52 protein-coding genes and 3 tRNA genes (1 of these 55 cut by a window edge) are annotated in these 56,368 nt (G+C 69.6%); 35 read left to right on the forward strand and 20 right to left on the reverse strand.

The window, feature by feature from the left end; all coding sequences use genetic code 11:
- The 4 genes from QMG73_RS14790 to QMG73_RS14805 all read left to right on the forward strand — a co-directional run.
- Window positions 1-564, forward strand: a 564-nt coding sequence (locus QMG73_RS14790) for a chaplin (RefSeq protein ID WP_281895783.1), incomplete at its 5' end; no start/stop codon positions are given.
- 138 nt (window positions 565-702) lie between these two features.
- Window positions 703-2,235, forward strand: a complete 1,533-nt coding sequence (locus QMG73_RS14795; RefSeq protein WP_281895785.1) for an acyl-CoA carboxylase subunit beta — start codon at window positions 703-705, stop codon at window positions 2,233-2,235.
- A 14-nt stretch (window positions 2,236-2,249) separates the two neighbouring features.
- On the forward strand, window positions 2,250-3,389 hold the full coding sequence (locus QMG73_RS14800; protein WP_281895786.1) for an acyl-CoA dehydrogenase family protein: 1,140 nt from the start codon (window positions 2,250-2,252) through the stop codon (window positions 3,387-3,389).
- An 85-nt stretch (window positions 3,390-3,474) separates the two neighbouring features.
- The gene (locus tag QMG73_RS14805; RefSeq protein WP_281895788.1) at window positions 3,475-5,946 is read left to right on the forward strand and encodes an ATP-binding protein; all 2,472 of its coding nucleotides are present in this window, start codon (window positions 3,475-3,477) and stop codon (window positions 5,944-5,946) included.
- Between the two features lie 235 nt (window positions 5,947-6,181).
- Here QMG73_RS14805 and QMG73_RS14810 read toward each other — a convergent pair whose 3' ends face one another.
- A complete protein-coding gene (locus QMG73_RS14810) occupies window positions 6,182-6,688 on the reverse strand; it encodes a MarR family winged helix-turn-helix transcriptional regulator (RefSeq protein WP_281895789.1) in 507 nt (168 codons plus the stop codon).
- A 99-nt stretch (window positions 6,689-6,787) separates the two neighbouring features.
- Between QMG73_RS14810 and QMG73_RS14815 the strand changes: the two genes are divergently transcribed.
- Window positions 6,788-7,363 (forward strand): YceI family protein, encoded by a 576-nt coding sequence (locus QMG73_RS14815; RefSeq protein ID WP_281895791.1) that lies wholly within the window; start codon window positions 6,788-6,790, stop codon window positions 7,361-7,363.
- Between the two features lie 226 nt (window positions 7,364-7,589).
- Entirely contained in the window at window positions 7,590-9,068 is a 1,479-nt protein-coding gene (locus tag QMG73_RS14820; RefSeq protein WP_281895793.1) for a glutamate-cysteine ligase family protein, read from the forward strand.
- Window position 9,069: 1 nt separating this feature from the next.
- Here QMG73_RS14820 and QMG73_RS14825 read toward each other — a convergent pair whose 3' ends face one another.
- On the reverse strand, window positions 9,070-10,659 hold the full coding sequence (locus QMG73_RS14825; protein WP_281895796.1) for an MFS transporter: 1,590 nt from the start codon (window positions 10,657-10,659) through the stop codon (window positions 9,070-9,072).
- Window positions 10,660-10,761: 102 nt separating this feature from the next.
- Between QMG73_RS14825 and QMG73_RS14830 the strand changes: the two genes are divergently transcribed.
- The gene (locus tag QMG73_RS14830) at window positions 10,762-11,391 is read left to right on the forward strand and encodes a TetR family transcriptional regulator (protein WP_281895798.1); all 630 of its coding nucleotides are present in this window, start codon (window positions 10,762-10,764) and stop codon (window positions 11,389-11,391) included.
- Here QMG73_RS14830 and QMG73_RS14835 read toward each other — a convergent pair whose 3' ends face one another.
- Complete coding sequence (locus QMG73_RS14835) at window positions 11,392-12,633, reverse strand: hypothetical protein (protein WP_281895801.1); 1,242 nt, start codon at window positions 12,631-12,633, stop codon at window positions 11,392-11,394.
- Between the two features lie 238 nt (window positions 12,634-12,871).
- Between QMG73_RS14835 and QMG73_RS14840 the strand changes: the two genes are divergently transcribed.
- Window positions 12,872-13,867: a PASTA domain-containing protein gene (locus QMG73_RS14840; RefSeq protein ID WP_281895803.1), complete on the forward strand. Its 996-nt coding sequence runs from the start codon at window positions 12,872-12,874 to the stop codon at window positions 13,865-13,867.
- 7 nt (window positions 13,868-13,874) lie between these two features.
- Here the strand turns inward: QMG73_RS14840 and QMG73_RS14845 are convergent, their stop codons facing one another.
- Both QMG73_RS14845 and QMG73_RS14850 read right to left on the reverse strand, forming a co-directional pair.
- On the reverse strand, window positions 13,875-14,585 hold the full coding sequence (locus QMG73_RS14845; protein ID WP_281895806.1) for a hypothetical protein: 711 nt from the start codon (window positions 14,583-14,585) through the stop codon (window positions 13,875-13,877).
- A gap of 109 nt (window positions 14,586-14,694) precedes the next feature.
- The gene (locus QMG73_RS14850; RefSeq protein ID WP_281895808.1) at window positions 14,695-14,985 is read right to left on the reverse strand and encodes a hypothetical protein; all 291 of its coding nucleotides are present in this window, start codon (window positions 14,983-14,985) and stop codon (window positions 14,695-14,697) included.
- A gap of 638 nt (window positions 14,986-15,623) precedes the next feature.
- On the opposite strand from QMG73_RS14850, the gene QMG73_RS14855 reads away from it, so the two are divergent.
- From QMG73_RS14855 to QMG73_RS14870, 4 genes are all read left to right on the forward strand, one after another.
- Window positions 15,624-16,505, forward strand: a complete 882-nt coding sequence (locus tag QMG73_RS14855) for a helix-turn-helix domain-containing protein (protein WP_281895811.1) — start codon at window positions 15,624-15,626, stop codon at window positions 16,503-16,505.
- Window positions 16,469-16,696, forward strand: coding sequence for a DUF397 domain-containing protein (locus QMG73_RS14860; protein WP_281895814.1), 228 nt, complete (start codon window positions 16,469-16,471; stop codon window positions 16,694-16,696). Before QMG73_RS14855 ends, QMG73_RS14860 begins: the two co-directional genes overlap by 37 nt.
- An 84-nt stretch (window positions 16,697-16,780) precedes the next feature.
- Window positions 16,781-17,158 (forward strand): hypothetical protein, encoded by a 378-nt coding sequence (locus QMG73_RS14865; RefSeq protein WP_281895817.1) that lies wholly within the window; start codon window positions 16,781-16,783, stop codon window positions 17,156-17,158.
- A 158-nt stretch (window positions 17,159-17,316) separates the two neighbouring features.
- Window positions 17,317-19,212: a S8 family peptidase gene (locus QMG73_RS14870; RefSeq protein WP_309299473.1), complete on the forward strand. Its 1,896-nt coding sequence runs from the start codon at window positions 17,317-17,319 to the stop codon at window positions 19,210-19,212.
- 103 nt (window positions 19,213-19,315) lie between these two features.
- Here the strand turns inward: QMG73_RS14870 and QMG73_RS14875 are convergent, their stop codons facing one another.
- The gene (locus QMG73_RS14875) at window positions 19,316-20,245 is read right to left on the reverse strand and encodes an NAD(P)H-quinone oxidoreductase (protein ID WP_281895819.1); all 930 of its coding nucleotides are present in this window, start codon (window positions 20,243-20,245) and stop codon (window positions 19,316-19,318) included.
- A gap of 210 nt (window positions 20,246-20,455) precedes the next feature.
- Here QMG73_RS14875 and QMG73_RS14880 point away from each other — a divergent pair.
- Both QMG73_RS14880 and QMG73_RS14885 read left to right on the forward strand, forming a co-directional pair.
- Window positions 20,456-20,544, forward strand: a tRNA-Ser gene (locus tag QMG73_RS14880).
- A gap of 212 nt (window positions 20,545-20,756) precedes the next feature.
- On the forward strand, window positions 20,757-21,284 hold the full coding sequence (locus QMG73_RS14885) for a YbhB/YbcL family Raf kinase inhibitor-like protein (protein WP_281895821.1): 528 nt from the start codon (window positions 20,757-20,759) through the stop codon (window positions 21,282-21,284).
- Between the two features lie 157 nt (window positions 21,285-21,441).
- Here QMG73_RS14885 and QMG73_RS14890 read toward each other — a convergent pair whose 3' ends face one another.
- Entirely contained in the window at window positions 21,442-22,164 is a 723-nt protein-coding gene (locus QMG73_RS14890) for a hypothetical protein (RefSeq protein ID WP_281895987.1), read from the reverse strand.
- Window positions 22,165-22,596: 432 nt separating this feature from the next.
- Here QMG73_RS14890 and QMG73_RS14895 point away from each other — a divergent pair, with 432 nt between their 5' ends.
- The gene (locus tag QMG73_RS14895; RefSeq protein WP_281895823.1) at window positions 22,597-24,117 is read left to right on the forward strand and encodes a peptide deformylase; all 1,521 of its coding nucleotides are present in this window, start codon (window positions 22,597-22,599) and stop codon (window positions 24,115-24,117) included.
- Here QMG73_RS14895 and QMG73_RS14900 read toward each other — a convergent pair whose 3' ends face one another.
- Window positions 24,118-25,233 carry a globin domain-containing protein gene (locus tag QMG73_RS14900; protein ID WP_281895824.1) on the reverse strand — a complete coding sequence of 372 codons (1,116 nt, stop codon included), beginning with the start codon at window positions 25,231-25,233 and terminating at the stop codon, window positions 24,118-24,120.
- A gap of 210 nt (window positions 25,234-25,443) precedes the next feature.
- Between QMG73_RS14900 and QMG73_RS14905 the strand changes: the two genes are divergently transcribed.
- Complete coding sequence (locus QMG73_RS14905) at window positions 25,444-25,980, forward strand: pyridoxamine 5'-phosphate oxidase family protein (RefSeq protein WP_281895825.1); 537 nt, start codon at window positions 25,444-25,446, stop codon at window positions 25,978-25,980.
- Window positions 25,977-26,744 carry a CPBP family intramembrane glutamic endopeptidase gene (locus QMG73_RS14910; RefSeq protein WP_281895827.1) on the forward strand — a complete coding sequence of 256 codons (768 nt, stop codon included), beginning with the start codon at window positions 25,977-25,979 and terminating at the stop codon, window positions 26,742-26,744. Before QMG73_RS14905 ends, QMG73_RS14910 begins: the two co-directional genes overlap by 4 nt.
- Window positions 26,745-26,984: 240 nt before the next feature.
- Here the strand turns inward: QMG73_RS14910 and QMG73_RS14915 are convergent, their stop codons facing one another.
- Window positions 26,985-28,424, reverse strand: a complete 1,440-nt coding sequence (locus QMG73_RS14915) for a hypothetical protein (protein WP_281895829.1) — start codon at window positions 28,422-28,424, stop codon at window positions 26,985-26,987.
- A 473-nt stretch (window positions 28,425-28,897) separates the two neighbouring features.
- On the opposite strand from QMG73_RS14915, the gene QMG73_RS14920 reads away from it, so the two are divergent.
- A tRNA-Ser gene (locus QMG73_RS14920) sits at window positions 28,898-28,988 on the forward strand.
- A 35-nt stretch (window positions 28,989-29,023) separates the two neighbouring features.
- Window positions 29,024-29,096: transfer RNA gene (locus QMG73_RS14925), tRNA-Arg, on the forward strand.
- Window positions 29,097-29,737: 641 nt separating this feature from the next.
- On the opposite strand, the gene QMG73_RS14930 is transcribed toward QMG73_RS14925, so the two are convergent.
- Window positions 29,738-31,330, reverse strand: coding sequence for an FG-GAP-like repeat-containing protein (locus QMG73_RS14930; protein ID WP_281895832.1), 1,593 nt, complete (start codon window positions 31,328-31,330; stop codon window positions 29,738-29,740).
- Window positions 31,331-31,434: 104 nt separating this feature from the next.
- On the reverse strand, window positions 31,435-31,950 hold the full coding sequence (locus QMG73_RS14935; RefSeq protein WP_281895834.1) for a hypothetical protein: 516 nt from the start codon (window positions 31,948-31,950) through the stop codon (window positions 31,435-31,437).
- 107 nt (window positions 31,951-32,057) lie between these two features.
- Between QMG73_RS14935 and QMG73_RS14940 the strand changes: the two genes are divergently transcribed.
- Genes QMG73_RS14940 through QMG73_RS14955 form a run of 4 tightly spaced genes read left to right on the forward strand, consistent with a single transcriptional unit; the run spans window position 32,058 to window position 36,125 of the window.
- The gene (locus tag QMG73_RS14940; protein WP_281895836.1) at window positions 32,058-33,395 is read left to right on the forward strand and encodes an ABC transporter substrate-binding protein; all 1,338 of its coding nucleotides are present in this window, start codon (window positions 32,058-32,060) and stop codon (window positions 33,393-33,395) included.
- The gene (locus tag QMG73_RS14945) at window positions 33,395-34,246 is read left to right on the forward strand and encodes a carbohydrate ABC transporter permease (protein ID WP_281895837.1); all 852 of its coding nucleotides are present in this window, start codon (window positions 33,395-33,397) and stop codon (window positions 34,244-34,246) included. The genes QMG73_RS14940 and QMG73_RS14945 overlap by 1 nt, the downstream gene beginning before the upstream one ends.
- Window positions 34,243-35,043, forward strand: a complete 801-nt coding sequence (locus QMG73_RS14950) for a carbohydrate ABC transporter permease (RefSeq protein ID WP_281895840.1) — start codon at window positions 34,243-34,245, stop codon at window positions 35,041-35,043. The genes QMG73_RS14945 and QMG73_RS14950 overlap by 4 nt, the downstream gene beginning before the upstream one ends.
- Window positions 35,040-36,125, forward strand: a complete 1,086-nt coding sequence (locus QMG73_RS14955; RefSeq protein ID WP_281895842.1) for an ABC transporter ATP-binding protein — start codon at window positions 35,040-35,042, stop codon at window positions 36,123-36,125. Before QMG73_RS14950 ends, QMG73_RS14955 begins: the two co-directional genes overlap by 4 nt.
- Here the strand turns inward: QMG73_RS14955 and QMG73_RS14960 are convergent.
- A complete protein-coding gene (locus QMG73_RS14960) occupies window positions 36,114-38,207 on the reverse strand; it encodes a hypothetical protein (protein ID WP_281895844.1) in 2,094 nt (697 codons plus the stop codon). The genes QMG73_RS14955 and QMG73_RS14960 overlap by 12 nt on opposite strands.
- A gap of 202 nt (window positions 38,208-38,409) precedes the next feature.
- Between QMG73_RS14960 and QMG73_RS14965 the strand changes: the two genes are divergently transcribed.
- From QMG73_RS14965 to QMG73_RS14980, 4 genes are all read left to right on the forward strand, one after another.
- The gene (locus tag QMG73_RS14965) at window positions 38,410-39,012 is read left to right on the forward strand and encodes a DedA family protein (RefSeq protein ID WP_281895845.1); all 603 of its coding nucleotides are present in this window, start codon (window positions 38,410-38,412) and stop codon (window positions 39,010-39,012) included.
- 80 nt (window positions 39,013-39,092) lie between these two features.
- A complete protein-coding gene (lon, locus tag QMG73_RS14970) occupies window positions 39,093-41,408 on the forward strand; it encodes an endopeptidase La (protein WP_281895846.1) in 2,316 nt (771 codons plus the stop codon).
- Window positions 41,409-41,712: 304 nt separating this feature from the next.
- Window positions 41,713-42,312 carry a DUF6230 family protein gene (locus QMG73_RS14975; RefSeq protein WP_281895848.1) on the forward strand — a complete coding sequence of 200 codons (600 nt, stop codon included), beginning with the start codon at window positions 41,713-41,715 and terminating at the stop codon, window positions 42,310-42,312.
- Entirely contained in the window at window positions 42,312-43,682 is a 1,371-nt protein-coding gene (locus QMG73_RS14980) for a DUF6114 domain-containing protein (RefSeq protein ID WP_281895850.1), read from the forward strand. Before QMG73_RS14975 ends, QMG73_RS14980 begins: the two co-directional genes overlap by 1 nt.
- A 75-nt stretch (window positions 43,683-43,757) precedes the next feature.
- On the opposite strand, the gene QMG73_RS14985 is transcribed toward QMG73_RS14980, so the two are convergent.
- A complete protein-coding gene (locus QMG73_RS14985) occupies window positions 43,758-45,428 on the reverse strand; it encodes a DUF885 domain-containing protein (RefSeq protein WP_281895852.1) in 1,671 nt (556 codons plus the stop codon).
- Between the two features lie 104 nt (window positions 45,429-45,532).
- Between QMG73_RS14985 and QMG73_RS14990 the strand changes: the two genes are divergently transcribed.
- The gene (locus tag QMG73_RS14990) at window positions 45,533-46,501 is read left to right on the forward strand and encodes a DMT family transporter (RefSeq protein ID WP_281895854.1); all 969 of its coding nucleotides are present in this window, start codon (window positions 45,533-45,535) and stop codon (window positions 46,499-46,501) included.
- On the opposite strand, the gene QMG73_RS14995 is transcribed toward QMG73_RS14990, so the two are convergent.
- Together QMG73_RS14995 and QMG73_RS15000 are read right to left on the reverse strand one after the other, a co-directional pair.
- The gene (locus QMG73_RS14995; RefSeq protein ID WP_281895857.1) at window positions 46,449-47,525 is read right to left on the reverse strand and encodes a PHP domain-containing protein; all 1,077 of its coding nucleotides are present in this window, start codon (window positions 47,523-47,525) and stop codon (window positions 46,449-46,451) included. The genes QMG73_RS14990 and QMG73_RS14995 overlap by 53 nt on opposite strands.
- A gap of 10 nt (window positions 47,526-47,535) precedes the next feature.
- Window positions 47,536-48,516 (reverse strand): prephenate dehydrogenase, encoded by a 981-nt coding sequence (locus QMG73_RS15000; RefSeq protein WP_281895859.1) that lies wholly within the window; start codon window positions 48,514-48,516, stop codon window positions 47,536-47,538.
- A 59-nt stretch (window positions 48,517-48,575) separates the two neighbouring features.
- On the opposite strand from QMG73_RS15000, the gene QMG73_RS15005 reads away from it, so the two are divergent.
- On the forward strand, window positions 48,576-49,715 hold the full coding sequence (locus QMG73_RS15005; protein WP_281895862.1) for an NHL repeat-containing protein: 1,140 nt from the start codon (window positions 48,576-48,578) through the stop codon (window positions 49,713-49,715).
- On the opposite strand, the gene QMG73_RS15010 is transcribed toward QMG73_RS15005, so the two are convergent.
- Window positions 49,712-50,455, reverse strand: coding sequence for a M23 family metallopeptidase (locus QMG73_RS15010; RefSeq protein WP_281895990.1), 744 nt, complete (start codon window positions 50,453-50,455; stop codon window positions 49,712-49,714). The two genes, QMG73_RS15005 and QMG73_RS15010, sit on opposite strands and share 4 nt — an antisense overlap.
- A gap of 60 nt (window positions 50,456-50,515) precedes the next feature.
- Here QMG73_RS15010 and QMG73_RS15015 point away from each other — a divergent pair, with 60 nt between their 5' ends.
- The 4 genes from QMG73_RS15015 (at window position 50,516) to tadA (ending at window position 52,232) form a co-directional block, all read left to right on the forward strand.
- Window positions 50,516-50,878: a hypothetical protein gene (locus QMG73_RS15015; RefSeq protein WP_281895865.1), complete on the forward strand. Its 363-nt coding sequence runs from the start codon at window positions 50,516-50,518 to the stop codon at window positions 50,876-50,878.
- Window positions 50,879-50,983: 105 nt separating this feature from the next.
- Window positions 50,984-51,151, forward strand: a complete 168-nt coding sequence (locus QMG73_RS15020) for a hypothetical protein (RefSeq protein WP_281895867.1) — start codon at window positions 50,984-50,986, stop codon at window positions 51,149-51,151.
- 80 nt (window positions 51,152-51,231) lie between these two features.
- A complete protein-coding gene (locus QMG73_RS15025; RefSeq protein ID WP_281895869.1) occupies window positions 51,232-51,756 on the forward strand; it encodes a tRNA adenosine deaminase-associated protein in 525 nt (174 codons plus the stop codon).
- Complete coding sequence (gene tadA / locus QMG73_RS15030) at window positions 51,753-52,232, forward strand: tRNA adenosine(34) deaminase TadA (protein ID WP_281895871.1); 480 nt, start codon at window positions 51,753-51,755, stop codon at window positions 52,230-52,232. The genes QMG73_RS15025 and tadA overlap by 4 nt, the downstream gene beginning before the upstream one ends.
- A 205-nt stretch (window positions 52,233-52,437) precedes the next feature.
- On the opposite strand, the gene QMG73_RS15035 is transcribed toward tadA, so the two are convergent.
- Genes QMG73_RS15035 through QMG73_RS15050 form a run of 4 tightly spaced genes read right to left on the reverse strand, consistent with a single transcriptional unit; the run spans window position 52,438 to window position 55,364 of the window.
- A complete protein-coding gene (locus tag QMG73_RS15035) occupies window positions 52,438-52,872 on the reverse strand; it encodes an acyl-CoA thioesterase (protein WP_281895873.1) in 435 nt (144 codons plus the stop codon).
- Entirely contained in the window at window positions 52,869-53,507 is a 639-nt protein-coding gene (locus QMG73_RS15040; RefSeq protein WP_281895874.1) for a TetR/AcrR family transcriptional regulator, read from the reverse strand. Before QMG73_RS15040 ends, QMG73_RS15035 begins: the two co-directional genes overlap by 4 nt.
- Window positions 53,508-53,547: 40 nt before the next feature.
- A complete protein-coding gene (locus QMG73_RS15045; RefSeq protein WP_281895875.1) occupies window positions 53,548-54,711 on the reverse strand; it encodes a sensor histidine kinase in 1,164 nt (387 codons plus the stop codon).
- Window positions 54,708-55,364: a response regulator transcription factor gene (locus tag QMG73_RS15050; RefSeq protein ID WP_281895877.1), complete on the reverse strand. Its 657-nt coding sequence runs from the start codon at window positions 55,362-55,364 to the stop codon at window positions 54,708-54,710. Before QMG73_RS15050 ends, QMG73_RS15045 begins: the two co-directional genes overlap by 4 nt.
- A gap of 116 nt (window positions 55,365-55,480) precedes the next feature.
- Between QMG73_RS15050 and QMG73_RS15055 the strand changes: the two genes are divergently transcribed.
- Window positions 55,481-56,017, forward strand: coding sequence for a hypothetical protein (locus tag QMG73_RS15055; protein ID WP_281895879.1), 537 nt, complete (start codon window positions 55,481-55,483; stop codon window positions 56,015-56,017).
- Window positions 56,014-56,368, forward strand: partial view of a peptidoglycan-binding domain-containing protein gene (locus QMG73_RS15060; protein ID WP_281895882.1) — the 5' end (the start) only. The gene runs 728 nt beyond the window's last position; the window shows 355 of its 1,083 coding nt (coding positions 1-355); the start codon lies at window positions 56,014-56,016; its stop codon lies beyond the right edge, outside the window. The genes QMG73_RS15055 and QMG73_RS15060 overlap by 4 nt, the downstream gene beginning before the upstream one ends.

Raw genomic sequence — 56,368 nt, forward strand, 5'->3', positions numbered from 1 at the left:
GGCGACAACGACGGTGTGCTGAACGGCAACCAGATCTACGTGCCGATCCAGGTGCCGATCAACATCTGCGGCAACGGCGTTGGCGTGCTCGGCGTTGGCGCGGGCATCAGCGGGGCCTGCTTCAACGGTGCCGCGCACGACGTCGAGGAGTCGAAGCGCACCGAGGGGCTGGCGCAGGTCTCCGGTGACAACGACGGTGTGCTGAACGGCAACCAGATCGCCGTGCCGATCCAGGTGCCGATCAACGTCTGCGGCAACGGCGTGGGCGTCCTGGGCGCCGGCATCGGCGTCAGCGGTGCCTGCGTGAACGGTGCCGCGTGGGACGTCAACGACGACGACAAGAACGGCAACCACCACCACTACAAGAAGAACAAGAAGGACGGGGCCTCCGAGGAGTCCCTGCCCCTGGTCGGCGACCTGACCGGTGGCCTGAGCAGCCTGCCCCTGAGCGGCGCCTCGAGCGTGCCGGTCGCGGGTGACCTGGGCAGCGGCGTCAAGACCAGCAAGGTGAACGTCGGCGGGGTCGACCCGATGGCGCTGCTGAGCCAGGTTCCCACCGCCTGAGCCCAGCGGCTCCTGACGGAGCTGTGATTTCCTTCCCGTACCTGTAACACCGAGGGCCCCCGCCACCAGCGGGGGCCCTCGCCTATGTACAAGAGTGGTACCCTAACGATCGTTCAGGTGCATCGGGAGGGGGTTGGGGTGGCGGTTGACGACGAGGCGCTCGAGCGGCTGCGCAAGCGGGCCCTCGCGGGTGGCGCGGAGAAGTACCACGCGGCCAACGCGGCCAAGGGCAAGCTCTTCGCCCGCGAGCGTATCGCGCTGCTGGTCGACGAGGGATCCTTCGTCGAAGACGGGCTCTACGCCAACGCCCTGGCCGACGGGCTTCCCGCCGACGGCGTGGTGACCGGCGTCGCGACGATCGGCGGCCGGCAGGTGTGCCTGATGGCCAACGACTCCACCGTCAAGGCCGGTTCCTGGGGCGCCCGCACGGTCGAAAAGATCATCCGGATCATCGAGCGGGCCTACACCACCAGCGTCCCGATGGTGTATCTCGTGGACTCGGCCGGTGCGCGCATCACCGACCAGGTCGACCTGTTTCCGGGGCGGCGCGGCGCCGGGAAGATCTTCTGGAACCAGGTGCGCGCGTCCGGCTCGATACCGCAGGTCTGCGCGCTCTTCGGCCCGTCGGCCGCTGGCGGGGCGTACATCCCGGCGTTCTGTGACGTGGTGGCGATGGTCGACGGCAACGCCAGCATGTATCTGGGCTCCGACCGCATGGTGCAGATGGTCACCGGCGAGAAGACCACGCTGGAGGAGATGGGCGGCGCGTCCGTCCACTGTAAAGAGTCGGGCGTCGGGCACTTCCTCTGCAAGACGGAGGCGGAAGCGCTCGACACCGTCAAGCGATACCTGTCGTACCTGCCGGACAACTGGACCCAGCCGCCACCGGCCGCCCCGGTGAAGGCCGCACCAGCCAACATCGACCTCGCCGCGCTCGTACCGGCCAGCGAGCGTCAGGCGTTCGACATGCGCCGGTACACCCGCGGGATCCTCGACGAGGGCAGCTTCTTCGAGATCCAGGCGCTGTGGGCGCGCGAGCTGACGATCGGATTCGGCCGCCTGAACGGCGAGGTCGTTGGCGTGGTGGCCAACAACTCGATGTTCAAGGGCGGCGTGCTCTTCGTCGACTCCGCCGACAAGGCGACCCGCTTCGTGCAGCTCTGCGACGCGTTCAACGTGCCGCTGCTGTTCCTCGCCGACGTGCCGGGGTTCATGGTCGGCACGGCCGTGGAGAAGGAGGGCATCATCCGCCACGGCGCGAAGATGATCACAGCGATCGCCGAGGCGACGGTACCCAAGATCTGTGTCGTCGTGCGCAAGGCGTATGGCGCTGGCCTGTACGCGATGGCTGGCCCGGGTTTCGAGCCCGACGCGACGATCGCCCTGCCCACCGCGAAGATCGCGGTCATGGGCGCGGAGGCGGCCGTCAACGCCGTCTACGCCAACAAGATCGCCGCGATCGAAGACGAGTTGGAGCGCGCCGCGTTCGTCGCGGCGAAGCGCGAGGAGTACGAGCGCGACATCGACATCGTGCGGCTCGCCAGCGAACTCGTCGTCGACACCATCGTCGAGCCCGGTGAGCTGCGCGACGAGCTGATCCGGCGCTTCGTCGCCGCCCGCGGCAAGGAGCGGCACTTCTCCCGGCGCCGGCACGGCGTCACACCTGTCTAGGGAAGGGGCGGACCATGCTCAACGAGGAGCACGAGGCGCTGCGACAGAGCGTGCGAGACTTCGCCCGCGAGGTGGTCGCGCCGGTCATCGCCGAGCACTACGAGCACCACACGTTCCCGTACGACGTGGTGCGGCAGATGGGCAAGATGGGCCTGTTCGGCCTGCCGTTCCCCGAGGAGCACGGCGGGATGGGCGGCGACTACTTCGCGCTCTGCCTGACGCTGGAGGAGCTGGCGAGGGTCGACTCGTCGGTCGCCATCACGCTGGAGGCGGCGATCTCGCTGGGCGCGATGCCGATCTACCGGTTCGGCACCGACGAGCAGAAGGCGCACTGGCTGCCGAAGCTCACCAGCGGCGAGGCGCTGGCCGCGTTCGGCCTGACCGAGCCCGGTTTCGGGTCCGACGCGGGCGGCACGCAGACAAGGGCGGTCCTCGACGGCGACGAGTGGGTCATCAACGGCTCCAAGGCGTTCATCACGAACTCGGGCACCGACATCACCGCGCTCGTCACGGTGACGGCCGTGACCGGTGTCGCCCCGGACGGCTCCAAGGAGCTGTCGACGATCATCGTGCCGTCGGGGACGCCGGGCTTCACGGTGCAGCCGGGGTACTCGAAGGTCGGTTGGTGCGCGTCCGACACCCATGAGCTGACGTTCGAAGACTGCCGGGTGCCGGCCGCGAACCTGCTGGGGGAGCGCGGTCGGGGGTTCGCACAGTTCCTGCGGATCCTGGACGAGGGGCGGATCGCGATCGCCGCCCTCGCGGTGGGGCTCGCTCAGGGCTGCGTCGACGAGTCCGTCAAGTACGCCAAGGAGCGGCACGCCTTCGGCAAGGCGATCGGTGATTTCCAGGCGATCCAGTTCAAGATCGCCGACATGGAAACGCGGGCACACACCGCACGGCTCGCGTACTACGACGCGGCCGAACGGATGCTCGCCGGCCAGGACTTCAAGCGGCAGGCCGCCATCGCCAAGCTGTACGCCAGCGAGAGCGCGGTGACGAACGCGCGCGAGGCGACCCAGGTGCACGGCGGATACGGGTTCATGAACGAGTTCCCAGTGGCCCGGTTCTGGCGGGACTCCAAGGTCCTGGAGATCGGCGAAGGCACCTCCGAGGTACAGCGCATGATCATCGCGCGTGACCTCGGGCTGTGAGATCTGTCGGGTATCCGAAGGCCCTCCCGTCGTTGAGGCGACGCACCGCTCCTCAAGGTCAGTACTGACCCGTAGTCTTCCGGCCATGACCCCGGATCATGCGCCTGACCAGGGCAGCACCGCGTTTTCCGCGGCGCTGCGGGCCAAGCGTCGAGCCGCTGGCCTCACCCAGGCCGAGCTCGCCGGGCGGGCCGGGGTCGGTGTGCGGACGGTACGTGACCTGGAGCGCGGCCGGTCCCGACCCCAGCGCACCACCCTCGACCTGATCGCGACCGCTCTCGGCCTCACCGGCAAGGAGCGGTCCGGCTTTCTGGACGCGGCGCGCGGGCAGGGCACCGAGACGCCCACCGTGCCAGCCATGCCGGCGGCGATCGGCTTGCCGCAGACGGGCGAACTCATCGGCCGCGACCTGGACGCGTCCGAGGTGGCGGCGCTGCTCACCGGTATCGAACGCCAGACGGTGAGCCTGGTGGGCCTCGCCGGCGTTGGCAAGACTGGCCTCGCGCTCACCGTCGCGCATCAGGTCACCGAGCAGCACCCCGGTGGCGTCGCCGGCATCCTGGTGTCCGAGGTGTCGACGCCCGGCGACGTGCTGACCGCGATCGCCTCGGTCTTCGGGGTGGGCAGAGCTGCCGACCTGGCCGCCCGGCTCGCCGCTGGCCCCGCGCTGCTGGTGGTCGACGCGATCGAACGGGCACCGGGTGCGGTGGCCGAGGCGCTCAACTGGCTCGGCGCGAGCGCGCCCACGCTGCGGGTGCTGGCGACCGGCCGGCACCCCATCGGGCTGCCCGGCGAGCGGGTCTGGCCGGTGGCGCCGCTGGAGGTACCGCCGGCGGACGTGGGCGCCGACCTGGAGACGGTCGCGCGGTACCCAGCGGCCGCCCTTTTCCTGGCACGGCTGCGGCAGGTGCGGCGGGAGCCGCTCGAACCGGCCGAGGTGGGCGCGCTGGTCGGCCTGGTACGCCGGCTCGGTGGCCTGCCGCTGGCCCTGGAGCTCGCTGCCGCGCGAGGCCGGGTGCTCGACCTGAACGAGATCCTCAACCGATACGGCGACCGCGTGCTGGACCTGGCGGGCCCCGCACAGCGGACCGCGAAGGAAGCCGTGACGGTCAGCCTGCGCGACGCGGTCGCCGCGAGCTACCGGGTCCTCGAAGCCGAGGAGCGGCGGGCCGTCCGGCGACTGTCCGCGTTTCGCAACCGGTGGTCGGTCGAGTTGGCCGAGGCTGTACTGGCCGACGACGCCGGCAGTCTCGCTGGTGACCCGGTTCCCTTGCTGGACCGGCTGATCGCCCTTGGCCTGGTGAGCGTGCGCGGTTCGGGGCCGTTCCGGTTCCGCCTGCTCGACGTGGTGCGCGACTTCGCCACCGAGCGCGCGGCCGCCAACGGCGAGCTGGGCCGGGTCCGCCGCCGGCACGCGGCCGTCTTCGCCCGTCTGGCCGCCCGGACGGCTCCCGAGCTGGCCGGCGCGAAGTTCTCGGTGGCGGTCTCCCGGCTCGACGACGTCGCGAGTGACCTGTGGGCCGCGCTGGCGTACTCGGCCAACGACGACCCGCACACCGCACTCCAGTTGGCGGCGAGCCTGCCGCGCTGGTGGCGCTTCCGGGGGCGGGACGTCCCGGGTAGACAGTGGCTGCGCCGGCTGCTCGACGACCCGCGTACCGCCGACGCCGACCCCGTCGTGCGGGCGTGGGCCGGCGTGGGGCTGGCGCAGCTCGCGATCGAGCACGGTGCCGGCCAGGACGAGCTGCCGGCCGTGGAGGCGGCGCTGGCGGAGTTCCAGCGTGCCGGCCACCTGACCGGCGAGCTGGCGGGGCGGAGCCTGCTGTGCGCGCTCTGGATGGCGAACGGCGGCTACGACGAGGCGCGCCGGCACGGTGAGGCCGCGCTGGCACTGGCGACAAAAGCCGGCCGGGTACGCGACATGGCGGTGGCACAGAACAACCTCACCTGGCACGAGATCCGGGTCGGCGACCTGGGTGCCGCCCGGCGCCGGCTGGCAGCGGTCGACCGGCTGGCCGCCGAGTGCGGCGAGCCCCGCCTGCGCGCCCTCGCCTGGTCGAACCTCGCCGAGGTGGCGCGCCTCGACGCGCGGTACGCGGAAGCCGAAGCCCTCGCCCGGCGAGCGGTGACCGCGCTGTCCAAGATCGGTGACCCCGGCCAGCGCCGCCGCGCCCTTGGCACGATCGGGCTGGCGCTGGCGCAGTCCGGCCGCCTCGACGAGGCGACCGCTGTGCTGGCGGAGATCCGGGGACTCGTGGCCGCGCCGGAGACCGCGTCCGGCTCCCGTACGGGGGAGAGCGGCGAGGTCGCCGCGGTGGAGGCGATGCTGGCGCTCCAGCGAGGAGACCGGCGGCTGGCGGCGGAGTGGTTCACCGTGGCGGCCCGCGCGTACGCCGGCGACCGTGATCTGCGTGACGTCGCCGAGGCGCTGGTAGGGCTGGTGGCGAGCACCGACGAGCCGGACGCGAAAATGGCGGCCCGGGACTGGCTGTCGTCGATCTGCAAGGAGGGCGGCATCACGCTGCTGCCCCGCGAGCGCGCGCTGGTCGACAAGTAACCAGGGGGCGGGAAGCAGCGAGCGGGAGGGGCCGCAGCGGCGCGGGCGGAAACGCCCCCCGACAGGGCACCCCCTCTATATCCGCCCGCGCCGCATTCCCCGTGGCGCCCTCCCGGACCCGAACGCTAGCCACCTCTGCCAACCGAAATGTCGGCTTACGGGGTGTTTTGCAGGTGTAGTGAATGTACTTCTGCCGGTCTTCCTGCCGGTTGTCCGGCAGCGGCATTCCAGTCCGTTATGCCTCGACCACAGCGTGCTCTGGAGCATGGCCCGAAGCCGTGCTTCCGGCGGTGGCGCACGGGTGCACGGCGTCGCGGATCGTGCGCAGCGCGTCGAGGAAGGCCGATAGCTGAGCGGGCTCCAGTTGCCCGGTGAACCACTGCTCGATCAGCTCCAGGTGCCCCGGCAGGATCTCGTCGAGCCGGCTCAGCCCAGCTTGTGTGATCACCGCGTACGAGCTGCGGCGGTCGGCCGGGCAGGCCCGGCGGCCGATCAAGCCGTCGCGCTCCATCCGGTCTACGACGCGCGTCACACCACTCGTGGACAGCGATGTCTGTGCGGCCAGGTCGGTCATCCGGAGCTGGTGCCCGGGTGACCTGGCGAGCCTGGTCAGCACCTCGAACTCGACCGTGGAGAGCCCGTGTGCGCAGAACTGAGCGGCGAACCGGGAGTTCAGCCCCGCGAACGCCTCATACAGCAGACCGACGGCGGTGAGGCGCTCGTCTTGGAAGTGCTCACCCATGAGACACAGGTTAGCATCCCTTGACACGGGGAATATTGCCGTGCGTATAGTTGCTACGGCAGATGTAGAACCGTCAAGTAATTTATCTGGAGGATTCCGATGACGGACACGACCGCCGTGACGCGAGAGTTCGAGGGCCTGACCATCCCCGCGCCCGGCACGTACGAACTCGACCAGGCGCACAAGCGCGTCGGCTTCATCGCTCGCCACATGATGGTCAGTAAGGTACGCGGCGAATTCGTCGATGCCCAAGCCACCATCACGGTTGCCGAGAACCCGCTGGAGTCCTCGGTCACCGCCACGATCCAGGCGGGGAGCATCAGCACCGGCGCGGCTGACCGCGACGGCCACCTGGTCAGCGGCGACTTCCTCGACGCGGAGAAGTACCCGACCCTGGCGTTCCGCAGCACCGGCGTGAAGTCGCACAGCGGCAACAACTTCGTGCTCGCGGGCGAGCTGACGATCAAGGACGTGACCCGGCCGGTCGAGCTGGAGGTCGAGTTCGAGGGCGTCGGCCGCAGCCCCTTCGGCACCGACATCTTCGGTTTCACCGCCAGCACCGAGATCGACCGCGAAGACTTCGGCCTGACCTGGAACGTCGCCCTGGAGACCGGCGGCGTGCTGGTCGGCAAGAAGATCAAGATTGAGATCGAGGGCGAAGGCATCCGCCAGTAAGTCTCTTTTCCCGCGCCCCGGTGACCGATTTCACGGTTGCCGGGGCGCCATCCGTTGAGCGTGAGAAGTTGGACTTAGAGCATCACGACGCTTACAAGCGGTGATATCTGTCTGTTTTGTCCCTAGCCGAGGAGAGGCAGTGCTCCTAACGTGAAAGTTCCATCGCGCTGACCTCGGCAGGTTGTCCGAGGATGGCGCTGTAAGGCCGTGCGCGCCGGGAGGACACATGGGGAAAGACGTCTCGACGGGTGCGTTCTCGCGGGAGGACCGTGCCCGGTACCGGCAGAAGGTGCGCCGGTGCCTCGACGTCTTCGCACTGATGCTCGACGACTTCGGGTTCGACGCCGAACGCCCGACCACCGGCCTGGAGATCGAGCTGAACCTGATCGACGCGGACGCCGAGCCGGCCATGCGCAACGCGGAGATCCTCGCCAACCTCGCCGATCCCACCTTCCAGACCGAGCTGGGCCAGTTCAATCTCGAACTCAACGCCCGGCCCCGCCTCATCGAGGGCGACGGGTTCTCCGACTACGAAGCCGACCTGCAGGCCAGCCTCGGTCGCGCGGAGCACCGCGCGGTGAAGGCCGACGCCACGATCGTACTCATCGGCATCCTGCCCACGCTGACCGCGCGCCACCTTGTGCTGGAGAACCTGTCGACCAACGAGCGGTACCGGGTGCTCAACGACCAGATCGTCATGGCCCGCGGCGAAGACATCGAGCTCGACATCAGCGGCGTCGAGCGGCTACAGACCGCCACCGACTCCATCGCCCCCGAGGCCGCCTGCACCAGCGTGCAGTTTCACATGCAGGTCTCCCCGGAAAACTTCGCCAGCTACTGGAACGCCTCCCAGGCCATCGCGTCGGTCCAGGTCGCGCTGGGCGCCAACTCGCCGTACCTCTACGGGCGCCAGCTCTGGTCGGAGACGCGCATCGCCCTCTTCGAGCAGTCCACCGACACGAGGCCGGAAGAGCTGAAGGCCCAAGGTGTACGCCCACGAGTGTGGTTCGGCGAGCGGTGGATCACCTCGATCTTCGACCTCTTCGAGGAGAACGTGCGGTACTTCTCGCCGCTGCTGCCCATCTGCGACGACGAGGACCCGGTCGAGGTACTGCACAACGGCGGCGTGCCGCACCTGGGCGAGCTGCGCCTGCACAACGGCACCGTGTACCGGTGGAACCGGCCCGTGTACGACATCATGAACGGCCGACCGCACCTGCGCGTCGAAAACCGGGTACTGCCAGCCGGTCCCACGGTCATCGACATGCTCGCCAACGCCGCGTTCTACTTTGGACTGACCCGCGAGCTGTCCGAGGCCGACCGCCCGATCTGGTCGCAACTCACGTTCAGCGTCGCCGAGGAGAACTTCCACGCCGCCGCCCGGCGGGGCATCGAGGCGACCATCCACTGGCCGCGCGTCGGCGAGATCCGGGTCACCGATCTGGTACTCGAGTCGCTGCTGCCCAAGGCGTACGCGGGACTGGACCGCTTCGGCGTCAGCCCGGTCCTGCGAGACCAGCTGCTCGGTGTCATCGAGCAGCGGTGCAGGACCGGGCGGAACGGCGCCGTCTGGCAGACCGAGGCGGTGTGGGCCGCCGAGCGCAGGCGCGGGCTCGACCGGAGCGCCGCGCTGCACGACATGCTCCAGCGGTACACCCGACTCCAGCGCACCAACGAACCCGTACACACCTGGCCCGTCGAGTGACCTAGATCCCGGCGTGGACGGTGCCGGGAGTGGTGTTGCCGCGGCGTACCAGCAGCGACACCAGCGCGGCACCGAGGGCGATCACCGAACCGACCACCAGAGCCGTCTGGAACCCGGACATGAAGGCCAGGTGGCTCCCGGTCGTGATGGCATCGGCCAGCGGCTGGGGCGCACCGGGTGGCACCGGCGCCACGCCCTGCGCGACGTACTCCTCGGCCGCCGCCAGCCCGGGCGCCACGTCGGCCGGTACGCCGGCACCGGTCAGCTTCTCCAGCAGTACGTCGCCGACGCGGGTCGCCAGGACGGTGCCGAAGACGGTGGTGCCCAGTACGCCACCGAGCTGGGCGGCGGTCTGCTGGATGCCGCCCGCCAGGCCGGCCTGGTGTGCCGGGGCGTTGCCGACGATCGCTTCGGTGCTGCCGACCAGTACCAGGCCGAAGCCCATGCCGATCACGATGAACCATGGCCAAAGGGAGAGGTAGTCGGCCTGTACCGAGATCCGAGATAGCGCGAAGAGCGCGACCGCCGTGAGCAGCATGCCCCCGACGAGCGGTGGGCGCGGCCCGTAGCGCGCGGTCAGCGCGCCGGCGATCGGCGACGCCACGATGAACGTCGCCGTCATCGGCAGCAGCCGCACACCCGCGTCGACCGGGCTCATGCCGTGCACCTGCTGCAGGTACAGGGTCAGGAAGAAGAACGCGCCGAAGAGCGCGAAGAAGCCCAGCATCGCGAGCACCGTGCCGGCCGAGAAAGACCGGTCGCGGAAGAGGCCGAGCGGCATCAGCGGGTGCTTGGCGCGCTGCTCCCGTACGAGGAAACCGATGCCGAGCACGGCGGCCGCCCCGAAGAATCCCAGCGGCAGCGGGTCGCCGAAGCCGTGCTCCTGCGCCTTGATCAGGGCCCAGACCAGGCTGAACAGGGCCGCGGAGAGCAGCGCGACACCGGGCAGGTCGAACGAACCGGTCGCCTCCGGATCGCGGGACTGCCGCACCACCCAGAGGCCGATGGCGATCGCGATCGCCGCGACGGGAGCGTTGAGGAAGAACACCCACTCCCAGCTCGCGTTCTCGACCAGGAGGCCGGCGACGATGGGCCCGCTGGCGATCGCCAGGCCAGAGGTGCCGGCCCAGATGCCGATCGCCATGTTGAGCTTCTCGGCAGGGAAGGCGTTGCGCAGGATCGCGAGGCTGGCCGGCTGGAGCAGCGCACCGGCGAAGCCCTGCATCACCCGCCAGAAGATCACCATCTCGATCGAGCTGGAGAAGCCGACGGCCACCGACGCGACCGCGAAGCCGGCCACGCCGATGAGGAACACGGTCTTGCGGCCGAAGCGGTCGGCGAGCCGCCCGGCGACGATCAGGGATACGGCCAGCGCCAGCAGGTATCCGTTGGTGACCCACTGCAGCTGGGCGAAGGTGGCGCCCAGGTCGCGGGCGATGGCCGGGTTGGCGATGGCCACGACGGTCGCGTCGAGGCCGACGACCATCACGCCCAGTGCCACGGCGAGCAGCGTCAGCCACGGGTGGCCGTGGCCAAGCCGGCTTGACTGCCGTACGCGCGGCTCCAGCCGCTCCATCGTTGCTTGCGTCATGCGGTGAAATCTGTCAGTCAACGACAAGTGTCGTCAACAGACTTGCGTCACCTTGTGACTAGTGTCATGACGGGAATAAAGTCATGGCGGTACACTGCCCACATGACCGTTGGTGCTCCTGGGCTTCGGGAACGTAAGAAGCAGCGCACCCGCGAGGCGCTCATCGACGCGGCACTCGACCTCTTCGGTAACAAGGGGTTCGAGGCGACCACCGTCGACGAGATAGCCGATGCGGTCGAGGTGTCGTCGCGGACGTTCTTCAGGTACTTCGCGTCCAAGGAAGACGTCGTGATCAGCCTGATGGCGCAGCAGTGGGCCGACATCTACGACGAGCTTGACCGCCGGCCGGCGGACGAGCCGGTGCTCACCGCGCTGTGGCGTGCCTGCCTCATCGTCCTGCGCGTCTACGAGGCAGACGGCATGAGTCCGAACTCGTCCAAGTTCGCGTGTCTGGCGCAGCTCGTGCAGGACAGCCCGTCCGTGCTCGCCCGCAGCCTCGAGCTGTGCAGCCAGCAAAACGACGCCCTTGCCCGGCGGTTGGCGCAGCGCATGGGGGTCGACCCGATCACCGATCCGCGACCCGGTCTCGTGGCCGCCGTCGGGGCGACCGCCCTCCAGGTGGCGATCCGGGCGTGGCGCGAGCACGAGCCCGACAAGCGGGTGTCCGAGCTGGCCGACCGCGCGTTCGAGCTGCTGCAGGGCGGCATCAACTACCCCGCCGCCACCGCCTGATCACTGCGCGGTCTTGCCGCGGCGCTGCCTTCCCTTTGGCTTCGGCTGCTCCTCGGTCGCACCGGCTTGCTCCGGCCAGATCGGCGCCTTGACGGCCGCCTGGCCGCGGGCCGGCTCGGCTTCCTTGTCCTTCGCTGTTTCCTTTGTTGCCGTATCCGATACGTACGCGCGTGCTGGCGCATACGCGTCGTCGGCGAGCTCCACACGCGGTGTCTGCGCGGGTACGAGAGCGGGCTCCGGCTTCGTGTCAGCCGGTTGCTTATTGATGGCCGGCTTGTCGTCCGGCTGCTCGCTGGTGGGCTGGTTGTTGGCGGGCCATTCCAGGGCGGCCAGCTCGGCCTCGGTGGGCTGGCGGTGGACGCGCTGCCAGATCGCGGTCATCAGCGCCGACCCGGCAAGACCGGCGATCACCGCGTACGGCGCGATGAGGTGCGCGGACAACTGCTCGGCGCGTACGCCCACCAGCTTCGGAGCCGCCAGGATGTACGCCGCGGCCACGAGCAGTGGCCCGATCCCGCCCGACACCGCCGTCCCGACGCGCCCGTCGCCACGGCGTGCGGCCGGCCAGGCGGCGAGCGCCCCGATCACCACCGCCGAACCGAGCGACAGGCCGGCACCCGGCAGGTAGATGTTGCGCACCCAGTACGTGCTGTCGTCAGAGGTCATCTGCCACACGCCGAGCTGCGCCGCGGCGAGCCCATCACCTGTGACGACACCGTCGATCACCGCCACGATCGCCAGCAGCCACAGCCAGCTCGTGGTCGCGAGCACGTTGGCCGCTACCGCCCTGGTGGCGACCGCCCACACGGCGATCAGCAGGCCCAGGATCACCCCGACAGCCGCGTATCCGGCCGCGATAGTCTGCGGCGAGAACGTGTCGGCGCGCGATGCCTCACGCGCTGGTACAGCCACCAGCGCCACCGTCACCAAGCCACCGACCGCCGCCGCGACCGCGAGCGCGATCCGCCACAGGCCGGTGCTGAGCGGCGTGTCCACAACGGACCGTGTCCGCGCCGGCACGCTCAACCGGTCGGCGCAGACCACACCGATCACCGTGGAGGTCGCCGCGATCCAGGTCGCCCAGGCCAGGCTGGCGACCCACGCCGCCTCGCCAGCGGCGTCGGTCGCCGGCAGCCACGCGATGATGCCGAGCCCATAGCCCAGCCCCAACTGCGCGGCGGCGGCGCCCGCGGCGCTGCCGATCGCGGTCGCGACCGATCCTTTCCAGCCTCGTACGGCCATGCCGGGCAGCGTAACCGGCGGTCGCTACCGGGGCGACTCGGCAACGTATCCCTTACCCGACAGCGTTATGGCAGTACCTGACAGTGACAACCACCGCACTCGTCCCACGCGCCTGTGCGGCGTGTGGTGGGCACACTGCCTGGCGTGGTTGTGCGGCGGCGCGCCCGTGGCCGGCGCACGAACGGGCGAAACGCCCGATAAGTTGGCGCTGAGCAGTCGCACTCCGAGAGGACGCGCAATGGCCGACGACCGCGACGGGGCCCGTTCCGCCGACGAGACCCAGCAGTTTGACCCGTTCGCAGACGATGTCGACGAGCCAGAGGCGCCAGGCGGCAACGACAAGCCCGCCACCCGCCCAGCCACCGACGAGCCCGCGACGGCCGACGAGCCCGCGACGGCCGACGAGCCCGCCCCTGCTGATGAGACGGCGCTGATGGACGCTGCTGGGTCGGAGGCGAGTGCGCCGGGCGACGAGACTGTCGCGATGCCGGCGGCAGCGGGCGGGAGTGATGAGCGGGAGCCGGCCTCTGATGAGACGGCGCCGATGGCGGCGGCGCGCGACTCGGGGCGCGGCGCCGAAACGGCGCCGATGGCGGCGGTTTCGCCCGATGAGACGGCGCCGATGGCGGCGGCTGATGAGACGGCGCCCATTCCGGCTGGTGCCGGTGGCTGGTCGGGGCGGGCGGGGGTGCCGCCGCCGGATGCCACCGCTATCCGGGGGCCGGTCCCGTCCGACTGGGAGCCGGTGCCCGGTGACGAGCGCCGCTGGTGGATGCCCATCCTGCTGGGCTTCATCGCGTTGTTGCTACTCGGCGTGCTGGTGGTCGGCATCTGGCTGATCATGCGGGCCAGCGACTCGGGTACGGGTGGCGAGACGCCAGCGCCCTCGCCCTCGGCGGTGCCTACGACCGCCGCCGCTCCCACCACGCCCGCCCCGACGAGCGCGCCGGCGACCACCACGAGCGGCCCAGTGTCCGTCGAGGTGCCGAATGTCGTCGGCCTCACGCAAGCGGACGCGCAGGCTCAACTGGACGCCGCCGGCCTGCCGTACCGGCTGGAGTTCCGGCAGTCGGACCGTCCCACAGGTACTGTGATCGACACCGATCCAGCTGGCGGCATGACGGTGCCGGAAGGTACCCAAATCGTCTTGGTCATCGCGGAGCCGGCGCCGACGTCCGCTTCGCCGACCGCGGCGGCGACCAGTTCGGCGGCCGAGCCGTCCCCCACCTCGTAGCGACCGATCACCAGCGTCGGCGGCGCATGCCCATCATGGTCAGACCGGTCGCCGCGAGCACGAGGCCGGCCACTCCGGACAGGATCAGGGAGCGGCGGTACCCGGTGGTCGAACCCACGTCCTCCTCTTCGGCGGCGGCTCGCACCGGGGCGGCGATCGGGGTGACCACCGGTGTGGCGAGTCGCGGTGTCGGCGTGGCGGGGTAGACCGGATCGCCGAGGCCGGTCGTGGGCTCGCCCGGCCCGGCCGCGACCGGATCTCGAACCGGCCCGGCCAGGCCCCCGCTGGGGGTCGGCATGATCGGTGACGGAGATGTCGCGCCGGGGATCAGAGGTCCGCCGGGCGGGGCGCCGAGCCCGCTGGCGGGCGCTTCGGCACCGTTCGGTGGTGGTGCGATGGGCGTGGGCGGCCACGGATATGGCGACGGTGAGTCCGGTCCTCCGCCGTTGGGGTGCGGCAACGGCCACCACGGGTCGTCCCAGTGGTGGTGGTCCTGCCAATCAGCTGGCGGCTCGCCCGAAGTCTGCGGCCCTCCACCGTCCGCGGCCGTGATGCCGTCTCCACCGCCTGAGCTGAGTGAGGCGATCACCGACAGCGGTTGCGTGCCCGCGACGGCCGCGGCGACAACCGCCAGTGCTGCCGCACCGACGAAGGCGAGGCGCACCGATATTCGGCGCGCCTCGAAGCGATGTGCGCGCGTGCTCGGCTCGTTGAGCATGCCGTCCCCCCGTTTGGGGGTCCGGATCACGGCGGGTTAGGACCTACTTGGGTGGATGAGTACCAGTCTAGGCGGGCGGCCGGGTGGCCGGCTGCCGAACGGGGGAGCGTCACCGGTAGCGGCTGGGAACCCCTACCTGCCGTACTGCTGCGGGACGCCGGGAGTTGCGGGTGCGGATGTCCGGCGCCGAGCCGACCGTCCTGAGACCGCTGATCCTTACGAAGATCGAGCGCCGCTCGACGGCGTCGCCGCCTGCGTTCAGCTCGTATCCGTCCAGCCACACCCAACCGTCGTAGGTGGGCCAGTCGTGGACGCGGATCACGCGGAAAAGGAGAGGCTCGACGAACTGGACGCTGGCCTCGCGAGTCACATGGAGGATGTCACCGGAGCGGGGTAACACGTCGACTCCTGTCCGAAGCTGCCGTTTTCTACCAAATTACCCATGTTGTCAGGTAACTGCGCACCACCCCCGGGGTAGTCCGGTCAGGTGGTTCTCTTGGCTGGCAGGAGCCGGTGGAGGCCGCCTGGCCAGCGTCACTTCCGGTCCGCTACAGCACCCGCCGCCGCAGCTTGTAGGCATGCAGCGGCGAGAAACTGGTCGCGAACCGTAGACGAACCGTCCGTCAGCGTGGGGCTGATTGGGCGGCCCGCCGTACAGGCGCCTCCCAGTAAAGTCATATGTCGTTTTTGATCGGCATGGCCCTCTCGTCGACAGATCTTGTCCAAGACGGTGAGTGATCCTAGCCCTACGCACAGGGTGCACCATCAGCGTGATCAATGCAAGTTGCACTTTGGGGTGTGTGCACTGGGTTTTTAGGGCCCAATTGCTGCTTGATGTCCGGCCCGGAAACGCGCAAACTTAACGCGGTTCCGCCCCCGCGCCGGTACCCTTCTGCGTTTCCATCGCGAGTGAGCCGCCCGCCATTTGCAACCGTAGACCGGCTCGTCGCGTCGCCGCCTTCCATCACGGCACCACTACCGTGACGGGTGCGCGATGGGGGTGGGACCCTTCCCAACCTGCCCCTTCCGGAGGTGACCGTGACCGAGCGACGCAGCCCGACGATCCGCCGCCGCCGTCTCGGTGCCGAGCTGCGCCGCCGGCGAGAGGCGGCCGGAGTGACCATCGAGACCGTGGCGGAGCGCTTGGAGTGCTCCGCTTCGAAGATCTCGCGCATCGAAACCGGCCATACGAGCGCTACTCCGCGTGACGTCCGGGACATGTTAGGTATATATGGCGTATCTACGGACGAAAGCGAAGAACTAGTACAGATTGCTCGGGAGGCGCGACAGAAGGGTTGGTGGCACCCGTACAGCACGGTGCTCACCGGCGCTTACGTAGGGCTCGAGCAGGCAGCGAACTCCGTCCGGGCGTACGAGCAGCAGGTGGTTCCTGGCCTGTTGCAGACGGAGGAGTACGCAAAAGCGATGATCCGGGCCGCTAGGCCCGATATCACGGCTGACGAAGTCGAGCGACGCGTGCGTGTCCGTTTGAATCGACAGTCGTTGTTGACTCAGGACGATCCGATCGACCTGTGGGTGGTTCTCGACGAGGCGGTGTTGAGCCGCCCGGTCGGCGGAGACGCCGTCATGCGTGCTCAGCTGAGCCGGCTCGTCGAAGCCGCCGAGTTGCCCAACGTAACGCTCCAGGTCCTGACCTTTGAGGCCGGCGCACATGCCGGTATGGACGGGACCTTCGCGATCCTCGACTTCCCCGAAGCGGGCGACCCCGATGTCGTATATGCGGAAAACGCCACGGGCGGCCTCTTCCTGGAGAAGAGTGAGGAATTGCGGAAGTACGTGTTCATTTTTGATCACATCCGCGCCGCGGCGCTCCGCCCTGAGGAGTCCGTGGCTGTTATCGGAAAGCTGGCAAAGGAGCCGTTGTGGAAGTCGAGACCAAGGGGTTCCGCGTGGACTTGAGTCTGGCGAATTGGCGCAAGAGTTCGCGAAGCGGACCAAATTGCGACAATTGCGTCGAAGTCGCCTTCATTGACCAGGCGATCGCGGTTCGGGACTCCAAGAACCCGACCGGTCCGGTCTTAATCTTCACTGCCGACGAGTGGGACGCGTTCGTCGGCGGTACCAAGGACGGTGAGTTCGACCTCGACTGACAAGGTCCGTAGCGAAGCGGGGCTGGCGGGTTACTGCCAGCCCCGCTTCCGTCGCCAGGCCGCCGCACCTTCGTTGTACCCGACATGAATATTGGGCCAGAGGATGTCGGCAACGGCTCGACCACCATGCAGGAACGGTTTCCGCATCCAGGGGGCTACCAGCCGGCCCGCCGTGACAGCGAACCACCCGAGCATGAGCCCCTACCGCGTAACGGCTCCGCACCCGAACAGGCGCCCTCACTAGCGCTCGGCGACCTGTCGGAACCGGTCTACCCGCCGGCGAGCTGGCTGGAACACCACGAAACCGGCTCACTCGTCGACCACCCGCTACTGCGCGGGCTGCTGATGGAGTTGCCGCCCAAGGGCAGCGTGCCGCCGCCCGGTTGGCTCGACCGCTGGTTCGAGGCCGCCCGCTCCATCCTCGAGCTTCTCTACGTGCAGGGCTCGGGTCGCAACCGCTAGCGCTGCGTTACCTATCGCCGGTGATATAGAGACTTCAACATCTAACGGTCGTTGATCTAACCCAATAGCCTCTCCTCCAATCGGCATCCGTAACTGCCCGATCCGGCGTCACAAGCGTCCGGTCGGGCAGGTGCCGGTTAGAGGGGAGGAGTGGGGATATGACACCCCAGTTGAAGCGTCGCCTCATGACGCTCGGCATGGCCACCGTCGGTGTGACGGTGGCCGTATCAATGGCCGCACCGCCCGCGCTCGCCGCGGAACCGGAAGGCACGATTCGCAACGCCGGTGGTGATACCGCCGTCGCCGACAGCTACATCGTGGTGTTCAAGGACTCCGCGGTGCGAGGTGTCGACGTCGCGAAATCCGCCAAAGACCTGGCCGCCAAGCACGACGGGACCGTCGCTCGCACGTACCGCTCGGCGGTGCGCGGGTTCGAGATCAAGGCCACCGCGAAACGAGCGGCGCAGATCGCCGCGAACCCCGCGGTCGCGTACGTGGAACAGAACCACAAGATGACGATCCAGGACACCCAGACGAACCCCCCGTCCTGGGGTCTGGACCGCATCGACCAGCGCAACCTGCCGCTCAACAGCTCGTACACGTACCCGACCACCGCCAGTTCGGTGCACGCGTACATCATCGACACCGGTATCCGGTTCAGCCACAGCGACTTCGGCGGTCGCGCCGTCAGCGGCTTCGACGCCGTCGACGGTGGCAGCGCCGACGACTGCCAGGGCCACGGCACGCACGTGGCCGGCACCGTGGGTGGCACCTCGTACGGTGTCGCGAAGGGTGTGCAGCTCGTCGCGGTACGCGTGCTGAACTGCTCCGGTGAGGGCACCACCGCCGGTGTGGTTGCCGGCGTCGACTGGGTCACCGCCAACGCGGTCAAGCCCGCCGTCGCCAACATGAGCCTCGGTGGCGGCGCCGACTCCGCGCTGGACACGGCGGTCCGCAACTCCATCACCACCGGCGGCATCACCTACGGCATCGCGTCCGGCAACGGCAACGCCTTTGGCCAGCGGCAGAACGCCTGCAACTACTCGCCGGCTCGGGTCGCCGAGGGCATTACCGTCGGCGCCACCCAGAACAACGACGCCGCCGCCAGCTTCTCCAACTTCGGCAACTGCGTCGACATCCTGGCGCCCGGCGTGAACATCACGTCCGCCTGGTACAGCAACGACACCGCGACCAACACGATCAGCGGTACGTCGATGGCCACGCCTCACGTGGTCGGCGCCGCCGCGCTCACGCTGGCCGCGAACCCGTCGTACACCCCCGCCCAGGTCCGCGACAACCTCGTGGCCAACTCGACGGCGGGCGTGGTGACCAACCCGGGAACCAGTACCCCCAACCAGCTCCTCTACGTGCCCAACACCACGACGCCTCCGGCGAACGACTTCTCGATCGCGGCTTCGCCGACCTCCGGCTCGGTCGCGGCGGGCAGCTCGGCCACCACGACCGTGAGCACGGCGACCACGTCGGGATCGGCACAGTCGGTCGCCCTCTCGGCGAGCGGCCTGCCGTCGGGCGTGACGGCGACGTTCAGCCCTACGTCCGTGACGTCGGGAGGCTCGTCGACCCTGACGCTCGCCACCTCGGCGTCGACCCCGTCCGGCACCTACACGATCACGGTGACCGGAACCGGCGCGTCCGCGACCCGGACCGCCACGTACAGCCTGACCGTCACCGGCGGCAGCACCGGTAGCTGCACCGGCAGCAACGGCACCGACGTCTCCATCCCGGACGCCGGCGCCGCGGTCACCAGCGCGATCACCATCGCCGGCTGCGGCCGCGCACCGTCGACCAGCTCGACGGTGGCCGTCAACATCGTGCACACGTACCGCGGTGACGTGGTCATCGACGTGGTGGCGCCAGACGGCACCGCGTACCGGCTCAAGAACCGCAGCCTGTTCGACAGTGCCGACAACATCAACACGACGTACACGGCGAACCTGTCGGGCGAGGCCGCCAACGGCACCTGGCTCCTGAGGGTGCAAGATGTCGTCGCGAACGACACCGGCTACATCAACACCTGGACGCTGACGCTCTAGCGCTTCTGCTCAGCACTTTGGCGCCTTGGCGCTTTTCGTCAGCCCACAGGCCCGACCTGGGGAGGGTCGGCTGAGGCCCCGACGCACGTGCGGCGTCGGGGCCTCACTCTGCCAGCAGTACCACCTTGCCGAGGTGCTCGCTCGCCTCCACAATTCGATGCGCTTCCGCCGCCTGCGACATGGGCAGCCGCCGGTCGATCACGGGCTTGATCGCCCCAGACTCGATCAGCGGCCAGACCTCGTCACGCACACCGCGTACGATGGCGGCTTTTTCATCGTGAGGTCGCGACCGCAACAGCGCTCCGGAGATCGTGCCCCGCTTCGCCATCAGGCCGGCGAGGTTAAGCTCGCCCTTCCGACCACCCTGCAGCCCGACCACGACGATCCGTCCGTGCCGGGCGAGTGCCTCAATATTCCGATCGAGGTAGGCGCCGCCCATGATGTCGAGGATGACGTCGGCCTTGACCTCGGCGGCGAAGTCCTGCTCGGTGTAGTCGATCGTCTGGTGCGCGCCGAGCTCCTTGAGCGCCTGGTGCTTGGCCCGCCGCGCGGTGGTAACCACGTGAGCTCCAAGCGCCGCCCCAAACTGAATCGCGAACGTCCCGATCCCGCTGCCGCCGCCATGCACGAGCAGCGTCTCACCCTTCTTGAGGCCGGCGATCTGGACAAGATTCGACCAGACCGTGCACGCGACCTCGGGCAGCGTGGCAGCCTCCTCGACACTGAGGTTGCGGGGGATGGGCAGCGTGTGCGCTTCAGGCACGGCCACCATCTCGGCATAGCCGCCGCCGGCCAGAAGCGCACAGACCGGGGAGTTGGTCGCTGTGATCACGCCGCTGCACTCAAGTCCCGGGTACTGGGATGAGCCTGGCGGTGGCGTGTAGTTCCCCTGTCTCTGGAGGAGGTCGGCCCGGTTGACGGCGCTGGCCGTGACCTTGACGAGCACCTCGCCCGGACCGACCGTGGGATCCGGCACCTCAACCCACTCCAACACCTCCGGCCCACCCGGCCGCACAATCCTGACCGCACGCATACCTCCATCCTCCTCCACACCCGCCCCACACTGCCCACGCTCCCCGTGCTCTGCGCGTCGCGTGCCCTGCGCGTCGATCAAGGGCGAATGCACGTGGTTGGATCTCTTTTTCACGTGTGTTTGCCCTTGATCGATGGATTAGTCCTCGATCGGCGAGCGGGCGGCGGGGCATGGCACACTAGGCACGGCTGCCGCTCCGGCGGCGGCCACGGAGGGTTCGCCTAGTGGCCGATGGCGGCGGTCTTGAAAACCGCTAGGGCGCGTGAGTGTCCTCGTGGGTTCGAATCCCACACCCTCCGCTCTCACCAGCCAAAGAGGCTGTCTAGCCTGCGGATTCCAGATCAGCGAGGCTCTTGCTTCCGCTGACCTGTCGTGGCAAATGCGTGGCAAAGTTTCGGTACGCAACCCTGGAAGTGTGTCGTCTCCCTGTCGCCGCGCACAGCGCTGCCAGGATCCGGCGGCGTGGCAGAGCGTCGCCACACCGGCCGCGATCAAGTGGAAGGATGGCGGCATGAGTCTCGATCGTCCTATTGCGCCGGACCCGTACGACCTGCTGCCAACTGTGCCGTCGTTCACGCTCACCAGTGACGATATCCAGGACGGTAAGCCGCTCGACGCCACGTTCGCGCACGACAGCGTCGGTGGACAGAATCTTTCGCCGCACCTGGCCTGGTCGGGCTTCCCGGCTGAGACCCGCGGTTTCGTCGTGACGTGCTACGACCCCGACGCGCCGACTGGCAGCGGGTTCTGGCACTGGGTCCTGGTCAACCTGCCCGCCTCGGTGACGGAGCTTGAGCGCGGCGCCGGCGCGAGCGACGTGCACGGTGGCTTCCACGTGCGCAACGACTATGGCACGCGGGCCTATGGTGGCAGCGCACCGCCCGGTGGCGACCGGCCGCATCGGTATGTCTTCGCGGTGCACGCCATCGACGTCGACCGGCTGGACGTCAACCCCGACGTCGCGCCCGCGGTGGTCGGGTTCAACCTCGCATTTCACACCCTGGCCAGGGCGACGCTGCGGGGGACGTACCAAACCTGAGCACCGCCGATCAAGGGCAATCGCATCGATCAAGGGCAAATGCACGCGGAAAAGAGATCAAAGCACGTGCATTCGCCCTTGATCGACGAAAAGGCTCGGCGCCGCGAGGGCGGCCGCGCTGCGGCGAGTGCGGTGCGCGGCGGGTGGGACGTGGCGGTTAGCGGGGGGAGATGCAGCAGCCGGAGCAGATTTTGGGCTTGGGCAAGGTGAATGCCAAACAGCAGGTCTTGCGCTGCACTGTCGGCTCGCCGGTCGGTCCGGGGACCAACTCGATCAGATCGTCGATGCCCAGCGCCGCCAACAGTGTGCCGATGTGTTCGACGGTGGAGCCGGGGAGCACGTCGGCTGCCCGCAGGATGGCGTGTGCGATCCCCGAACTGACCGAACCGAGCAGTGTGCGGTGCCCGAGCCGGACGTGAGCGTGGATGGCGTCGAGCATGGGCGTGAGGTGGGCGTCTAGCAGCGACTCGCGCAGCGATGCGAGCAGCGCCGCCTCGTCGGCGACCACCCGGACCTCGGGCAGGCCGGCGAGGGCGAGCGGGTCGGATGGCAGTACCGCCACCGGGATCGACCGGCGCAGGCCCACCGTCAGGAGCGGTCCTCGATCGAGGTTGACCTGTACGTTGGCTGGGTCGAGTAGCGGGACGCGCCGCGCCGATGCCCAGCCGAGCGCGGCGGGGAGGGCCAGCCAGTACGTGTAGGACTTCCAGGCGAGCGCGGCGGCCGCGTGCGGAGATGCCTCCCAGCGTCGCTTGGCTGCCGCGAGCAGATCGCCGAGGCGGGCTCCGCTGGCGAGGTCGGTCGCCGAGATCCAGTTGCCGGTGCCACCCGTGACGATCAGGCCCGGCGCGAGTCCTGGCAGGTCGTCGGTGCCGAACATGGACCGCAGCGTCGAGGTGATCGGCGCCAGTGGGTCGATCGCCTGGATGCGGTGGGGGACGGCCGTAGTCACGCTACGTCGTCTCCGGTGTGAAGATCGGTGCGCGAGTGACCGCCGGCTATGCGCCTGGTCTGCCGCTGTGCCACCGATGCCACGCCGAACAATTCCCTTCGTTCCAGGACCGATGGCCAACCCTAGCCTACTAAGGCAAGGCTAACCAGAGAATGGAGCAATCCTGTCTCATGTGTCACTCACGGTATCCGTGGTTACCGAGAGTGGTACCCAGATCCAGAGGATCCAACCTCTACGTAGAGTGATGTCCGAGTAACGCCCGGTCGAGTTTGTCAAGGCTTTTGTCGGGAACGCGGCACTCCTCGTGAGCACAGGGGAGTCGGAAAGGAGACTGAAGGTCCCGGCCCTCAGGGACCCAGCATGACGACATCGCCCATCGAGCGGGCGGCCGATACGTTCGCGTCCGAACTCGGCAGGTGGCGCACCGAGCGCAACCTGAGTAAGAAGCAGCTCGCTGCTCGGATGGGTTTCGACCCCTCCTACGTGAGCCACGTCGAAGGGCGCCGCCACCGTCCCACAGAGGATTTCGCGCGGCGCGCGGAGGCGGTGCTCGGCGCCGGCGGCGCGATCTGGCAGCGGTACCAGGAGTATGACGAGCTGCGCCACGCGCGGTCCGCGGCGGCCAGCCACCGTGATCCTCCGGTACCCGAGCAGTGGCTGCCGCCCGGCACCGGCCTGATCGTCGAACAGGAGGTTGCCACCCTCTCCTACCGGGAGGGCTCGTACCGATGCGTGATCCGGCGCTCGCTCTACAACGCGGGCACCGAGCCGGTCACGCGCTACCTCGTGCGGGTGGCCGTCGACCGGTACCCGAACGATCCCGAACGCTCGAACCGGCACCACCGCGAGCATCCTCTCAGCTTCGCTGAGCTTGACCTCCAGGCATGGTGCGGCGAAGAGCCGGGTCGCGAAGCGATGGAATTTCGTAAGAAGCACGACCGGGACGCGTTCAAAGAGGTGTGGCTCCTCTTCGAGAACGCGGACGGACGGTTCCCGCTCTATCCCGGGCAGCGGACCACGATCGAGTACGCCTACACGGTCGGCCACGAGAAGTGGGGACAGTGGTTCCAGCGTGCGGTGCGGCTGCCCACCCGGCGGCTCGCGGTGCGCCTGGACTTCCCTCAAGGGCTCGACCCGCAGGTGTGGGGCGTCGAGACGTCGCTGTCGTCCGAGGAGGCGCCGCTGCGTACTCCTCTGGTGAAACGCTCGGAGAACGACCGGATGGTCTTCGAGTGGACCACCGAGTCGCCGCCGCTCAACGCCCGGTACCGCCTGGAGTGGCGCTTCCGCGCGAACGGCCCGCCGCCGAGGTCGGGTCGCGGTGGCTCTCGCGCGAGCGAGCGGATGCGGTCTGTTGGCATCGTGCAGCGGGGGGCCGACAGCCTGCGCCAGCCGGCGCGACAGTTCGTGTTGCCGGCCGACGAGGAGGCCGCGCGCGGCATCATCGAGCGGCTGATGACGACGCTCGACCGGGTCGAGGAGCTGCACTCCTTCGCCAAGGGCGTCGGGCTCGCGGCGCCGCAGATCGGGATCCCGTGGGCCGCCGCCGTCGTGCGCCCCGTCGACCGGGGCGCCGATGCGGTGGTGCTGCTCAACCCCCGGGTCGTCGACTCGTCGTCCGAGGCGGACGAGCAGTACGAGGGATGCCTGTCGTTTTTCGATGTGCGCGGCCTGGTGGCGCGCCCGTTGCGGCTGCACGTCGAGCACGCGCACTGGGACGGCAGCCGGGTGATCACGTCGTTCGAGCACGGCATGGCCCGGTTGGTCGCTCACGAGATCGACCACCTGGAGGGCCGGCTCTACGCCGATCGCATGACGCCCGGCGTCCCGCTGGTGCCCGTCGAGGAGTACCGGGAGGCGGGCACGCCCTGGCGATACTGATCAGATGTCGCCGAACGCGTCGTACTTGATGCGGACCGCCGGCACCTGCATCTCCGCCAGCGTGCGCAGGGTGTGTTTCACCATGAGCGCCGAGCCGGAGACGAAGAAGTCGTGGTTCTCCCACGGCCCGAAGCGCGCCACCACGTCGTTGATGTTGCCCTGCTCGCCGGTGAAGCTCTTGTCGTCGCTGCACGCGGGCACCACCGACAGCCACGGGTGGCGCGCCGCCAATCGGTTGAGTTCGTCGAGGTCGTAGAGATCCTCCCGGTCCTTGGCTCCGAAGAACACATGCACCCATCTGGTGCGGTTGTAGCGGGTCAGCTCCTCGATGAGGGCCCGGATCGGGGCCAGTCCGGTGCCCCCGGCAACGCAGACGATGTCGCGGGTCGACTTGCGGTCCAGCGTCATCGAACCCATCGGCGCCGCGATCCGCAGCAGGTCGCCGGGTTTCACCCGGCGAACCAGAGCACTGGAGACCCACCCCGCGCCGAGCGCCCGGACGTGAAAATCGAGGGTGCCATCCGGTCGCGGGGCGTTGGCCATCGAGTACGTCCGCCAGAGTCGCGGCTGATAGCGAGGCGCCTCGACGCTGACGTACTGGCCGGCGCGGTACTCCAGTGTGTGCTGGAGAGGCCGGAGTGTGAACACCGCGATGTCGCGGCTGCGGCGCTCGTGCGAGAGCACCTCGGCGTGCCAGAACGGCGGGTTCGTGTCCGCGTCGGCGCCGGCCATCATCTTCTTCGCGATCACGTTGTACGCGTCGGACCACGCCTGCTCGTACTCGACGCCCCAGTGCTCCCCGGCGAACGTCCGGAGCGACTCCAGCAGCGCGTCCCGCACCACGTCGTAGTGCTCTGGTTGCACGTGAAACTTGCGGTGGTCGCGTCCTAAGGCGCGTAGGTAGTCCTCGAAGCGTTCCGGATCGTCGAGGGTCTGGATCGCCGTCACGATGGCGCCGAGCAGGCGGGCCCGCTGGACATCCATGTGTACGGGAAAGAGCGTCCGCAGGTGCGGGTTGGACAGGAACATCCGCGCGTAGAAATAGCCGGCGACCTTGTCCTGCTGCTCCTCGACAAGGGTCCAGCTCTCCTTGAGCAACCGCGAGAGATTACCCATTGAAGCCCTTCTCTCGGAGAGCACGAGAGTTTCAGGGTGACGACTTAACGTGCCGGTAAGTCGCACAGAGTGTGCGACTTAACCTGAACACTCCTCGCTACCGTTTCGCCACGCGCCGTGAGGTTGGGAGGCACCGATATGAGCGGCGAGCATCTCTTGCAGCAAGAATGCGGTACGGCGGAGCGGGCCGAAAGGTTCTACACACAGCAAATGCTCGATCACCTGAACCCCCAGATGATCGAGTTTCTTGCAAGACAGGAAATGATGTTCGTGGCGAGCTCCGATGCCGCCGGCGAATGCGACTGCACATTTCGGGCAGGACCGGCGGGCTTCGTCAACGTGCTCGATCCGCGCGTGCTGGCCTGGCCGGAGTACCGGGGCAACGGGGTGCTCGCCAGTCTCGGCAACATCGTGGAGAACGCCCACGTGGGGCTCCTCTTCGTCGACTTCGTACGCGACGTCATCGGCCTGCACGTCAACGGGGCGGCCACGATCGTCGACGACGACGTCATGCGCGCCACCCATCCCGGCCTGCCCGTCGACCCGGTACCGGGCCGGCGCGCCGAACGCTGGGTGCGGGTCTTCGTCGAGGAGGCGTACATCCACTGCGCCAAGCACATCCCACGGATGATCAAGGTGCCGCGGGACCGGGCGTGGGGCACCGACGACGTACGCCGCAAAGGGGGTGACTTCTTCGGCGTCCGGGAGAGGCAGTTGGCCCAAACGTCGGGCACAGTGGTCGGGTGACGGTTGACCTTGCCTCGTCTCCTGTGGATCGCGCCGTCCGGCGCACCGAGGTTCTGCTGGTCCTAGGTGTGTCGCTCGGCGCGAGCGCGGTGTACTCGTTGGTCACGATCATCGCGCGGCTCACCGCCGAACAGTCGCTGTCCCAGCAGACCGCCACGCTCAACCCATCACGGTCGGACCGGCCGTACCTCGACCTGACGTACCAACTCCTGGGCATCTTCTTCAACCTGGTACCCGTCCTGCTCGCCCTCCACCTGCTCAACCGCGATGGCGACGGCCGGCGGGCGCTCGGTATCGACTGCCGCCGACCCGCGTTCGACCTCCGGTGGGGTGCGCTGCTCGCGGTGGGAATCGGCATCCCCGGCCTCGGCCTGTACTTCGGCGCCCACGCCCTCGGCATCAACGCCACCGTCGTACCGGCCGCACTCAACGACGTGTGGTGGGCGGTACCGGTACTGATCTTGGCGGCCGCCCAGAACGCGATACTCGAAGAGGTCATCGTCGTCGGATACCTGATGACCCGGCTGCAAGAGATGGGCTGGCGGATCCGCGCCGTCGTCGCGGCCAGCGCGCTGCTCCGCGGCTCCTACCACCTCTACCAGGGGTTCGGCGGATTCGTTGGCAACGCGGTGATGGGCGTGGTGTTCGCGCTGTTCTACCTGCGCTGCAAGCGTGTGGTGCCACTGATAATCGCGCACACGCTGCTCGACGTCGTGGCGTTCGTCGGATACACCCTGCTCAAGGACCATTGGTCCTGGCTCTGACGCCGGGTAGCCGCGGACGGTGAGGCCGCGGGAGCAACGGTCTCGCGCACGACGGGCATCGCGGTAGCCCAATATCGCTCTCTCCGCCGCGTCCGCGCGCCGCGCCCCGCCCGCGCCGCTCTCGCCCCGCCCGCGCCGGGCCCCTCTCTCCGCCGATCAAGGGCGAATGCGCGTGCTTTGATCTCTTTTCCGCGTGTTTTGCCCTTGATCGATGCGGTTCTCCTTGATCGGCGCGGCCGATCAAGCGCGGTAGTGCGCGCGAGCGCGGCTCGCGAGCCGCGCGACAGCGGCGGCGTCGCCCGCCGCCGCGGTGACCGCCGCGCCCCCGGGGATAGCCCGCGCAACCAGCCGCATCGCCAGCCAGCCACCAGTCTGCCCAGCCAGCGGCGCCGCGACCCGCCAGAGCGCCTCGGCAGCACGCTGCACCGGCTGGTCCTCGGCCTCCGCGACCTCGGCAGCGGCGAGCGCCGCCCGCGCGGTTTCGACCGTCGGGTACACCCGGGTCAGGACCAACAGATCCACCGCGCGCTCCGGGTCCGTCGGATCGTGCCCATACGCCGCCGCGAGATGCAGCACGAGCCCAGCCTGTGCCCACCCGAGCGCGGCCAGTTCCGCCAGCGGCCCGAACATGCCCGCAACCGCCGAAACCACCCCGCTGGCGCCAGCGAGCCGCACATACCGCTGCGTCGCAAGCCGCGCCAGGCCGTCAGGCGTCGCGGCCGGATAGGTGGCTCGGGTCTGCGTAGCCCACGCGCGAGCGCGCGGGCCCATGGTCCGCACGGCGGTCGCTGCGAGCAATTCGGGCGCATGGCCGGGCCGGTCCAGCAGCCCGGGTACCGCGCGCGGCGCCACCACGATCGGTGGTTTCGCCTCATCCCGTACCGGCGCGGCAGCCCTCTTGGCGGCCTTGACCGCCTTCTTGACGGACGCTTCTTTGGCTGGCGAAATCGGTTCCGTTCCCGCGGTCGCGCCGACTTGCTCGTGCGGCGAGGCGCTCGCGCTCAAGGCCGGCGCCTCGACCTGCTCCGGTGCGGTCGCTCTTTCGCTCGTAGCTTGCTCCGGCTCGGCGGCGCTCTGGCTTGCCGCTGACGTCGCGGCCTGCTCTTGTGTAGCGGCGCTCTCGGTGGCGGCCGGTGTCGCGGCTTGCTCCTGCGCGGCGTTGGTCTGGCTTGCGGCTGACGTCGCGGCGCGCTCCTGCGTGGCAGGCGTCTTGACTTGCTCTTGTGCGGCGGTGGTAGCGGTGGCGGCCGGTGTCTCGGCTGCCGCTTTGGTCCCGGCTGGCGTCGCGGTCTCGGCTGGTGAGCTCTCTGCCGACGCGGCGGTTCGACGCGCGGACGCTGCCTTTCTGGCCTTCTTAGCCGGCGCTGGCGGCGTGACCGCGGTTTGGGATGCGGGCTCGGCCGCCGGCGCGGCTGCCGTGTCGTCCGGCGCAGCTGTGGCGGACATCTCATTGGCCGTCGCCGTCGAGCGTGGCGCCGCCTTCGCCCGTGCGGCTTTCGCTGGTGCGGCCTTGATCGGTGCCTTCTTGGCAGGCGCCGCCTTGGCGGATGTAGCGCCGGGAGCTGCGGCTTGGGGCTGCGCAGCCTTTGGTGGCGTCGCCTTGGCCGGGGCCTTCTTGGCCCGCGTCGCCTTGGTCGCGCGTTCGGCTGGCTTGGCCGGTGTGCCCTCGTCCTGCGACACGGCTCGCTCGCTATGTGCGGACGGTTCGCCTTGTGTAGATGGCTCGCTTCGTGCGGACGGCTCACCGCGAGGGACATCGAAGGGCAGCTCGGGGGCGGGCGGCGGGGTGGTGGGTCTGGGGGTTGCCGGCGGTGGCGCCGGGGCTTGGAAGAGCACCGACGGCGCCGGACGGGAAGCTTCGGGCCGATTGGCGGGCTGCTTCCGAGGCTGCTCAGGCTCGGGTTCGGGCGGGGTGAACGCCGCCTCCGGGCTGCGGCCGCGCGGCTTGGCCTGCCGGCCAGTGGCCTTCTCCTGCGGCTCGGCCCGCTGGCCGGTCGCCCGGGGTCGCCGGCCGCTGGACCGCTGGTCCTCCTCCATGTCGTGGGAGCCTAGTCCCGATCAGCGCGGCGCACCTCCCGGAAACGGCGTACCTCTTTGCTGCCCGGCAGGCGGTCACGGTATCCTCGACCGGCGGTGGCCTGAGAGGGCCACCTGGAGACTTCGCCTAGTCTGGTCTATGGCGCCGCACTGCTAATGCGGTTGGGGTCTTACCGCCCCTCCCGGGTTCGAATCCCGGAGTCTCCGCGCCACGGCCGGGTATGTAGACTGGTCGAGCACCTGCGCCCGTAGCTCAACGGATAGAGCATTTGACTACGGATCAAAAGGTTAGGGGTTCGAATCCCTTCGGGCGCGCAACATCTTGACCAGGGCGTTCTCCTCTTCGGAGGGGGCGCCCTTCGTCGTTCCGGGATGCCATGCGGTTGTGGGTCCTAGGGCAAGGGTCGCTGGCCGCGACGGCCTGGAAGCTTCCCAGCGGCGGCAACACGCCGAACATTCAGTGGCCCGCACCTCGATCAAGCGTCGGTATGCGGGAGCTTGGCGCGCTGGCGCCGCCAGAGCCACGGTGGCCCGCAGAACTACGGCCCACGACGCCGCGCGCTGAGATCTTGGGGCGTTGGGGCGCCATTCGGCCGTAACCCATCCAGATTGCCCCGGTGGGTCGCCGTGCAGCGTAGCGCCAAGATCTGGCGCGCGCGTCCTTGGGCGGCGCGGACGCCGATCAACGAGATCCGCCGTGCCGCCGGCGGCCTGCGGCGCGCAACGGGACGATCCGGTCGGGCGCTGGTGCCCGGCGCCGCCGCTGCCCGAGATCGGTCGTCGCTCTCGCCCTGACGCCAGGCCGCGGCCGGCGCCGGTCGTCGCGACCGCGCGGCCTGAATCGGCAGCGCCGATCAAGGAGATCTGCATGGATCAAGGGCGAACGCACGCGGAAAAGAGATCCAACCACGTGCATTCGCCCTTGATCGGCGGAGAAGGCGCGGGCGGGGGGAGTGTTAGTGGTGGAGGAGGGTGTGGCCTGCTGAGTGGGCGCCTAGGGTCGCGCCGGTCTGGCAGCTTGTCACGGTGAGAGCGCCCGCCACGCGAACCGGCACCGGGCGGCCCGCGACGGGGCGCTGGGAGGCGTACTTCATGCCGATTTTGACGATCAGGCCGCTTTCCGCCTCGCCGCTCGTACCGGTCAGCATGTCGAGCGCGCCGACGCCGTCCAGGTTCAAAATGGCGTTGGCCTCGCCGAAGTACTCGTACTGCCCCGGGCGCTGGCAACCGGGCTGCGCACGCCGTACGGGTGCTCTGGCGGCGCGCTGGGTCAGCATGAGTGTGCCAGCCCCGGTGAGACCGCCGGCCTGGCCGGGGATGAGGAAGACCGCGCCCGAGTCGCGTACCCCGTTGGCGTCGTACGTGATGGCACCGGTGAGCACGTCGGCACGGCCGTCGCCGGTGACGTCGCCGGTCGACAGGGCGTTGCCGAAGTACGCGTGAGGCGTCTCGTCGGGTAGGTGGACGTTCGGATCGCCGGGCACGCCCGGCGTCTCCATGCTGATTGTCCTGACGCGGGCGACGTCCAGCCCGGCGGCCACACCCGGGACGTAGATGAGGTACCCGATCCAGCTGCGCGGTGCGGCGGCCACCAGATCGCCGTCGCCGTCACCGTCGATGTCGGCGATCGCCATGCCTTCGCCGATGGCGCTGAGACCGCGTGATGCGCCGTTGAACGAGGTGATGCCGGTGGTGACGACGCCGGTCGCGCTGCCGCGAAGCAACATGATCAGGCCACTTTCGTTGGTGGCGTTGGTATCCGATGGCGCGCTGATGGCCAGGTCGGCGTATCCGTCCCGGGTCATGTCTCCTACGGCGAGCCCGTATCCGAAGGAGTCGTCTGTCACGGCGGTGCCGGGGATGCCGGCGGTCTCCTGGGTCAGGAACTGGGTGCCCGTGGTGGCCAGCCCACCGGCGGCGCCGTACAGGACGGTCACCGAGCCGGCGTTCGGCTGACCGTTGACCTTGTCGCCGTACGCGCCGATGGCGAGGTCGTCGCGGCCGTCGCCGTTGAGATCACCGGCGGCCACGGCATGCCCGAACATGTCGTAGCTTTCCATGTCACCTGGCACGCCTGCGACGTTCTGGTTGATGTGCTGGGGCTGGTCGAGATTGAGGCCGCTCGCGCCGCCGTAGAAGATCCACACCGCGCCGCCGAAGGCTCGGTCTGCGCCGGTCGGCGCGAACTCACCCGGGTTTCCGACCGCCAGGTCGCCGTACCCGTCACCGTTGAAGTCGCCGGACGTCATCGCGTCACCGAAGTTGGGTCGCGTCGGCGAGAAGATCGGCGATTCGATGAGGTCGCGCTGTGGCAGGCCGGAGTACGTGACGATCACGCCGTAGCCGTTGTCGATGAAGCCGCCGGCGACGATCTCGTCCTTGCCGTCGCGGTCGAGGTCCATCGTGGACGTCGTCGCCGCGGCCGCGAGCTTCGGTGCGGCGACACCGACCGTGTGGGCGCGTTCGACGTCGAGCCGGGCGCCATCGCGCGTCACCGTGGTGTGCGGCGCCGCCGACGCGTGAGGCACCGCCACCGCAGGGGCAGGCACGCTCGCCATCGTGATGACGCCAGCCAAAACGGCGTACCCGAATCGCATTTTTTGTCCTCCCCCGTGGATCCGCGCACATCGTGCCACGTCACCCGCGAGACCGGCTATGTGCGGCGCCTGCGTTGGATCAGCCAGGGTGCCTGGGCGACCGCACCGCCGACGGCGAGGCTCGTGCGCGCCGCGGCGTAGAAGCGGTCGCGGCCCTCGTCGGCACGGTGCAGGGCCGTGTCGCGATCGAAGTCCGCACTCGCGCGTCCGCGCGCGGCCGAGACGAGCTGGTACACCGACTCGCGCCACTCTCGAGCGGCGTCGACCGTGCCGGCGTCGCCGAGCAGGAGTACGCCCTCCCACGCCTTGGAGCACTCGTTGTCGGCCTCGTTGAGCTCGTGAAGGCCGGCCGGGTCGGTCGCCGGTGACCGGGTGAGCCGCATCGCCACGAGATGCATCTCCTTGACGGCGCGCGCGAACGTGGCGTACGCGTCGACGCGCCGCTCGTCCCACCGGACCGCCTGCGCGCGCGTCCACTTCGAACGATCGCTGACGGACGTGGCGAGGATCGTGCCCAGCGTGCCGACGGCAACGCCGATCAGCGCGGGCAACTGGTCCAGGAAGGCGTTCACCGCAGCAGTCTGACAAACGCTCGCTTGTACTGAGCGGAAGAGACTGAAATCACATAGATTCATTCAGAAGTACCAGAACGCTCAGCATCCGATCCTGGGGAGTGACGATGGCGAAGCGATACGAGACGCCGCGACTGAGCCGCCGCACGCTGCTAGGTCTTGGCATCGGCGCGGTGGCCGCGCCGGCGCTGACCGCCTGCGGCGGTGTGTCGACCAGCGGCGCCGATGGCGGCAGCGGCACGGTCAACTTCATGTCGACGCAGTTCACTCCCGTCGAGGAGCGGCAGCGGTTCGAAAAAATCCTGGCCGACAAGGTCACCGCCGCGAAGGTGGCGTACAACCCGGTGGAGCCGAGCATTTTCGCCTCCACGATCCAGTCGCAGGTCGACGCCAAGAAGGTGCAGGTCAGCATCGCCGGCGGCTTGCATGGTGACCTGGCGCCGCACGGCAGCCGGCTGACCGATTTGGACGACCTGATCGGCGACCTGGGCGACCGCGGGTTCGCGTCCGACCTCACCGAGCTGGCGAAGCTGGGCGGGAGCACCACGAAGTACATCCCGTGGATGCAGGCCACCTATGTGGTCGCCGTGAACAAGAAGGCGCTGCAGTGGCTGCCGAGCGGCGCCGACGTGCAGAAGCTGACGTACGACCAGTTCCTGTCCTGGATGGTCGCCGGGCGGCGGGCCAACGGCAACAAGCCGATCTTCGGGTTCCCGGCCGGGCCGAAGGGCCTCTATCACCGGTTCTTCCAGGGGTTCCTGCTGCCGAGCTTCACCGGCGGCCAGATCACCACGTTCCGCAGCGCGGAGGCGGTCACGGGCTGGCAGTACATGAAAGAGCTGTGGGCGCAGGCGGCACCGGCGTCCACCAACTACGACAACATGCAGGAGCCGCTGCAGCGCGGCGAGGTGCTTGTCGCGTGGGACCACGTCGCGCGCCTGGTCAACGCTCCCGGAGACAAGCCCGACGACTGGGTGATGGTGCCGGCGCCGTCGGGGCCAAAGGGGCTCGGGTACATGCTCGTGGTCGCCGGGCTCGGCATCCCGCAGGGCGCACCGGAGACCGACCGGGCCAAGGAGGTCATCAAGGCGCTCACCAGCGCAGACGTGCAGGCCGAGGTGCTCAAGCAAAACGCGTTCTTCCCGGTGACGAGCGCTGACCTGCCGTCTGACCTGCCGGGCGCTGTCGGGCTGGAGGCGACGGCGGTACGCGGGCAGCAGGGCGCCCAGAACGCGATCGCCTCGCTGCCTCCTGTCGGCCTCGGCGCCAAGGAGGGCGAGGTCACGCAGATCTTCAAGAACTGCTTCAAGGAGATCTGCCTCGACGGCAAGCCGATCCAGCAGGTGCTCGACCGGCAGGCGGGGCAGCTCAACACGATTTTCGAAGAGCTGAAGGTGGCGTGCTGGCGGCCGGACCCGACAGGTACCCCTTGCCGGGTGGCCTGATGGCCCGGACAGGTCGGCGGACGCCGCCCGCCGCGGTCCTGCTGATCGCGCCGTCGCTGATCTTCATGACGGCGCTGTTCATGTGGCCGCTGGTGGTCGGCGTCGGGCAGGCGTTGGTGGGCCCGGACGGGCCCACCACGGCGTACCTGCGCCGGATGCTCGACGATCCGTACTTCTGGACGGCCGCCCGCAACACGCTGCTGCTGATCGTGGTGCTGATCCCGCTGCAGTTCGCGTTCGCCATCGCGATGGCGCTGCTGCTGCGGGAGCGGCCGCGCTTCGCCGGGTTCCACTTCTACATCTGGGTGATCCCGCTGGCGATCAGCGATCTCGCCGCCGGGCTCGTCTGGCTGTCGGTCTTCACCGACCGCGGCTACCTGAACTCGGCGCTCGACATGATCGGGATCGACGGATACGCGTGGCTGTCGTACCAGAACCCGGTCACGATGTTCATCGCGGTCGTGCTCGCTGAGTTGTGGCGCGCCACCTCGCTGGTCTTCGTGATCGTCGTCGCCGGCATGCAGGGCATCCCGAAGGACTACGACGAGGCGGCCGAGGTGTTCGGCGCGACCTACTGGCAGCGGGTGCGGCACGTGATCCTGCCGCAGTTGCGGCCCAGCCTCCAGGTGGCGCTGATCCTGCGCACGATCCTCGCGCTGGAGACGTTCGCGGTGGCGCAGGCGCTGACCGGACGCAACCTGCCGCTGCTCGTCGGCGAGACCTACCAGTGGTACTCGGTGCAGCTCAACCCGAACGTCTCCGCCGCCATCGCGCTGGTCATCCTCGCGGTGTCGATGCTGGCGGCGGCCGGTTATCTGCGGCTGATGCGCGACCAGACGGAGACGCGATGAGTCGCCGGGCCTGGGTGCAGGTCGCCTGCGTGGCGATCACCCTCTTCATGGGTGTGCCGCTGTATCTGATCGCGCTGGCGGCGCTGTCGAGCCGCGAGTCGCTGAACCGGTTTCCGCTGCCGCTGCTGCCCACCGACCCGTCGGTCGAGACGCTGCGGACGTTCCTGGACACCACCGGCATCGTGCCCGGCTTCGTCAACTCGCTGACCGTGGGCATCGGCACGGTCCTGCTGTCGCTGCTGATCGGCGTGCCGGGCGGATACGCGGTCGCCAGGTACGCGTTTCGCGGGCGCGGCCCGTACCAGATGTTCCTGCTGCTGACCCGGGCGTTGCCGATCGTCGTGCTGTCGGTGCCGCTCGCCCGGATCTTCCTGAACGCGGGCCTCTACGACACCACGTACGCGGTCACCCTGCTGCACACTGCGCTTGCCCTACCGACCACCGTGCTGATCACGGCCGCGATCTTCGTGGGGGTTTCGCGGGAGCAGGAGGAGGCGGCGATGGTGTTCGGCGCCTCGCCGATGAAGGCGTTTCTGCGAATCGTGGTGCCGCAGGCGCTGCCGGGCATCGCGGCGGCGGCCATGTTCACGTTCGTGCTGTCGTGGAACGAGGTGCTCGGCGCCACGATCCTGACGCTCAACCAGCGCACCCTGCCCGCGCAGGTGCTCACCACGCTGTCCGACTCGCCGCTGGCGTACCGGTTCGCGGGCGGCTTCGCGCTGGTGCTGCCCGCCGTGGTTTTTATCGCGATCATGCGACGGTATCTGCTCAACATGTGGGGGACGACGTTGAGATGAGCGACATCGTGGTGCGCAACCTCGTCAAGGCGTACACCCCGGGCGGCCCACGGGCCACCGACGACGTGTCGCTCGAAGTCGCCGAGGGCGAGTTCCTGGTACTGGTCGGACCCAGCGGCTGCGGCAAGACGACCCTGCTGCGGATGGTGGCTGGACTCGAACGGCCCGACAGCGGCACGGTCAGCCTCGGCGGCCGCGACGTCACGCGCCTGCCCGCCCGCGAGCGTCGGCTGTCGATGGTGTTCCAGTCGTACGCGATCTTCCCGCACATGAGGGTCCGGCAGAACATCGGCTTCGGCCTCGCGATGCGCAAGGTGCCCGGTGACGAGATCGATCGCCGGGTACGCCGTGCGGCCGAGCTGCTGCACCTGGAGGAGTACCTCGACCGGTACCCGGCGCAGCTCTCCGGCGGGCAACGGCAGCGGGTCGCGGTGGCTCGCGCGATCGTGGTCGACGCGGGCGTACTGCTCATGGACGAGCCACTGTCCAACCTGGACGCGTTGCTGCGCCTGGAGTTCCGGGCGGAGTTGAAGAAAATCGTCCGGCAGATCGGCACCACGACGCTGTACGTCACGCACGACCAGGCGGAGGCGATGTCACTCGGCGACCGGGTCGCGGTGATGCGCGGCGGCCGGATCGTGCAACTGGGTGCGCCCCTCGACGTGTACGACCGGCCGAGTGAGCGGTTCGTGGGCGGCTTCCTCGGCGCGCCACCGATGAACTTCATACCCGCCACTGTGGAGCGCAACGGCGACAAACCCGTACTGGCCCTCGGCGACCAGCACCTGGCCGCACCATCCACACTGGACGAATGGGTGGGTCGGCCGGTACTGGTCGGCGTGCGAGCCGAGAACATCGAGGTCTCCACCGAGGCGGCGCCCGGATGGGTCACCGCCACGGTGGAGGTCGTCGAGCCCACCGGCGCGGCGGTGCTCCTGACCGTGCGGCTCGGCGAGCACCAGATCAAGGTGCAGACCGCGCCGGGTTTCCGGGTCGCGCCCGACGACACCGTCTGGCTGCGCAGCACCCCAGAGGCGCTGCGCCTCTACGACCCGGAAACCTCGCTCGTGCTACGGCCCTGACCGGCGGGAGACGGTCGTGCCGGCGCCGAGAGCGGGCGCCTGGGTTCCTGGCTGGATTCCGGCGGCGATCGCCATTCCGGAGCCCCACGGCAGGTCGTACGTGCCAGCCACGTCGACCAGTACGTGCGTCGAACCCAGGTTGTTGTAGATGTTGAACACGTCGTCGGGGCCGATGCCGGTGAGGGCGGCGTTCGGCACGATCTGTCCCTTCGACGGGTTGAGGTTGCTGATGGCGGGGCGTCCGACGCCGGACGGCCACACCGTCAGGTACGTGTTGGCCGTCGGGCTGACCGCCGTGACGTTGAGCGACAGGGCGTAGGTGTCCACCCCGACCAGCGCGCTCGGTGTGGTGACCGTGGAGGTCTTCCCGGCACCGATGGCACCCGGAAGGCCCTGAGCGATCCGCGAGTCGGCGATGCGGGTCGGCTTGATCGGCTTGAACCGCAGGCCGCTGACGTCGTTGCGTGACTCGAAGAACCCGACGATGTCGACCACGACGTGCGTGCCGGCGTTGGAGCCGTTGTACACCGCGTACATCGGCATGCCGTAGCACCAGCTCTCGTAGCACGTCTGCACGGGCACGACGGCCATGTTGGGCACGGTCGCGCCGGGCGAGAAGTTGAGCGTCGAGGTGTTGGGGCGGGAGTCCGAACCGTCCCAGGCGGTCAGGAATCCGTGGCCGTTGGGGCTGACGACAGTGATGTTGACGACGAACGCCCGGATGAACGAGTTCCACTCGTCGCCGTAGTCGACCGCCTGCTGGATCCAGCCGCCGCCGGGCAGCTTGCCGTCTCCGTCGGTGCGGGTGTCGATGAGGCGGCTCGGCACGGTGCGGATGAGCTCGGTGCCGACCCCGAGGCTGGACATCACCGAGCTCGAAGCGGCGTAGAAGCCCACCACGTCCGCGATCACGTGAGTCGAGCCGCTGTGGTTGTAGAAGTCCACCTTGCCGCCGGTGCCGACCGGAACCGTCACCGAGTTGGCGCCGGTCCAGCCCTTGGGGTAGTTCAGGTTCGAGGCGGTGGGGCGGGTCTGGCCGGTCGGGTAGGCGGTGAGGTAGCTGGCCGACGTGGGCGACGTCACGGTCACGTTCAGCACGACCGCGGAGACGCCGCTGGCCGGTACGCCGCCGCGGCCGGTGACCTGGAGCGAAACGGTGCCCTTCTTGCCGAGCACGCCCTTGCGCACGCCGGTGCCGTATCGGGTGTCCATGAGACGGGCGGGGGTACGCGGGTAGTACGTGCCAACCGCGCCGACGAACCCCTCGACGGACAGGCTGACGGCAGGACCGTTGCCGTCGCTACCGGGCAGCAGCAGGGCAGCGGTGCGCGTGCCCGCCTGCCGGGGCGTCGTCTTGACGACCACCGCGCAGGTCTGGCCCGGTTCGAGTGTCTTGCCGGCGCAACCGTCTGTCACGACCGCGAAGTCGTTCCTCTGCGCGCCGATGACAAGGCTCTGCCCGAACGTGGTCGGTTCGACGCCCGCCGCCGTCACGGTGACCGTCTTTTGTGGACCGTCCGGTGTCAGCTCCGAGGATCCGTAGCTCAGGCTTTCGGGGTTCGTGGTGGCGCCGGAGTAGGCAAGGGTGGAGTTGTAGCGGACTTCGCCGGTGTTCGCACCGAGAGCGGTGTCGCACCGGACGCCGTACGAGGCGGCGAACGACGTGACCGCGTTCGTATCCGGGTCGCGGACCAGCTCCTTGATGGTGATCCAGCCATCGGCGGTGCCGCAGCCGCGCCCCTCTCCACCCAGGGTCAGGCCTGCGCGGGTCGCGTCGGCCGGCCACGCCGCGTCGTAGCGCGTGCCGACCGTGAACTGCGCGCCGGTCGGCGGAATGATGGACAGTCCCCAGCTCTTTCCCGCGGACGAGGCGCTGGCGCGCATCCCGCCCTCGGCATACGACTGGAGCTCGATGGTCGCGTTCGCGGTGTCGAAGACCCGGCTGCCACCGGGAAGCACGTACGAGTTGGGCGCACCGTTGACGGTGAACGCCGTATAAGGGGCGGCGGCGCTCGCTGCCGAAGGGATGAGGACCGCCGCGGCGGTCGCGATGCCAGTGACGGCACCGGCAAACAATCGCAAGGAAACCCCCGATGTTGTTTGGAAACAGGCGAATCTACTGTGGACTACGCCCGCAAGTGCGCCTCACCGTAGTCGATACCGGCCTTCGACGCTGACCCATTAACGGGGGCGACCCCGAGAGCGCCTCAGGGTTGGATCTAGGTGCCTGCTCAGGGCTTCGGCCCGGATGTCCAGAACCGTCCGCGCTCATAACGTCATGGGCATGACGGAGTGGCTGGGGTGGATCGGGGATCTCCCGACGGGCGTCGTGATGGCGGCATTGAGCGTGATCATGCTGCTTGACGCGATCCCGCTGGTGGGTGTCCTGGTGCCGGGCGACGTCATGGTTCTGGCCGCGGTCGGCGCACGGGGGCCGATGAGCGGTGGTGGGGTGCTCTTCGGGGTGGTGGCCGGCTGCCTGGCCGGCTGGTCGCTGACCTTCATGGCCGGCCGCCACCTGGGGGACCGCATCCGGCGGGGGCGGCTTGGCCGGTGGATCGGTGAGGCACGCTGGGCCGCGGCCGAACGGGCACTCCGGCAGAACGGCGCGGGCATCGTGATCGCCGCGCCGTTCCTGCCGGTGCTGAACGCGCTGATGCCGCTCGCCGCCGGCGGGCTGCGGATGCCGTACCGGCGGTTCATCACGTCGGCGGCGCTGGGCGCGGCGCTCTGGGCCGGGTTGTACGTGGTGCTCGGCCTCATCGGGCAGGCGATCGGTGGCCTCCTCGCCAACGACCTCGTCACGATGGCTGCCACGATCACCATCGGCCTGAGCATCGGCTGGGTGATGCTCCTGAACACGAGGCGGCGGTTCGCCCCCGCGTGACAGCAGTCACAAGAAGGAACATAACGCACCGTTCGTAACTTGAGCCGAACAAGCTCAACCTACGAATCGGGGTCCTTCACATGACGACTCTCCCGGTCCTGCCGCTGACCGACGCGGTCCTGCTGCCCGGCATGGTCATCCCGGTCACCCTGGATCAGACGACGCAGGCGGCGATCGACGCCGCCCGCACCTCAAGCGAGAAGAAACTCCTCGCGGTGCCGCGCCTGGATGGCGAGTACGGCCCCGTGGGCACCATAGCCACGATCGAGAAGGTGGGCCGGCTGCCCACCGGCGAGCCCGCCGCGGTCATCCGGGGCATCGCACGAGCCCGGATCGGCTCTGGCGTGCCCGGTCCCGGTGCGGCCCTCTGGGTAGAGGCGGCTGAGCTCACCGAGCCGGCGCCCACCGGGCGCACCCGGGAGCTGGCTCGCGAGTACAAGACGCTGGTCACGTCGCTGCTCCAGCGCCGCGGCGCCTGGCAGGTCATCGACGCCGTCGAGCGGATGACCGACCCCGCCGAGCTGGCGGACTCCGCCGGATACGCGCCGTGGCTCTCCGACCAGCAGAAGGTCGAGCTGCTCAGCGCTCCGGACGTCACCGCGCGGCTGGAGCTGCTGGTCGGCTGGGCACGCGAGCACGTCGCCGAGCAAGAGGTCGCCGAGAAGATCAACGACGACGTTCGCGAGGGCCTCGAAAAGTCCCAGCGAGAGTTCCTGCTCCGGCAGCAGCTCGCGGCGATCCGCAAGGAACTCGGCGAGGACGAGCCCGAGGGCTCCGCCGACTACCGGAGCCGGGTCGAGGGTGCCGACCTGCCCGAGAAGGTGCGCGAGGCGGCCCTGCGCGAGGTCGACAAGCTCGAACGGGCCAGCGACGCCTCACCCGAGGTCGGCTGGATCCGGACGTGGCTCGACACGGTCCTCGACGTGCCGTGGAACACGCGTACAGAGGACAACACCGACCTGACCGCGGCGCGGACGGTGCTCGACGCCGACCACGCCGGCCTGGACGACGTCAAGGAACGCATCCTGGAGTACCTGGCGGTGCGCAACCGCCGGGCCTCCCGTGGCCTGCATGTGGTTGGCGGGCGCGGTTCCGGCGCGGTCCTCGCACTCGCCGGCCCGCCCGGCGTCGGCAAGACCAGCCTCGGCGAGTCGGTCGCCCGTGCGCTTGGCCGCAAGTTCGTCAGGGTGTCGCTCGGCGGCATCCGGGACGAGGCGGAGATCCGTGGCCACCGGCGTACCTACGTCGGCGCACTGCCCGGCCGCATCGTCCGGGCGTTGCGCGAGGCCGGTTCCATGAACCCGGTCGTACTGCTCGACGAGGTCGACAAGCTGTCCGTGGGCTTCGCCGGCGACCCCGCGGCCGCGCTGCTGGAGGTGCTCGACCCGGCGCAGAACCACACGTTCCGCGACCACTACCTCGAGGTCGACCTGGACCTGTCGGACGTGCTCTTCCTCGCCACCGCGAACGTGGTGGAGACCATCCCCGGCCCGCTGCTGGACCGGATGGAGCTGGTGACCCTGGACGGGTACACCGAGGAGGAGAAGGTGGCGATCGCGCGCGACCACCTGCTGCCCCGGCAGGTCGAGCGCGCCGGCCTGACGGCCGACGAGGTCGGTGTCGACGACGACGCCCTGCGGGCGGTCGCCGCCGAGTACACCCGCGAGGCGGGCGTGCGCCAGCTCGAGCGGGCACTCGCCAAGATCTTGCGGAAGGTCGCGGTGCGTCTGGCGGCTGGCGGTGATCCGGTACGCGTCGACGCGAGCAACCTCAGCACGTACCTGGGACGGCCGCGCTTCACGCCGGAGTCGGCGGAGCGCACCGGGGTACCGGGCGTGGCAACCGGCCTGGCTGTCACGGGCGCCGGTGGTGAGGTGCTCTTCATCGAGGCGACCGCCATGGAGGGCGAGCCCGGTCTGGTCCTGACCGGCCAGCTCGGCGACGTGATGAAGGAGTCGGCGCAGATCGCGCTGTCGTACCTGCGCTCACACGGAGCGGAGCTGGGCATCGACGTGGGCGCGCTGGCGAAGCGGCGGATCCACGTGCACTTCCCCGCGGGGGCGGTGCCCAAGGACGGGCCGAGCGCCGGCATCACGACGGTGACCGCCCTGGCGTCGCTGGCATCCGGACGCCCGGTGCGTCCAGAGATCGGCATGACCGGTGAGGTCACGCTCGCCGGCCGGGTACTGCCCATCGGCGGCGTGAAGCAGAAGCTGCTCGCCGCTCACCGTGCCGGTCTGACCGAGGTGATCATCCCGGCCCGCAACGAGCCGGACCTCGACGATCTGCCCGAGAGCGTGCGGAGTGCGCTCACGATCCACGTGGTCGGCAACGTGGCCGACGTACTGGAGCTGGCGCTGCGCCCGGCGGGCGCGCTGCTGGCAACGGCCGCCTGAGTCAGCGGCCAGGTCGAGGGCGGAGGCGTTTTGCCCCCGCCCTCGATCGCATGTCGGCTCCGTTACGGAATCGTGACGTAGTCACCGATCGCTACCCAGCGTGCGCCTCCTGGGGGTCTTTGAGGTCATTTGCCGGGATGTCCGCCCGCTCACCGCATGGTCGCGCGATCCGCGCGCAACTTTTCAGTTACCAGCTAGTAGCAAGGGTCTTGTGACGCGGGTCGCTTCGGGGCAACATCAGCCCCACCGCTTGCTACCGCCTGGTAATGCAGTGCGGCCCCACATCTTTGGTGAGGAGAACCTCGTGAAGGATCCGCAGGGCGGTCTGGTGCAGGGACGCGTCAGATGGCGGCGCTTCGCCGCACTCCTGATCCCCTCGGCCGCACTCGCCGGTGCCATCGTCTTCGGCATGGCCAACGGCGCCATCGCCGCCTCGTTCGCCGTCTCCGGCCAGACCTTCAAGGTCTCGGCGAGCAAGCTCGACGGCGAGGGCTTTGCACAGTACGGCGGCGTGGTCACCGAGAAGGCCACCGGAAAGCAGCACCCCGTAGCGGTCTCGGCCGTCGCGAGCGCCAAGCTGTACGACCTGTGCCAGTCGGTGAAGGTGCCGAACATGCCGGTCGTACTCACGATCAACGCCGGTGGCGGCGGCAACCCCGCCACCGCGACCGATCTGCTGCTCGACGTGACCGAGCTAGAGGGCGACGCCACGTTCACCAACATCCAGATCGGCCGGGACGCCTCCGACCTCGGTGGCCAGCTCGGCGCCTTCGGGCAGCGGGCCGACCGCGTCGTCATCGACGACCTTCGTCAGGTCGCCTGGTCGACCACGGCCGGCACCTTCACCCTCAACGGGCTGAAGCTCAAGGTCAACGTGGGTGACGACGCCAAGGAATGCTTCTGATGTTTGCCCGCTTCTGGCGGTCGTTCACCCGGTGGCGGCGGTCGAGGCCGTTCTGGGGTGGCCTGTTCACGCTGCTCGCCGGCTTGGAGATCTTCGGCACCACACAGATGAGCCTGGGCGGCCTCACCTTCCAGATGGGGCCCACCGGGTTCCTCTCCTGGCTCATCCCCACGATCCTGTGCCTGTGCGGCGTGCTGATGTGGCTCACCCCGCAGCAGCGGATGTTCTACTCGATCGTGGGCGCCATGACGGCGGTGTTCTCCCTGGTCGCCGTCAACCTCGGCGGGTTCCTGTTCGGGCTGCTGCTCGGCATGGTCGGCACCGCGCTCGGGTTCGCGTGGACGCCGGGCGTCCAGGCGGCACCACCCCCTTCGCCCTCGGAGGAGCAAGAGCAGGAGCCGGAACCGGAGGCGCCGCCGCACACCACGGTCCACAACCTGCTCAACGGGCCTGTGGATCCGGAGGCCACCGGCGAGATCCCGCCTCAGCGACGCAACCCGCACATGTTCGTGATCACGCTGCTGTTGCTCAGCCTCGGCGCGGCCGGAGTGGTCGTCGGGCGCGGCGCCACCGCCGCGCACGCGGCGCCGTGCCCGCCCGCGGTGTCCAAACCGACGAAACCCAAGCCAACCCCGTCCAGCAGCGCCGAGGCGAGCCCGACGCCTACGCCGTCACCAACCCCGAACGAGTCGAGTGAGTCCTCAGAGGACGGTGGCAACATCGTCACGGACATCCTGGACGGGATCGGCGATCTGTTCGGCATCGGCGAGAGTGAGGCCAAGGCGGAGCCGACCCCTTCGGCATCGCCGTCGGCCTCGGCCTCGGTCTCGCCTCCGCCTTCCAAGCCGGTGCCTTCGTGTACCCCGAAGCCGGGCGACTCCGGTGGCGGGAAGGACCCGGCGAAGGACGACCCGCGACTCAAGCCGCTCGCGGCGCCGGGCGACATCCCCGCCATCAACGAGACACCGTCCCGCATGACCGGCACCAAGCTGACCATGTGGAACCTCAAGTTCGTGGGCGTCACGAACCTGCGTACCGCCGGCGGTGGTTCGCAGAAGGTGCTCCAGTTCTCGATGACGAAGTCGACCACCGACAACTTCGAACTGGTGCCCACGATCCTCAGCGGCGGCCGCACGATGTCGCTGAAGAGCAGCGCGCTGACCGTGGAGGGCAACGTCCGGTTCTTCACCCCGCGCTTCGAGGGCAACCTGCTCGGCGTGCTGCCGCAGGTGTACACGCCCGAACAGCTTCCGCCCCTGCCCGAGGAGCTGGAAGTACCGCTCCCGATCTTCTACACCAAAATCAACATCCAACTGGCCTATGTGGACTGCGACAAGCTCGAGGCCCCGGATCTGGTGAACGCCCTCTAGACAAAGCCCCGTTCCCACGGCGAACGGGCCGGTGCCGCTCCCCCCGTGCGGCGCCGGCCCGTTCGTTATTTCCAGTCAGATGCGGGCCATCGCGGCCTTGAACGGGTCGAGGCCGAGCGAGCCCAGGTTGAGCGCGTCGCGGTGGAAGTCCTTGAGGCTGAACGCGGCACCCTTGCGCGCCTTCGCCTCCTCGCGGGCCTGCAGCCAGATCCGCTCACCGACCTTGTACGCGGGCGCCTGCCCCGGCCAGCCGAGGTAGCGATTGAGCTCGAAGCGCAGGTTTTCGTCCGGCACCCGGCAGTGGGCGCGCATGAACTCCCAGCCCAGCTCGGGCGTCCACCGCTCGCCGGGGTGGAAGCCGAACGCGTTGTCGCGCGGGATCTCCAGCTCCAGGTGCATGCCGATGTCGACGATCACCCGGGCCGCCCGGAACGCCTGCCCGTCGAGCATGCCCAGCTTGTCGCCCGCGTCCTCCAGGTAGCCGAGGTCGTCCATGAGGCGCTCGGCGTACAGGGCCCAGCCCTCGCCGTGGCCGGAGCTCCAGCTCAGCAGCCGCTGCCAGCGGTTGAGCAGCTCGGCGCGCACCAGAGTCTGCGCGATCTGCAGATGGTGGCCGGGCACACCCTCGTGGTACACGGTGGTGACCTCGCGCCAGGTGGAGAACTCGTTGATGCCCTCGGGCACCGCCCACCACATGCGTCCCGGACGGGCGAAGTCTTCGCTCGGGCCCGTGTAGTAGATGCCGCCGTCGCTCGTCGGTGCGAGGCAGCACTCGATGCGGCGTACCTGTTCGGGGATGTCGAAGTGGGTGCCAGCCAGCTCACCAACCGCCTTGTCGGCGAGCGCCTGCATCCAGTCCCGGAACGCCTCCTTGCCCTGGATGTTGCGGGCCGGGTCGGCGTCGAGTGCGGCGACCGCCTCATCGACGGTGGCGCCGGGGCCGGCGATGCGGGCGGACACCGTGCGCATCTCGGCTTCCAGCCGGGCCAGTTCCTCGAAGCCCCACGCGTACGTCTCGTCAAGGTCGATCGTGGCGCCCAGGAAGTACCGGGAGGCCAGCTGGTACCGCTCGCGGCCGGCAGCCTGCTTCGCGCGCCCTCGCGGTGCCAGCTCGTCGCGCAGGAACTGGGCGAACTGCGCCGTCGCGGCGGTCGCGGCCGCGGCACCACGACGCAGGTCGGCGGCCAGCGCGTCGCCGGCCTCCAGCTTGTCGACGAGGCCATGGAAGAAGTTGTCGCGCTCGGTATCGGTCCAGATGTCGCACTGCTTGGCGACCTCGAGCATCTGTGCGCTCGGGCTCACGTGCCCCTCGTCGGCGGCGGCTCGCAGCGTCTGCTTGTACTGCTCAACCGCGCCGGCGAACTTCGCGAGCCGGGCGGCGATGTTGGCGACGGCCTCCTCGCCCTGGGTCGGCATGAGGTCGAAGACCTGCCGCAACCCGTGTACCGCGCTGCTGATGACGTTGATCTCGCTGGCCGTCTCGCCGGATTCGTATCGCGCGAGCTGGAGCTTCAGCCGCTCCTGCATCGCTTCTTTGGCGACCCGTTCGGGCTCGTCGTCGGGTTCGGTCGCGGCGAGCGTGGCCAAGGTGCGCCGGGTCAGGTCGGCGAAGGCGGCGAAGCCCTCCGGCGACAGATCGTCCAATTTATCGTCGAAGCCGGCGATTCCGGCATAGGTGGCGCCGGTCGGGTTGAGCGGCGCCCACTCGTCGACGTAGCGGTCCGCCAGGTCAGTGATTCGTCCCACGGTGCGACCTTACGTGAAATGTCTGGCAGCCTGCTGATCCGTTACCAGCAACGGACTGCTGAAACACGCAGCCGATGTCGTACCGATAAGGCAGAGTGTCACGGGTGAACGCGGCAAACGCTCCTGACAAGCTCGACCTGCGGGGTTTCCTGCCCGGCTTCCTTGCGCTGGCGGTGATCTGGGGTGCCAGCTTCCTCTTCATCAAGGTCGGCGTCCGCGAGCTGCACCCGCTCTACCTGACGCTTTTCCGGGTCGGCGCGGGCGCGCTCACCCTCCTCGTGGTGCTCGCGCTCGGCCGGCAGCGGCTGCCGCGCGACCCGCGGTTGTGGGGTCACCTCGCGGTGGTCGCCGCGATCGGCGTGGCACTGCCGTTCACCCTGTTCGGCTTCGGCGAGGAACGCGTCTCCTCGGTGCTCGCCGGCATCTGGAACGCGACCACGCCGCTGGTCGCGCTGCCCCTCGCGGTGCTGGTGTTTCGCACCGAGCGGATGAACACGCGCCGGGCGGTCGGCATCGGCCTGGGCTTCGTGGGCGTGCTGACCGTGCTCGGCGTCTGGCAGGGCGTCGGTGGCTCCCAACTGACCGGGCAGCTCATGTGCTTTGGTGCGGCGGCCTGTTACGGGCTGGCGATTCCGTACCAGAAGAAGTTCGTCGCCGGGCATGCCGCGTCGGGCCTCTCGCTGTCGGCTGTGCAGTTGCTCATCGCGACCGTGCAGATGGCGATCGTGGCGCCGCTCTTCGCCGGAGCGCCGCCCGCGCCCACCGCGCTCTCGCTCGACGTGATCGCGAGCGTGCTGGCGCTCGGTGCGCTCGGCACAGGGCTGGCATTCGTGCTCCACATGCGCAACATCCGGCTGGCCGGCGCCTCCACCGCCTCGACGGTGACCTACCTCATCCCGATCGTCGCCACCGTCATCGGCGTGGTCGCGCTCGGCGAGGGCGTCAGCTGGTACCAGCCGGTCGGCGCGCTCATCGTGCTGCTCGGGGTGGCGGTGTCGCAGGGGGTGCTGAGCGGCCGATTCAGCCGCGCGCCCGAGCCCACTCGACAACCCGCTCAGCAGGCCAACTATTGATCACGCGATCGGCCGGTACCCCGCACAGGGCCGCCCGCTCGCAGCCGAAACGCTGCCAGTCGAGCTGACCCGGCGCGTGGGCGTCGGTGTTGATCGCGAAGCGGCAGCCCGCCTCCAGGGCCCGCCGGAGCAGCCGCTTCGGCGGGTCCTGCCGTTCCGGACGAGAGTTGATCTCGACGGCGGTGTCGTGCTCGGCGCACGCCGCGAAGACCGCGTCGGCGTCGAAGTCGCTGGGTGGCCGGGTCTTGCCGCCGCGCCGATGCGCGCGGTCGCCCGGCCCGGTCACCCCAGCCGGCCTGTTTGCCACCATGCGACCCGTGCAGTGGCCCAGGATGTCGACGTGCGGGTTGGCGATCGCGGTCAGCATCCGCTTCGTCATCCGGGCGCTGTCGTCGCGCAGCCCGCTGTGCACCGACGCGACCACGACGTCGAGCCGGTCGAGCAGCTCGTCTTCCTGGTCGAGGCTGCCGTCGGCCAGGATGTCGACCTCGATGCCGGTCAGGATGCGAAAGCCTTCGGGCAGCGCGTCGTTGACCGCGGCCACGTAGTCGAGCTGCTTGCGCAGGCGATCAGCCGTCAGGCCGCGGGCGACGGTCAGGCGAGGGGAGTGGTCGGTGAGCACCATGTACTCGTGGCCGAGCTCGACCGCCGCGAGCGCCATCTCCTCGATCGGGGAGCCGCCGTCGGACCAGTCCGAGTGGGTGTGGCAGTCGCCGCGTAGGGCCGTGCGGAGCGCGGTGGCGGCCTCATCGAGATCGACGCCCTCGGTGGCGAGCAGGCGCCGCAGGTAGACGGGCTCTTCGCCGGCCAGCGACTCGGTCACGCATCGAGCGGTGACGTCGCCCACGCCGCCCAGCTCGGTGAGCGTGCCGGCCGCCGCTCGGCTCGCGACCTCGGTGGCGGGCAGCGCGGCGAGCGCCTTGGCCGCCGAGCGGAACGCCTTGACGCGATAGCTGGCTTCATTGGCCCGCTCCAGCAGAAACGCGATCCGCCGTAGATCGCTGATCGGATCCCGTGCGCTCATGGACACCACATTAGGAGTTGGGTCTGACGGCCGTTACCGTCTGGCGGTCCTCAGCCACCGCGGTGATCCAGCCGCCCGCGCGGCCGAGGCGGAGGAGGGCGTCGGAACGGGCGGGCAGCTCCAGGGACTTGCCCGGCCGGGGCGGCCACGCGGCGCGCGCGGCCGCGCCCGGCGCCAGCCAGCGGGTCAGCGAGCCGATCGGGTCGCGCTCGTCGAGGGCCTCGCGGGCACCCGCGAGCGCGTCGAGCACCGCGTCCAGCGCCGGCCCTACGGCCGCCGCGTTGCCGCCGCACATCGCCGCGACCAGCTCGGGCCGGGTGCCCGCCACCCGGGTGCCGTCGCGGAAGGAACCAGCCCCCAACGTGCCGGCGAGGGGGTCGGCCGCCGCGGTCGCCGCCAGCGCCGAGGCCAGCAGATGGGGTACGTGGCTGACCGCCGCCACGGCCCGGTCGTGCTCGGCGGCGGTGGCCGGTACGACGCGGGCGCCGATGCCGGTGAAGAGGGCGGCCAGGTGCAGGAAGTCGGGGAGCGAGGTCTCCTCCGGCTCCAGGCAGAGCACCCACGAGCAGCCCGTGAACAGGTCGGCGTCGGCGGACGCGAACCCGGACGTTTCCCGGCCGGCCATGGGATGCCCGCCGACGAACCCGGCCAGCCGCGGCAGCCGCCGCTCGACGAGTTCGCGGACCGGCCCCTTGACCGAGGTGACGTCGGTGACCAGGCCGCGGTATCCGGTGCCGCCCAGCTCGATCAGTACGCCCTCGACCGCCGGCAGTGGCACGGCGATCACGACGAGCTCGGCCTTGGCGACCGCGTCCCGCACTGTCGGCGTGACCTGCCAGCGGGCGCGTGCCGGAGCCTTCGCCGCGGCGGTGCGCGCGGTCGCGCGGGTGGCCGGGTCGGCGTCGTACCCGAGCACGGCGTGCCCCGCCCCGGCGAGCGCGCGCAGCACGGAGCCGCCGATCAGTCCCAACCCCAGCACCGCGATGTCCACGGGGGTGACTCTCGCACATAGCGCACCCGCGTTGTTACCCCGTGCGCTAGCGTGATTCTGTGGCTATCCGGACTGGATTGTTCGCATTGGTCATGGTCGGTGCGGTTGGCGGAAGTTTGGCGATCGCAGCGCCGGCATCGGCGGCCGTGTCCACAACCCCTAATCCCGCGCCCACCTTCAACGGCACCGTCTACGCGACCGCGTACGCGGGCGAGACCGCCTACGTCGGCGGCGACTTCACCATCGCCACCTTCAACGGCCGCTCGTACACGCGCAATCGCCTGGCCGCGTTCGACGTGCGCACCGGGGCGCTGCGCGCTTGGGCACCCAGTGCCGACGCGCGCGTACGGGCCATCGCGGTCTCCGGCACGGCTGTCTACGTCGGGGGTGCCTTCGGGTACGTCAGCGGAGCGCGCCGGGACAGCCTGGCGCGGCTCGACGCCGGCACCGGGGCGGTGCACAGCTTCAAGCACAGCCTCTCCGGCCAGCCGTACTCGCTCTCCGCCGCGAACGGGCGCCTCTACGCGGGCGGCAACATCAGCTCGGTCGACGGGCAGGCGCGGTCCCGGCTGGCCGCGTTCAGCCTGAGTACCGGCGCGCTCGACGGCGGTTGGCGGCCGAACGCCGACAGCACCGTCGAGGCGGTGACAGCCACGACAGACCGGGTCTACGTCGGCGGCAAGTTCGGTGCCGTGAACGGGACCAGCCAGGCCCGGCTCGCCGCCGTGCACCCGTCGTCCGGCGCGCTCGACACGGGTTTCCGGGCACGCCCCGCTGACGTCGTACACGGCCTGGCGGTGAACGGTTCAGCCGTGTACGCGGCACACGGTGGCCCGGGCGGGCGGGTGGTCGCGTACGGGCTCGACGGCACCAGCCGGTGGAACCTCACGATGGACGGCGACCCGCAGGCCGTGACGGTACTGGACGGGGTCGTGTACTTCGGCGGCCACTTCGACAACGTGTGCCGATCGGCGCGAACCGGATACCAGGGCGAGTGCCTCGACGGGAAGAGCCGGCGGGTCAAGCTCGGCGCCGCCGACACCGGGAGCGGCACGCTGCTGTCCTGGACGGCGAACGGCAACGGCAGCGAGGGCGTCTTCGCGATGGCGGTGCACACCAGCCTGCGGAAGGTCGCGGCGGGTGGTGCGTTCACCGCCATCAACGGCAGCCTGAGGGAGCGGTTTGTCCAGTTTGGTTAGGGCGCGCTCGGGCAGCCGTTGGACTTCTGCCACGATTTGACCTTGTCGACCGGCGACTTGTTGCTCTTCTTGCGCCACGCGTCGAGGTACATGGCCGGCCAGACCACGCCACGGCGGATCCACCAGTCACCCGTGCGCTTGCACGGCGGCGAGATGCCGAAGTGCAGGTGGCACACGTTGTTGGCGTTACCGGTCTTGCCGACCGTGCCGAGCCGCTGCCCGGCCCGGACGCGTACGCCCGCCTCGATGCCGCTCTGCACGACGGTGAGGTGGGAGCCGTAGTACCGCACGCCGTCGTCGCCGAGCAGCGACACCGACAGGCCACCGTTGTTCGGCCCCTGGACGCCCGACTTGCTGTACTTGTCGACCCGGCTCACCTCGAGCACCTTGCCGTCGGTGACCGCGACGACGGGCTGGCCGCAGTCGGCGAAGATGTCGGTCGCCGGATACGCCGAGTGGGTCGGGTGGTATGCCACGTTGCTGGCCTGGACGGGGAAGACGTACTTCCACTTCCCGGTGGCGGTGGCCGGAGAGGTCGACTTGGTCGTCGACGGCTTCGGCGTTGGCGACGCGCTCAGGGGCAGCGAGGGCGTCGGCGAGGGTGTCGGGCCGGCCGTGGTGGGCGCAGCGGTCGTGGGCGCTGGCGTGACGCTGCCGGCGCCCTCCCACTGCGGCGCCGCCTCTTCGGGCGCCTGCTTGGCGCAGCCCGCCACAAGCGCGGCTGACACCAGAACGATCATCGACGCGTGTACCCGTCCCCGTAACACCCGGCCATCCTGGCAGATAGGTACGCTCCTGTCATGGCCGACCACTACCCGGCACGGCCGCCGGTGCGCACCCCGTCGGGGCTGTTTCCGTCGGGACCGCCGCGCCCGACGTATCGCGAGCCGCACCGCGTGCGGGCCGCTGGCCTGACCGCTGGCCTGGGCGCCGGCGTCGCCTGGCTGCTCTTCCTGGGGCTTCTCGGTGACGATCTGCGCGGCTACGTGTGGTGGACGGTCCTGGCAGGGCTGGTCGCGTGGGTGGTCGCCGGCGTCCTGACCCGCCAGGGCGACCGGGGCGTGGCGGCCGGTGTGGCGATCGCCACCGGATTGGCCTGGTCGATCGCGGTCGTGGCGGTGGCCGTCCGCTGGGGCATGACGGGCGACTGGCCGCTCTGGTAACCCCCGCTCTGGTAACCCCCCGTTCTGGTAAACGCTGTGTGGCGGGCGCGTTGCGTCTCGCACCCGGGCTTGACGAAGCGCGGCGCGGGGCGGCACCCTCGCGACATGGTCTGGACAGTGCAGCGGCTCGACCCCGACCGAAGCCGCCGCCGGTTGCAGCTCCTAGCCGAGCTGGCCAGCGCGAAGTCGGTGCGGGACCGCGAGCGGCCACGCCAGCAGCACGATGAGCGCCTGCGTGAGCTGATCGCGATGCGCCGCCGCCTGGCCGGCTGACCGCGCACCCCTCGGCGTTGCGCGCTCAGTAACCGACATAACCGGCTACCGTCACGCGTATCAGACAACTTGGGGGGACCGTGTCGTACTTCGCTGCTGCCGTTGCGCGCGGCTCGGACGGCTGGACCGTAGCTGAACTTGATCTCACAGGGGCGGCGGACATCGACGAGGTGGCCGACCGCCTTCGCGACGTCAGTCCGGACGCCGATGTGTCGCTGCTCTTCGTCGAGGCCGACGACCTGTACCTGGCGATCTTGCGCCTGGATCAGGGTGAGGACCTGAGGCTCTTCGGGTCCGACTCGGTATTCGCGGAGGAGTCCCGGCTGGGTGCGCTGCTGCTCGGCGACATCGAGACTCCGGCACTGGAGATCGACGAGGTCACCGAGCCGCCGGCGCCCAACGACGACGATGATGACGAGCCGCCGGCCAGCGAGCCCGACGTCGAGCCGGTCGGCGACGCGGACCTGCTGAAGGATCTCGGCATCAGCTCGCACCAGCTCCTGGAACTGTGCGCGCACGAGGGCATGATGCCCGCCGACGTGACCGCCGAGGTGTGCCAGGTGCTCGGGTGTGGCGACGAGGTCGAGGAGCTACGCGAGGCGTGAGCGAGGGAGTTGGCGCGGCGGCGTTTTCCCGGCGGCGCCAGCACGAACTCTGGATGCGTCGGGCCCTCGCCGTCGCGGCCTCGGGCGGCGCCGACGACGTACCGGTCGGTGCCGTCGTGTACGGGCCGGACGGCGTGGAGCTGGCGGTCGGGAGCAACGAGCGCGAGCTGACCGGCGATCCCACCGCGCACGCCGAGATCCTGGCGCTGCGCCGGGCCGCCGCCGTGCTTGGCGAGTGGCGGCTCGACGGCTGCACGCTCGTCGTCACCCTCGAACCGTGCACGATGTGCGCCGGCGCGCTCGTACTGGCGCGGGTGTCCACAGTGGTCTTCGGTGCGTGGGAACCGAAGACGGGCGCGGTGGGATCGCTCTGGGACGTGGTGCGCGACCGCCGGCTCAACCACCGGCCCGAGGTGTACGCGGGCGTACTCGAAGCCGAATGCGCCGAACTGATGCGCTCGTTCTTCCGCCCCTAGACGATCTATTTAAGGGTCCAAAGCCAGGATTTGAGCTACCGCGATGCTCGTCGTGCTCTTGGACGCGGTCGGAGGCCGCATTGTCGGGGATTTCGCTGCTACGTGCGGGCGGGTTGTGTAGCAGCGGAGGGTGAGGCCGCGGGAGCAACGGGCATGGAGCGCCGCGGACGTCGCGGTAGCCCCGGAATTCTCTTGAATAGATCGCCTAGGGCTTGAGGAGGCTTTCGCCGACCTCGCGGGCCGACTCCGTCCACGCCGTCGGGCGCAGGGTCGCCGGGTCGAGGCGGACGATCGCGCGCCGCCCCTCAGCGAAGCACGTCTGCCGGTCGGCGGAGAGGAACTGGAACCCGTACTCCGCGCTGGTCTGCCCCATGTGGTTGAGCCAGAAGTGCACGTGCACCTCGCCCGCGCCCCGGATCGGCCGCAGGTACGTGATGCTGAACTCGCGTACCGCGTGGACGAGGTCGGGCGTCGACGGGCCGTTGTGGTCGAAGTAGTGGCCGCGCGCTGTCCAGTACGGGGCCACCGCCCGCTCCAGCAGCACCGCGTACCGGGCGTTGTGCACGATGCCCATGGCGTCCAGGTCGTCGAAGTACACGGCGATTGGCTCGACGTGACCAAATTCCAGGGCGAGGGTCATTCCGGTGCCTCCGGTAGCAGGGTGGGATCGGTGCAGAGCCCGCGCAGCCGTTCGAGCACGGCGCGCGCGGCGATGGGGTAGACCACTTCGACGGAGAGCAGGCGGAACTGGATCACCGCGGCGACGCCGACCGCCTCGACCTCGTAGGCGAGCACCGCCACATCTGTGCCAGCGCGCAGCTCGCCCAGCTCGACGGCCTGCCGGGCCAGCAGCTCCAGGTAGTCCATCCACTCCGTGTGGCTGCGCGCGATGCCGTCGTACACCGGCCCAGACCTGGCGTTGAACTCGAACTTGGCGTTGGCGAAGAAGCAGCGACCCGGCAGCGCCTGTGCCGAGTAGAAGTCGAGCCGCGACACGTGCTGGGCCCACAGCCGGCGCACCCCGCGCGGTGCGGCCCGGGCCGGGTCGATGACCTGCTCCCGCCACTGCTCCCGCGCCCGTTCGATCGTGGCGATCTGCAGGTCCTGCTTTGAGCGCCAGTGCGCGAACAACCCGGACTTGCTGACCCCGAGCGCCTCGGCGAGCTGGCCGAGGGAGAGCCCGTCGAGGCCCACCTCGGTGGCCAGGGCGACGGCAGTGTCGAGCACCGCCGTGCGGGTGCGCTCACCCCGGGCCACCCGGCCATCCACCATCATGCCGCGAGCATACGATAAATAAGACCGACCGGTCGTAAATTTAGTTGGCCGGCAGCGTGACCTGGACCACCAACCCGCCGCCCTCCCGAGGCACGGCCTGGGCGTCGCCGCCGTGCGCCCGCGCGACCGCCCGCACGATCGAAAGGCCGAGCCCGAAGCCGCGGCCGCCGTCGACCCGTTCCCGCCCCAAACGGCGGAACGGCTGGAAGAGCGTCTCGATCTCGTACCCCGGCACGACCGGCCCCGTGTTCGACACCGTGAGCAACGCCTGGGCGCCCACCACGCCGGTGGTCACCGCGAACCACCCATCGGGCACGTTGTGGCGGATGGCGTTCTCCACGAGGTTCTGCGTCAACCGCTCCAGCAGGATCGGGTCGCCCGCGGTCGAAGCGGCGCGCAGGTCGCGAACCATCTCCACCTCGCCCGGCGCGGCCTGGTCGAGCACGTGCGCGGCGACCTCGGCCAGGTCGACGGGCGTCCGTTCGGTGATCTCCTGTTCGGCGTCGGCGAGCGTGAGCAGCCCATCGATCAGCCGCTCGTGCCGCTCGTTGACGGTCAGCAGCGACTCGCCGAGGCGCTTGGTCTCGCTCGTCGCCTCGGGCCGCGTCACCGCCAGCTCCACCAGCGCCCGGTTGAGCGCCAGCGGGGTGCGAAGCTCGTGCGAGGCGTTGGCGACGAAGCGGCGCTGGCCGTCGAACGAACGGTCCAGCCGCTCCAGCATCACGTCGAACGTGTCGGCCAGTTCCTTCACCTCGTCGCCCGGGCCGGCCAGCGCTATCCGCTCGTGCAGCCCCCGGCCCGCGCCGTCGGCACCCGCGATCCGCCGCGCGGTCTCGGTGATCCGTTGCAGTGGCTGCAGCGCCCGGCCGGCCACCAGCCAGCTGAACCCGCCGGCCGCCAGACCGACCGCGAGCAGCGCCACAGCGCCCTGGGTGAGCAGCGAGTCAAGGGTCTCCTGGCGGTACCGCTCCTGCTCCGCCGTGATCTCCTTGCGGATCGCCTCCCACGCCTCCGGGTTCTGGGGGAGTGACTGGAGCTGAGTCCGGAAGTCGACCATGGTCCCGCTGTCGCGATCCAGGCCGACGCGATCGTCGAGCCGCTGATTCACCAGGAAGTACGTCACTCCGAGCAGCAGGGCGCCGGCCAGGAAGAAGAGCGCGCCGAACAGCACGGTCAGGCGCAGGCGGATCGTCCAGCGGTTCATGGCACTCGGTACCCCACTCCCGGCACGGTCTCCACCACTTGGGGCTCGCCCAGCTTGCGGCGCAGCTTCATCACGGTCACCCGGACCACGTTCGTGAACGGGTCGATGTTCTCGTCCCACGCCTTCTCCAGCAGTTGCTCGGCCGATACCACCGAACCGCCGGCCCGCAGCAGCTCGGTCAGCACCGCGAACTCCTTGTTCGCCAGCGGCACGTACCGCCCGTCGCGAAAGACCTCCCGCCGGGCGGGATCGAGCCGGATACCGGCCCGTTCCAGCACCGGTGGCGCCGCCGGGCGGGCCCGCCGCATGAGTGCGTGCACCCGGGCCGACAGCTCCGCGAACGCGAACGGCTTCGGCAGGTAGTCGTCGGCGCCGAGGCCGAGGCCGGCCACGCGATCGCGGACACCCGCGGCGGCGGTCAGCATGAGCACGCGGGCCGGCGAGTCGGACTCCACGATCGCCCGGCACACCTCGTCGCCGTGCACGACGGGCAGGTCGCGGTCGAGCACCACCACGTCGTACTCGTTGACGCCCAGGCGCTCCAGCGCGGCGTCGCCGTCGTACGCGATGTCGACCGCGAACGCCTCGCGCCGCAGCCACTCCGCGACCGCGTCAGCCAGGATCTTCTCGTCTTCGACGACCAGGATGCGCACGTCTCCATCGTTCCGCAGCGACGCGTAACGCGGCCGTTAACGCCCGTGGTTACGCCGTGGTTATCGGCGGCTCGGTTGACTCTCGAACGTCAGAATCCAGCGAAGGAGAGCGATCGATGTTCAGAGTCACGGTCGCCGCCGCGCTGCTCGCGCTCGCGGTCGCCGGGTGCGGCAGCGGAGGCTCCAGCGACGACGAGATCGCCAGCGCGACCGGCGGCGGGGCGAGCCCGACGGCCAGCGCCAGCCCGGGTGGCACCGATCCCGACCAGTCCCGGAAATTCGCCCAGTGCATGCGCGACAACGGCATACCCGACTTCCCCGACCCGGACGCGAACGGCCAGATACCGCGCGACAGCTTCGACCGCGAGAGCATGGACACCGGCGCGTGGCAGAAGGCGTTCCAGGCGTGCCGGTCGGTCGCGCCGAACGGCGGCGAGCGGCCCGAGCTCGACGCGGCACAGCAGGAGCAGCTCCGGGTGTGGGCGCAGTGCATGCGCGACAACGGAGTCGACATACCCGATCCGGACGCCAACGGCGGCGGCTTCATGTTCGGCGGCGATTCGCAGATCGACCCGAACGACCCGAAGTTCCGGGCGGCCATGGAGGCGTGCCAGGACAAGTTCACGTTCCGCGGTCCGGGAGGCGGCGCATGAGCGCGGTTTCTTCTGGGGCGCCGCGCCGGCGCCGCCGGGGCAAGGTCGTCGGATTCGGCGGCGCGGCCCTGGTGGTCGCCGCGGGCGCCGCGGCCGCTGTCGGCGTCGGCGGAGCGGACGCGCAGGAGCCGGTACGCAGCAGCGCGCCGCCCGCCACCGCGACGGTGACCCGGACGACGCTCACGCGGACCGAGACCGTGAACGGGACGCTCGGGTACGGCGACGCGACGGCCGTCAAGGCGCGCGGCTCCGGCGGCACCATCACGTGGCTGCCGGCCGAGGGATCGCGGGTCGCGCGAGGCAAGAAACTGTACGAAGTGGACGAAGACCCGGTCGTGCTGCTGTACGGCT

Origin of the sequence: Phytohabitans aurantiacus (genome assembly GCF_027923225.1) — a bacterium.
Lineage (GTDB): Bacteria > Actinomycetota > Actinomycetes > Mycobacteriales > Micromonosporaceae > Phytohabitans > Phytohabitans aurantiacus.

Bases quoted from the DNA above. Each gene is read 5' to 3' on its own strand.
- QMG73_RS14800 (WP_281895786.1), top strand. From the start codon at position 2,250: ATGCTCAACGAGGAGCACGAGGCGCTGCGACAGAGCGTGCGAGACTTC.
- QMG73_RS14805 (WP_281895788.1), top strand. From the start codon at position 3,475: ATGACCCCGGATCATGCGCCTGACCAGGGCAGCACCGCGTTTTCCGCG.
- QMG73_RS14810 (WP_281895789.1), bottom strand. From the start codon at position 6,688: ATGGGTGAGCACTTCCAAGACGAGCGCCTCACCGCCGTCGGTCTGCTG.
- QMG73_RS14815 (WP_281895791.1), top strand. From the start codon at position 6,788: ATGACGGACACGACCGCCGTGACGCGAGAGTTCGAGGGCCTGACCATC.
- QMG73_RS14820 (WP_281895793.1), top strand. From the start codon at position 7,590: ATGGGGAAAGACGTCTCGACGGGTGCGTTCTCGCGGGAGGACCGTGCC.
- QMG73_RS14825 (WP_281895796.1), bottom strand. From the start codon at position 10,659: ATGACGCAAGCAACGATGGAGCGGCTGGAGCCGCGCGTACGGCAGTCA.
- QMG73_RS14830 (WP_281895798.1), top strand. From the start codon at position 10,762: ATGACCGTTGGTGCTCCTGGGCTTCGGGAACGTAAGAAGCAGCGCACC.
- QMG73_RS14835 (WP_281895801.1), bottom strand. From the start codon at position 12,633: ATGGCCGTACGAGGCTGGAAAGGATCGGTCGCGACCGCGATCGGCAGC.
- QMG73_RS14840 (WP_281895803.1), top strand. From the start codon at position 12,872: ATGGCCGACGACCGCGACGGGGCCCGTTCCGCCGACGAGACCCAGCAG.
- QMG73_RS14845 (WP_281895806.1), bottom strand. From the start codon at position 14,585: ATGCTCAACGAGCCGAGCACGCGCGCACATCGCTTCGAGGCGCGCCGA.
- QMG73_RS14865 (WP_281895817.1), top strand. From the start codon at position 16,781: ATGAATATTGGGCCAGAGGATGTCGGCAACGGCTCGACCACCATGCAG.
- QMG73_RS14870 (WP_309299473.1), top strand. From the start codon at position 17,317: ATGACACCCCAGTTGAAGCGTCGCCTCATGACGCTCGGCATGGCCACC.
- QMG73_RS14875 (WP_281895819.1), bottom strand. From the start codon at position 20,245: ATGCGTGCGGTCAGGATTGTGCGGCCGGGTGGGCCGGAGGTGTTGGAG.
- QMG73_RS14885 (WP_281895821.1), top strand. From the start codon at position 20,757: ATGAGTCTCGATCGTCCTATTGCGCCGGACCCGTACGACCTGCTGCCA.
- QMG73_RS14890 (WP_281895987.1), bottom strand. From the start codon at position 22,164: ATGTTCGGCACCGACGACCTGCCAGGACTCGCGCCGGGCCTGATCGTC.
- QMG73_RS14895 (WP_281895823.1), top strand. From the start codon at position 22,597: ATGACGACATCGCCCATCGAGCGGGCGGCCGATACGTTCGCGTCCGAA.
- QMG73_RS14900 (WP_281895824.1), bottom strand. From the start codon at position 25,233: ATGGGTAATCTCTCGCGGTTGCTCAAGGAGAGCTGGACCCTTGTCGAG.
- QMG73_RS14905 (WP_281895825.1), top strand. From the start codon at position 25,444: ATGCTCGATCACCTGAACCCCCAGATGATCGAGTTTCTTGCAAGACAG.
- QMG73_RS14940 (WP_281895836.1), top strand. From the start codon at position 32,058: ATGGCGAAGCGATACGAGACGCCGCGACTGAGCCGCCGCACGCTGCTA.
- QMG73_RS14945 (WP_281895837.1), top strand. From the start codon at position 33,395: ATGGCCCGGACAGGTCGGCGGACGCCGCCCGCCGCGGTCCTGCTGATC.
- QMG73_RS14950 (WP_281895840.1), top strand. From the start codon at position 34,243: ATGAGTCGCCGGGCCTGGGTGCAGGTCGCCTGCGTGGCGATCACCCTC.
- QMG73_RS14955 (WP_281895842.1), top strand. From the start codon at position 35,040: ATGAGCGACATCGTGGTGCGCAACCTCGTCAAGGCGTACACCCCGGGC.
- QMG73_RS14965 (WP_281895845.1), top strand. From the start codon at position 38,410: ATGACGGAGTGGCTGGGGTGGATCGGGGATCTCCCGACGGGCGTCGTG.
- lon (WP_281895846.1), top strand. From the start codon at position 39,093: ATGACGACTCTCCCGGTCCTGCCGCTGACCGACGCGGTCCTGCTGCCC.
- QMG73_RS14980 (WP_281895850.1), top strand. From the start codon at position 42,312: ATGTTTGCCCGCTTCTGGCGGTCGTTCACCCGGTGGCGGCGGTCGAGG.
- QMG73_RS14995 (WP_281895857.1), bottom strand. From the start codon at position 47,525: ATGAGCGCACGGGATCCGATCAGCGATCTACGGCGGATCGCGTTTCTG.
- QMG73_RS15010 (WP_281895990.1), bottom strand. From the start codon at position 50,455: ATGATCGTTCTGGTGTCAGCCGCGCTTGTGGCGGGCTGCGCCAAGCAG.
- QMG73_RS15015 (WP_281895865.1), top strand. From the start codon at position 50,516: ATGGCCGACCACTACCCGGCACGGCCGCCGGTGCGCACCCCGTCGGGG.
- QMG73_RS15020 (WP_281895867.1), top strand. From the start codon at position 50,984: ATGGTCTGGACAGTGCAGCGGCTCGACCCCGACCGAAGCCGCCGCCGG.
- QMG73_RS15035 (WP_281895873.1), bottom strand. From the start codon at position 52,872: ATGACCCTCGCCCTGGAATTTGGTCACGTCGAGCCAATCGCCGTGTAC.
- QMG73_RS15040 (WP_281895874.1), bottom strand. From the start codon at position 53,507: ATGATGGTGGATGGCCGGGTGGCCCGGGGTGAGCGCACCCGCACGGCG.
- QMG73_RS15045 (WP_281895875.1), bottom strand. From the start codon at position 54,711: ATGAACCGCTGGACGATCCGCCTGCGCCTGACCGTGCTGTTCGGCGCG.
- QMG73_RS15055 (WP_281895879.1), top strand. From the start codon at position 55,481: ATGTTCAGAGTCACGGTCGCCGCCGCGCTGCTCGCGCTCGCGGTCGCC.